We start from the raw sequence: 56,094 nt of genomic DNA, 5'->3' as shown, positions 1-56,094 counted from the left end.
CGTTGGGCGGTCTCCAACGACGCGCGGACCTGGACCATGCAGCCCGAACCGCTCGTGACCCCACAGGGCATCGAAGGCCCGAACGCCTCGGGACCGTTCTTCCTGCGCTGGAACGACCGCAACCTGGTGGTCTACCACGCCGCCGACGGCAACATGCACGCGGTGGACGTCGGGCAGGACTTCGACCAGGAGACCCACCTCGGCGTCGTACACGACTCGATGTCCGCGGCACCCGACCTCGGCCGCTCGGCCGCGCCGACGTTCTACTTCGACGGACGCACCGCCCACATGTACTACGAAGCCGGCGGCCGGCTCACCGCGACCATCGGCCACGCCACCGCCACCCTGGCAAAACCATTGCCGGTACGGCAGCTCGAATGTGCGGCCGACCGACCGGTCCTGTGGCCACCGAACCACAAGCTGGTCGACGTCGACCTCACCGTGGACCTGCACGACGGTGTGCTCGGCCCGAACGCGTTCACCCTGACCGGCGTGACCGGGGGCGACGCCACGGACGTCAGCGGCTTCACCGTCGGCGCGCCGGACACGAGCGGCAAGCTACGGGCCGAACGTGCCGGCAACGGCGGGGACCGGGTGTACCACCTCACGTATGCCGGCCACGACGAGATCGGGCGGCCGGTTGGCTGCACCGTCACCGTCACCGTCCCCCACGACCAGGGCAGCAACTAGTGGATCGTCCCCGGTGGACAAATCGCCACCAGATGTTCGTCGTCGAAGGATCACCAGGTTGCTGGAGCGCCGTCGCTGTTCATCAGACGCCCGCACGTAGCGCGGCGACGAAGTCGTGAGGGCTGATGGTGGTGGGTCGGTCGCTGACCTGGCCGTCGCCGAGTTCGATGACGCGCCAGACGCCGTCGTCGCGTCGGGCGAGGTCGACGGTGACGAAGGGTAGGTCGAGGGCGGCGACCAGCGGTGTGAGCGTGCTGAGGTCGAGGTCGCTGGGCGGGAGGTCGTCGGCGGTGTCGGGGTGCGCGCCGACGAGTGCGCAGGCGCCGTTGATCCACCAGGTGCGTACCTCGGCGGTGGTGAAGTTCTCGAAGGCGCGCAGGACGAAGCCCCCGCTGAAGTCGTCAGCGCGGAGTTCCAGGAATCGGGCGGCGACGTGCCAGGCAGGGGTGGGGTCGGTGAGGTCGGGGATGAAGGTCGCCTCGTGCCAGTGGTGTTTCATCGACTTCGTGTAGTCGCGCAGCACGGCGGCGCCGCTACCGAGCCGGATCCGGGCCTGGTCGAACGCGGTCCGCTCCGCGCTGGTGGTCCAGGTGGAAATCGGGGTGACCGGGGCGAGGCGGTCGTACCAGCCGGGGAGTTCGTGGGCGCGGCGGTACTGGTCGCCGCTGGTGCGGAGGATCACGCCACGGGCGGCGAGGGCTTCGGCGAAAGCCGAGTACTGGTCGCTGCGGAGCATCCATCCTCGGTAGACCGCGACGCCGCCGGCGGGCACGGCCGCGACCCCGCCCTGCGGATCGTCGCGGGTCAGCGCGTCGTGGTCGACCACGGCGACGTCGATCCCGACGGCGCGTGCGGCCTGTGCTTCGGCCGCGAAGTGATCATCGGGTCGGCGTGGCCGTAGGGGGTTCGCGGGGACCAGCAGCATCATCCGGACATCGTGCCGGAGATACCCCAACAGGCTCCACCTCATATTCCGGAGGGCCCGGTCGCCCTGATGCGGCCACCGCCGCCCCGGCCGCCGTCTGGTTACTTTCGGTCATCGGTGTGGGAGGCGTACTCTGACCCGGCGTTCACCGCGCCTGGTCGCCACTCCACCTGGCCTACGCCGCTGAGCGCGGTGCCGCGCAGGCGCTGAACTGTGCCGAACTCAGAACTCGGGAAATGGTGACGGGAGCAGATGGGCTACCTCCGGATCGGCGATGTCGACCTGTATTCGGAAGTCGCCGGCGAGGGTGATCCCGTCCTTCTGCTGCACGGTGGCTTCTGTTCCCTCGAGTCGATGCGGGCGCAGTCCGACGCGCTCGTGCCGGATCACCGGGTGCTCGCCTTCGAGCGCCCCGGGCACGGCCGGTCGGCCGACATCGACGGGGAGTACGGGTACGCGCGCGGTGTCGCCGAGACCCTGGCCTACCTCGATGCCGTCGACTGCGAATCGGCGCACATCGTCGGCTACAGCGACGGCGCGATCATCGGGCTGCTGCTCGCCCTCGACCACCCGGCGCGGGTGCGCTCGCTGACCGCCATCAGCGCGAACCTCGACCCGTCGGCGTTCACCGATTCCGCTGCCCCCGTACTCGAGGCGCTCGAAAAGGAGCAGAAACCGGACGTCGAGCGGATGCACTATGAACGCCTGTCGCCGGACGGGCCGGGGCATGCGGACGTCGTACTCGCCAAGCTGTTCCGCCTCTGGACGAGCGAACCGCACATCGACCCCGACGAACTCGCCCGGATCGCGGCGCCGGTGCTCGTGATGTCGGGCGACCGTGACACGATCCCACCCGGCCACAGCCTTCTCATCGCCGCGTCGATTCCCGGCGCGCAGTTGTGCATCGTGCCGGGCACCACGCATCACCTCATCGCCGAGCGTCCTGAGTTGGTCGGCGCGCTCATCAGTACCTTTGTGGAGCAGGCCGCCGATCAGCCGCGGGAGCGACGCAGCAGCCAGACGAAATAGGGTGCTCCGACAAGGGCCATCATGAGCCCGGCGGGGATCTGCGAGGGGGCGATGAGCGTACGGCCGAGGGTGTCGGCAACGCAGACGAGCAGGCCGCCGAGCAGCATGGCGACCGGGATGATGCGCCCGTGCCGAACACCGACGAGGCCGCGGGCGATGTGGGGAGCGACGAGCCCGACGAAACCGACCACACCGACCGCGATCACGCTCACCGCCGCCACGACCGCCGCGATCGTCAGCAGCGAGAGTCGCGCGCCTTCCCGGCGGACGCCGAAGATCCGCGGGGTGTCCTCGTCGATCGCCAGGAGGTCGAGCTGGCGGCGCATTCCCAGCACCGCGGGAGTCGCGAGGAGAAGCACGAGCGCGACCGGCAGTACGTCGGCGAAGGACCGCCCGTAGGTCGTGCCCGAGAGCCAGGTGAGGATCTGCGGCGTGTCCCACGGATCGGCACGCAGGAGCAGGAAGGTGCTGATGTCGCTGAGCGCGTAGCCGCAGCCGATGCCGATGAGCAGGAAACGGTCGGGGAGGAGCCCTCCACGCCACGCCAGCAGGGCGATGAGCGCGAAGGTGCCGAGGCCCATCGCGACGGCCGTGACGATGAGCGCGGGGCGTCCGCCGGGCACGCCCGAGGTCACCACGATCACCGCGCCGAGGCCGGCACCGGCGGTGATACCGAGCACGCCCGGCTCGGCCAGCGGATTGCGTACCGTTCCCTGCACGACAGTTCCGGCCAGCGCGAGCGCCGCACCGGCGACGACGGCCGCCGCGACCCGCGGGGCGCGGTCGTCGAGTGCCCGGCCGATCAGGTCCGGCGCGGCGCTCTGGAGCCAGAGCACGACATCGCCGGTGCGTAGCCACAGGCTGCCGGCCAGCAGGCCGACCAGCACCGCCGTGACGAGCAGACCAGCCGCGACGACCACCACGGTGAGGAAGCGGCGGCGCGAGCGGGTGGCGACGAGGGCCCGGGGAGCATCTCGCGCCGCTCCCGCATCGCGAAGCCGGAGCGCGAGGATCACGATGACTATGGCACCGAGCAACGAGGTCGGGATTCCGGTGGGAATCGAGGCGGCCGCCTGGGCGCCGAGCGCCGCCCGGAGCACGTCGTCCGCGAGGAGCACCAGAAGTGCCCCGACCAGTCCGCACGCCGGGATCAGGAAGATGTGCCGGCTCAGCACACCGATCCGGTTGGCCGCGAGGCGCACCACGACCGGCGCGGCGAGGCCGACGAAGGCGATGGGACCGGCCAGCGTCACCGAGATGCTCGTCAGCAGGACAGCACAGAGCACCGCGATCAACCGGGTCGAACGGATCGGCACGCCGAGCGAGGCGGCCGTGTCGTCGCCAAGGCCGAGCACGTCGAGTCGCCGGGCCATCAGCACGGCGATGGCGAGCACGACGACGATGACCGGGGCGGCGCGCACGGCGGCGTCTATGTTCAGCTGTGCGAGAGAGCCGCTGCCCCAGGCGTACAGCCCGGTGGTGCTCTCCTTGAACAGGATCAGCAGCATGGCGGTGGCCGCGTCGAGGGCCATCGCGACCGCGGAGCCGGCCAGGATCAGCCGCGTCGACCCGATGCCCGAAGCGGTGCCGACGAGGCCGAGCACGAGCCCCGCGGCGAGCAGACCACCGCCGAAGGCCACGGCGCCCGAGGCCCACAACGGCACCGCGAGACCGAACGCGCCGACCGCGCACAGCGCGAAGTAGGAGCCGGCGGTGACGGCGAGCGTGTCCGGAGCGGCCAGCGCGTTGCGGGTGACTGACTGGAGCAGCGCCCCGGCCGCGCCGAGCGCCACGCCGACCGCGATCCCGGCGAGCATGCGAGGCAGGCGGGACCCGGTCAGCACATCGGTGACCGGTACGCCGCCGACGTCCTCGCGCGCCCCGAAGAGATAGCGCAGCAGGTCCCAGAAGCCCACCCCGGAGGTGCCCTGCGTCATGTGCCACAGCCCGCACACGACGACTGAGACGAGCAGGACGGCCAGGACGGCCGCCCCGCTCGCGCCACGGCCGAACCCGACTCCGGGCACCGGCCGCGGCGCGAGGGTGTCGCTCACTTCCCGGTCAGGATCTTCACGTAGGCGTCGATCGCTTGCTCGTTCGACTTCGGGCCGCCGGCCCCCCAGACGCCTGCCGGGAAGGCGTACGCCCGGCCTTCCTTCACGGCCGGCAGCGCGGTCCAGATCGAGCTCTTGCGCAGTTCCTTGACGTAGCTGTCCGGGGTGTCGTCGTCGGAGTAGAACAGGCTCGCGCTCCCCACGGCGGTGAGTCCCTCGATGTCGGTCTGCGCGAGACCGTACGAGGGGTCGACGCCGCCGCTGCCGTAGGCCGCGTTGATCTTGTCAGTCCAGGCAGTGGTCATGCCGAGCTGCTCGCCGAGTTCGGTGAACAGGGCACCCTTGCCATAGGGGCGGATGACGACGTTGCCGCCCTCGATCCAGCCGTCGAAGAACAGGAAGTCCTTGGACTTGATGTTCGCGGCCTCGGCCGTCTTCCTGGCTCCGGCGAGATGTTCGTCGAACTGCCGCAACACCAGATCGGCGCGCTCGGTGCGGCCGGTGGCCTGACCGATCATCGAGAACACCTTCCTCATGTTCGCGATCTGGCCTGCGGCGTCGGCCCCGACCGTGGCGAGTACGGGGACACCGCGCTTCTCGAGCTTGGTGATCTGCTCGTCGTCGGCCTTGAACGCCTCCACGATGATCAGATCGGGCTTCGTGGCGTACAGCGCGTCGAGGTCGGGCTCGCCGCGCTCGCCGGTGTTGACGACACTTGCCGGAAGCGGCTCCGCCTTCACATAGGTGCCGTATCCCTTCGTGTCGGCGGCCGCGACCGGCGTGAGGCACAGCGTGAGCAGGTCCTCGGTCTGCTGCCATTCCAGCACCGCGACCCGCTGGGCGGGCTTGGCGAGCTCGACCTTGCGGCCGACGCCGTCGGTCATCGACACCGGGCCGGTCGACGTTGTCGTCTTGTCGTCGGCGCAGGTCTGCGACGAGGGGGTGGTCGAGCTACCGGCGGCGGGTTCGTCGACCTTCGTAGTGCCGCAGGCCGTGGCCGTCACGGCGATCGCGGTGAGCGTCGCGGCGGTGGCCGCGAGGCGGGGGACAAGCATCATGCGAGTTCTTCTCCTGATTTGATGTTCCGGTTCCGTGCGGGATGCCGCCCGACCGGGTCGATGCGAAGGCGGCCGGTGCGCGGGTCGACCTCGACCTCCACCCGCAGGTCGTAGACCTCGCCGATGTGCTCGGCGGTGAGCACCTCGATCGGGTCGCCCGCGGCGTGAATGCGCCCGGCGTGCATGAGGACCAGCGTGTCCGCGACGCGTGCGGCGTGGTCGAGATCGTGCAGCACGACGCCGACGGCGACGCCGTGCTCGTCGACGAGATCCCGGACCAGGTCGAGCGTCTCGATCTGGTAGCGCAGGTCCAGATGGTTCGTCGGCTCGTCGAGGAGCACGACGCCGGTCTCCTGAGCCAGGCAGGCGGCCAACCACACGCGCTGCATCTCGCCACCGGAGAGCTCGCCGACCGGCCGCTCGGCCATGTCCTGCACGCCGGTGACTTTCATCGCGCGCCCGACCGCCTGTCGGTCCGCCACCGACGGGCCGGCGAAGCGGCGCCGGTGCGGGTGGCGCCCGAACGAGACGACCTCGTGCACCGTGAGCCCCTGTGGGGCTTGACGCGACTGTGCGAACAGCGTGACCTCCCGCGCGAACTGGCGCACGCTGAGCAGCGACACCGCGCGCTCCGGCTGCCCGTCACGGTGGCCGAGCATCACCTCGCCGCCATCCACGCGATGCAACCGGGCAAGGGCTCGCAGCAGCGTCGACTTACCGCTGCCGTTCGGCCCGACCAGCGCCGTCACGCGACCGGGCGCCAGCACCACCGAGACGCCGTGGACCACCGCCGTCTTTCCGTAGCGCAGCACCAGTTGTTCACCACGCAAGACGGCCGCCGCTACCGAACTGGCGGCCCCTCGCCGATCGGCGAGGGGCGCAATGGTCACGGGCATCGATCGGCTCCGAATCACGGGGGTGGCAGGCGAAGCATGCCCGGGTCGCGGCAGGCCGAGTAAGGGTTGCCTTGCCTAACGGAGGCTAGGTGATGTTCCGGGTGTCGGCAATCCTGACTCCCGACACGCGCTACCGGAATCCGGACATCAGGCCCGATACGAGGGCGCATCGACGAGGACCCTGCGAGTCGACTTGATCACTCGCCGGAAAGCGGCGATGAACGTGCTCGGTCACGGTGAACCGCTTCCTGCCTCGACCCGCTTCCCCTCGAACACGCCCGCGGCGTCGTCGGCCTCCGAGCCGGCCGATCGCGACGTCAGGGACGGGTCGACGGCGCCGGACCGGGACCGGGACCGGGCGATGAGAAATGCGCCGCTCCGACGCGATCACGTCCGGGCCCTGAACCGCTAGGGTGTGGAAACACCGTTTCCATTCGTTTCACAACAGGGCGGAGGGACCAACGTGCAGCGCAGCCAGGAAGACGCCACCGTCGCGCCGGAGGCCGGCGAGCAGACCAAAACGTTCGGCCCACTCCGGCTCTCACCGGGCACGACCCGGACCAACATCAGCGGGTACTACTGGCTGGCGCTGACGTCGATCATGACGTTCACGTTCATCCCGGCCGCGCAGACCGCGCTCCTCACCTCCATCCTGGGCGTGCCCAAGGGGGAGCAGGGTTCGATCGTGGGCACCGCTGGGCTGATCAGCGAGATCGTCCTGATCGCGGCGGTCGGCCTGGCCGGCGCCTGGTCCGACCGCCTCGGACGGCGCCCGATCGTGGTCGGCGGCTACATCCTGCTCGGCCTCGGCGTCGGCATGGCACCGTTCGTCGGCTCGGTCCTGCCCTACTACCTGGCCCGGGGTGTCGCCGCCGTCGGCGTGGCTATGGTCACCGTGATGCTCACGGCCGTGGTCGCCGACTACGTCCGGGACACCACCCGCGGCAGGGCCAACGGCATCCTCGGCTTCTGCAACGGTCTCGGCGCGCTCGTCACGTTCTTCGTGCTGATCAAACTGCCCGACATCTTCGAGCGCAGCGGGATGGACACGATCGCCGCGCTGCGGGCGACCTACCTCATCGTCGCCGGGCTGGCCCTGCTCACCGCGATCCTGATGCGGCTCACCCTCCGGGGCGGCCTGGCGACAACGCACTCCGAACACATCCCGATCCCCAGGCTGCTGCGCGAGGGCGTCGCCGAGATCCGGCGCCCCGGTGTCTCCTTCGCCTACCTCAGCGCCTTCGTCGCCCGGGCCGACCTGGCGCTCGTCGGCGCCTACCTCACCCTCTGGGCACAGCAGTACGGCACTCAGCGCCTCGGGCTCAGCGAGGCCGAGGCGCTGGCCAAGGCAGGTCTGTTGCTGGGAGTGGCCAACGGCATCGCGCTGATCGGGGCACCGGCCATCGGCATCATCGCCGACCGGCTGTCTCGCACCGACGCGGTGCTGATCTCCCTGGGGACCGCCGCCCTCGGCTACACCGCCACGATCTTCGTCGGAGACCCGTTCAGCCCGCTCGGCTACGCCGTCGCCGCGCTGATCGGGCTCGGCCAGGTCAGCGCCGTCATCTCCAGTCAGGTGCTGATCGCCGAACAGGCTCCCAGCCGTACCCGGGGCTCGGTCATCGGAACGTTCGCGCTCAGCGGCGGCATCGGCATCATGATCGCGTTCGCCGCCGGTGGCACCCTGTACGACAACTGGCGGCCCGCCGGCCCGTTCGTTCTTTTCGGCATCCTGGCCGGGCTGGCCTGCCTGTACGGCCTCGCCGTCCGATCGAGGATCCCCAACCACCCGGTGGACTGAAAGTTCGATTCGTAGGGCCGGTGGGCGCGCGTGAGGCGCCATCTCAGACCTGCTCACCCCGGCCCATGGCCGGTCATACGAGCCGCCGCCGCGCGGCCCCGGTGACGCGAGCCGCCACCGCGTGGGTCGGTCAGGCGAGGCCGGCATCGTGGGCAAGCAGCGCTACCTGGGTACGGTTGTCGAGGTCGAGCTTGGTCAGGATGTGCGACACATGGGTCTTCACGGTGGCCAGGGTCATGTCGAGCGCGGTGGCTATCTCGGCGTTGTTGCGGCCCTGGCCGATCGCCACGACGACGTCGTGCTCGCGCGGGCTGAGCGCCGCGAGGGTGGCCTTGGCCCGGGCGTACGTGCCGGCCTGGACGGCGACCCGGTCCATCAGTCGGCGGGTGATCCGCGGGGACAGGATCGGCTCGCCGGCTGCGACCTGCCGGACCGCCTCGGCGATCCGGGCCGGCGGGGTGTCCTTGAGCAGGAAGCCGCTGGCCCCGGCACGCAGCGCGTGCAGGATGTTCTCGTCGGTGTCGAACGTGGTGAGCACGATGATCTCGGGCGGCCGCGGGCGCGCCCGCAGGCGGCGGGTGGCGGTTATGCCGTCGACCCGGCGCATGCGCAGGTCCATCAGCACGACGTCGGGGGCGTGCGCGTCGGCCGCGGCCGGCACCTCGTCGCCGTCGGCGGCCTCGCCGACCACTGCGATGCCCGGGGCGCCGTCGAGCATCATGGTCAGCCCGGCGCGGACGAGCGCGTCGTCGTCGACGACGAGCACACGCACCGGCGGTGTCACGCCGGCCATGGTATCGAGGCGTGCAGCCGGAACTCCCCGCCGATCACCTGGTGGTCGAGCTGCCCGCCGGCCAGGTGCACCCGCTCGGTGAGCCCGACCAGCCCGGCACCCCCGGACCACCCGGGCGGCGCCGTACCTTCCGGTGTCAGCGCATTGCGGACGTCGATCTGCAGGCCCGCGCCGGGCCCGCCGCGCAGGGCGACCTGGACCGGCTGGCCCGCGGCGTGTTTGCGGGCGTTGGTCAGGCCCTCCTGGATCACCCGGTACGCGGTGCGGGCCACCGACGGGGGCGCCTCGGCCGGCCCGGCCACCGCCTCGTGCAGCAGCACTTCGGTGCCGGCGTCGCGGGACTCCTCGACCAGGCGTGGGACGTCGGCCAGCACCGGCTGCGGGCGGCTGCCGTCGCTGTGCGGGGGGTCGTCGTCCCGCAACAGCGAGATCACCTCGCGAAGCTCGTCGAGCGCCTGGTGCACGCCGTCCCGGACGACCCCCGCGGCCCGGGACAACTGCTCGGGTGAGGAGTCCGGACGGTACTCCATCGCCCCGGCGAACGTGGCCAGCAACGACAGGCGGTGGGCAAGGACGTCATGCATCTCCCGGGCGATCTGGTGACGTTCCAGCATGCGCGCCTCGGCCACCCGGCGGCCCTGCTCCGCCTCGGCGCGACGGGCCCGACCGTGCAGCGAGCGGATCAGCGCTTCGCGGGCCTGTGCCCACGCACCCCAGCCGAGCAGCGCGCTGTAACCGACGGCGACCAGCGCCAGCCACCAGCCATACGAAATGCCGCCGTTGGACCGCCAAGCGCCCTGGACCGCGTGCGCGGCGAGCCCGGCCACCGCCACCGCGATCGCAACCGGGGAGCGTCGGCGGCGTGCCACCTGCGCCGCGCCGATAGTGGCCGGTGGGGTGGCCGCCGGCGATACCGCGGCCAGCACGGTGAGCACCACCGTGGTAGCGGCCGGCCGCCACATCATCAGCGGCGTCAGCAGCAGGCTCAGCGCGCCGACCGCGAGGTCCAGCGCGAGCAGCGGGCCGGGCGGGCGTCCGAGCCACCAGCCCAGGATCGTCACCGCGATGAGCAAGCCCGACGCGCCCATGATCGCGGCGAGAGCCGCAGTGCTGGGACGGCGGTCGCAGTCTTCCGACCCGGGGGAGAAGCTGTTCACTCGGCGAGGCTAACCGGCGGGCACCGGGCGCCGACACCTTCCAAAGTTGGTGGTCGGGTTCTCCTAGGAGGGCATTGGCGCAGCTCCCGGTCCGATGTGCCCACCCGGCCCGGCCCGCGATCCTCATCGGCATGACGAACGATATGCAGCAGCACACCGTCACGACCAGGACCGCCGCACGGCGTACGGGCCGCGCGATCACCATCGCCGCGGGAGCGGCCGGGGCTCTCCTCCTCTGGGCCGTCAACGACCCCTGGGCCGGCATCGATCTCGCTGTCCGTCAGGGCGACACCACCCAGCACATCGGCCCGGTCGCCGTCGTGGTGGCCGCGCTGATCGCCGGCCTGGCCGCCTGGGGCCTGCTCGCGCTGCTGGAGCGGACTGTCCGCCGCCCCGTCCGGACGTTCCAGATCATCGCGCTGATCGTGCTGGTGCTCTCGCTGGCCGGCCCGCTGGGCAACGGCGTCGGCACCAGCAGCCGGCTGGCGCTGCTCGGCATGCACCTGACCGTCGGCGCGGCGCTGATCATCGGGCTGCCCGGCCCGCGGAAGTGCCGATAAGCGCGGGTCCGAGATTCAGGGCGCGCCACGGCGATCCCGAGGCGCGCCCTGAGGACGGCGATACCGGCCCTTTCCCTACCAGGCCGCCTGATCGCGACACTGGAGGCCCACGACCCGGCTCCGACTACTCCGCCGAATCCGACAGCCAGTAATGTGGTACTCAATCTGTTTCTGCAAGCCACCTGCGGTTCTTGGTCTTTGCGCCTCGATTCCTGGGTCGCAACCGGCGGACCGTGCGTTCGGCAGTTGAAGGTCAGCGGGACGGATGGGGTGGCCCTTCCGGTCAGCGCGCGGTCGCGTAACGGCTGCCACAGACGGTTGCCACCCTCACGCGGGCTGGAGACCGTTGATCGGACGGGCTCGGCGTTGCGATACCGTCAAGGCGCCCACACCGGCGTCGAGTAGTCCGCGTCCGTCGGCTGTCGATGGCCCGCAGGGCGCCCCACGAATCCAGGGAGATACCGATGCCGGAGCCTGAGCCCGTCCAGGACGACCACGCGGCGGATGCCGACACCTCGGCCACGGCCGAGACCGAGACCGAGACCGACCAGCCTGCCGTTCCCGCGAACCGGGCTGCCCGACGCGCGAAGGGCAAGGGCGTCTCGCCCCAACCGCATGGAAAGGGTCAGCACCTCGGCGGCCGGGGCTCGGTCCAGAGCCCGCGCCAGTGGGGTAACCGCCGAAGCGGCTGATCCGTCGGTGGAGCCCTTGTCAGCACACATCCACGATCAACACAACTGCAGGTCGACCACAGCCGACATGCAACATCGCGCCCGGATGCGGGTGCTCGTTGCGGCGGACCGGGTCCCCGGTGACCCGGTCGATGTGTGACAGCCGATGAAGTCGGCAGTGGGTCAGCACCGCGTGCACGGTCGGGGCCGGCATGCCCAGAGTTGAGAAGGTGGGGGAGGGCCGACCTCGGGAACGTGCGCCCGGCGCAGGCTACGGCTGGCAACAAGGAGTCGTTCGATCCGGCCGTCCCGACGTATTGGCCTGGGGGATGGAGATCTTCTCAGGTGACGACCGTAGCAATCGGGCCATCAGGTGGGGTCGTCGAAAGTGAGTTCACCAATCGGCGATCATGCCGACGGTGTCATCTGGGTGGTCGATCGTCGCCGACTTGGGGTTCTTCCAGCCTTCGGGCGATCTGTTCCATGGCGATGAGGTCGTCTGGGGTGAGCCGGTCGATGAAGTGGCGTCGTACCGACTGAACGTGGGCCGGTGCGGCGTTTTCGAGTGCGTCCAGACCTTGCGCGGTGAGGACGAGGAAGCAACCTCTGCCGTCGGCCGGGTCGGGTGTACGCCTCAAGAGGCCGCGCGCCTCCATCCGGGTGGCGTGCCGGGACAGCCGGCTGCGTGACCAGCCCATCTTGTCGGCCTGTTCTCCCAGGGTGCTGGTGTGGTCGGTCCGCTCCGACAGGGTGCTCAGCACCTCGTAGTCGGGTTCGGAGAGCCCGACCGCGGCCAGGTCGCGCGCCGTGCCGGTCTGGACGGCGACCACTACGCGCAGGAACGCCCGCCACGCCCGTTCCTCGTCAGGGTCCAACCAACGTACGGCCCCGTCCGGCGCTCTCGTTGACATGTAATCAACCTAGCATCTACACTTCGTTTCCATGTCAACGAAATCGCCACGTGTCCTCGTACTGATATGCAGCACCCGCCCCGGTGCCCTCGGCCCCCTGGTGGCGCAGTGGTTGATCGAAACCGTCACCCCGCGTGCCGCGGAACTCGGCGTCGAGCTTGTGCCGGTGGCCCTCGGCGATCTGAACCTGCCGTTCCTCGACGAGGAGGAGCATCCGTCGTCGGGTGTCTACCAGCATGAGCACACACGTCGGTGGAGCGCGATCGTCGACGCGGCGGACGGGTTCATCGCGGTCACGCCGGAGTACAACTACGGGATGCCAGCGACGCTGAAGAACGCGCTGGACTACCTCGGCCGCGAATGGGCATGGAAGCCGATCGGCTTCGTCAGCTACGGCAACACGTCGGCGGGTACCCGGTCAGTTCAGCATGCCAAGCAGGTGGTGACTACGCTCCGCCTGGTCCCGGTGGGCGCCACGGTCGCGATTCGCATCGGTGACGCGGTGGAAAGTGGACGGTTGCTTTCCGACCCGGCCCGCGACACGGCGGGTGTCGGGCTGGTGGACGAACTGGTCCGGGTCGCTCACGCCCTACGGCCGATGCGCGAGCGCGCACGAGCAGATGCACGGCCCGGACCGTTGCCAGGGTCGTACGCGAGACGGTTGACCCCCGACGACGCGCCCGAGGTCACTGTGCTGCAGCGGTGCTGCTGGGTGGAAGAGGCCGTCGTCAATGACACGATGGCCATACCGGCCCTGCATGAGTCGCTGGAGGAGGTACGCGACTGGCTGGAGACCTGGCACACCACGGGCATCTGGTTGGACGGCCGACTGCTGGGCATGGTGCGGGCCCGTCGCGACGGCGCGGACTGGCAGGTGGGTCGGCTCGCCGTCGTGCCCGACCTGCGGGGGCACGGGCTGGGCCGGTGGCTGTTACGCACCGCTGAAACCGGCGCCCGACCGGATTGCCGCCGCATCCTGCTGTTCACCGGCGCGAAAAGCTTGCGGAACATCAGCCTTTACCACAGCGAGGGATACCAGTCGGAACCACTCGCCCGCCCGGACGGAACCACCGGCCTCACCAAGGGCGTATCCGCCAGGTAGCTGCCGGCTCATTGAACCCATGTAGTCCGATGTGCACTCATGTCGCTGACCGCTCGGCGTGGTCGCCCGTCGGTGTGTTGTCGCCGAAGGCTGCCGCCAGCGCCTTCGCGATCAAGTCGGGTAGATCGGTACGCCCGTCGTCCTTCGCCCACCGCACCAGCGCGGTGTGCATGGCGGCCAGGCAGGCGCTGGCCGCCGCCGCGGCTTGGAAGGCCGCGTCCGGATCGGCGGCCTCGTCCCCGAGGCCGTCCACGATGGCTTGTTGAAGCACGTAGTGGTTGTCCAGGTGCCGGGCGCGTAGGGCGGGCGTCGAGATCATCAACCGCAGGCGGGCCAGCAGGAACCGGTCGTCGCCGGCGGTCAGCGTCCGCGCCGAGTCGACGAGCGCGCTGCCGATGCGGCGCACGAGGGGCTGCCCGGCCGGCGTCGCGGCGATCCGTTCGGCGACCAGCGGGCCGTTCTGATCGACCAGTACGAGGTCCTCCTTTGTCGGGAAGTGCCGGTACACCGTCATCGGAGAGACGCCGGCGGTCTCTGCGACGTCGTTCACGGTCGTGCCGTCGTACCCGCGCTCGACGAACAACCGCACCGCATGCGCCTGGATCATGCGCTGGGTCTCGGCCCGTCGTTGCTCCCGAAGTGTTGAGTGCCGTTCGCCCATGTGATAGACACTATCGCACTGGTAGTCACTAACAAGTCGGGAGTAACTCACATAATGAGCGATCTGATCGGCAGGACAGCTCTGGTGACTGGCGCTTCGCGCGGCATAGGACAGGCCATCGCGGTCCGGCTGGCAGCGCGGGGAGCGGTCGTCGTCGCGCACTTCGGCACAGACAAGGACGGCGCGACGACGACGGTCGACCAGATCGTGCAGGACGGTGGAACGGCGTACGCCGTCGGCGCGGAACTGGGCGTGGACGGAGATGTCGAGATGCTGTTCACGGGGGTCAGGGCCAGCCTGGCCGGGCGGCCACTCGACATCCTCGTCAACAATGCGGCGGCGCCACCCGCGGGCCCGCTCGGCGTCACGACACGGGCAGCCTTCGACCATCTGTTCGCGGTCAACGTTCGAGCGCCGTACTTCATCATCGAGCGGGCGTTGCCCCTCCTCCGCGACGGCGGCCGGATCATCACGATCTCGTCCGCGGCGACCCGGATGGCCAACGCCACCCAAACGTCGTTCGCCATGACCAAAGGCGCGGTCGAGACGATGACCCTGACTTTGGCCAACCAGCTCGGCACCCGGGGCATCACGGTGAACGCGGTCGCGCCCGGCGCCACCCGGACCGCGACCAACGGGCCGGTCTTCGAGACACCGGGCCTGGCCGAGCTGATCACCGGAATGACGGCACTCGACCGGCTGGGCGGGCCCGGCGACGTCGCCGACGTGGTCGCGTTCCTCGCCTCCGACGCCGCGCGCTGGGTCACCGGGCAGGTCATCGACGCGAGTGGCGGCCTGTTTCTGGGCCCGCGCGCCTGACCACCAAAGGCGCCCGCCATCTCGCGGCGGCGAAGGCCCCGCACCGCCGCGCCGGCGTGGGCAGCGGACGTTTCACCCTCGCGTAACGGGTAAACAGGCGTGCCGGCGAGGCCGGCGGTTGAACAGCGTCACGGAGTAAGGGAGTGCGTGTCATGCCCGATCCGCTGCCCACCATCGTCCTCGTGCACGGCGCGTTCGCCGAGTCGGCGAGCTGGAACGGTGTGATCGAGCGGCTGGGCGCCGCGTACGACGTGGTGGCCGCCGCCAACCCGCTGCGCGGCGTTGCAGGCGACGCCGCGTACGTGCGGGACGTGATGCGCGGGATTGGTGGCCCGATCATCCTCGTCGGCCATTCGTACGGCGGCATGGTGATCACGCAGGCCGCAGCTGACGAACCATCGGTGCGGGCCCTCGTGTACGTCAACGCCCTCTGCCCGGACACCGGCGAGTCGGCGCTGTCGCTGTCCGGGAAGTTCCCCGGCAGCACGCTCGCCGAGACGCTGGTGCAGTACCCGGTGTCGACCGGTGGTAACGAGGTGGCCATCGGCCAGGACGCCTACCACGCGCAGTTCGCCGCGGACGTGTCGGCCGACCTTGCCGCGCTCATGGCCCGGACCCAACGGCCGATCACCGAACAGGCTCTGAGTGACGGGCTCTCCGGCGACCCCGCCTGGCGATTGTTGCCCAGCTGGTTCGTGTTCGGAGACGCCGACCAGAACATCCCGGTCGCCGCGCACAGGTTCATGGCCGAACGGGCCGATCCGCGGGGCCAGCGCGAGGTCGTCGGCGGCTCGCACGCGATGGCGGTGTCCCAGCCGAGCGAAGTCGCCGAGACGATCATCGAGGCCGTCCGCGTAAGCGGCTGACGGTCCTTCCTGGCCGTGTTCGATGACGTGCCAGACGCTGTCGTCCCGTTGGGCGAGATCGACGGTGATGAAGGGCGTGGCTGCCGTGCCACCTGCGCGGCACGGCAGCCACATCGGTGTCACCCGTTGTGCTTTTCCTGGCACGGCACACAGAAGCGAGCGTGCGGGAGAGCCTCAAGTCGTTCCGCCGGGATGTTCTGGCGGCACTTCTCGCAGGCACCGTAGGTGCCGTCGGCGATCCGGCTCAGCGCCCCGGTGATGTGCTCGATGTTCCGACGGGTGGCCACCAGCAGGGCGGCCCGGTTGTGGGCCTCGCTGGGGTCGCCGGTGTCCGCGTTGAGTTCGGTCAGTTCCCGCAGCCGAGCCGTCTGTGTGGCGAAGTCGTCCGCCAGGGACGCTCGTAGATCAGCGAGCCAACTGTGGTCGGCCGGACGATGATCGATGCTCATGGTCTGCCTTTCAAAAGAGGGGAAAAAGAAAAAGGGCCGAAGCTTGAGTAGCTTCGCCCTGGCGGTCGTTCTGGGTGCAACGGTTCCGCGGGAGGGTCTCGGCCGGTTCGCGCCGGGCTCGACAGCTTGTGTGTCGGCGCGATGTGCAGCGCCCGGACGACCGGCACCCGCATGCAGGCCGGACAGCGCGCCGCCGCCACGTGAACAGCGCCGACTGCCGCCACCTCAGTGACGGCAGGCGAGCGGAACGTCACCGGCGGCATGCCTCCACCATAGGGCGATGCCTGCCCTAAAGCCAACGTCGTCTGACGGGTAACGAGCCCGATCGCGGCCCGGCCGGGGAGAAGGCCGGCCACCCGTCCGGCGCCGGGCGTAACGCCGCCAGGTCCCGCTCGATCACCTCGGCGAGCAGGCCGGTGCGGGTGAGGTGCAGGTGGTGGCCGCCGTGGTCGGCGACCACCAGGCGCCGCTGCGGGACGAAGAGGTCCCAGTTGCCCACGGCCGCCGGGTAGTCGTCCAGCAGGATGTCGTCGCGGGCCAGCACGACGGTCGCCGGCGCGGCCACCCGGTGCGCGGCGACCTGCGAGAGGGCCCGCCGCAGGGCGTGGGTGGCCTGCGCGGTGTCGTACCGGAACGCCTCGACCAGGTCGGCCCGCGCCTGCTCACCGAGGCGGGCGATCTCGGCGAAACCGGTGCGGGCCACCAGACGGTCCAGGACGTCCGCCTGGCTCAGGTGCGCCACGTCGTCCGCGGTGTGGTCGGCCGGGTCGGTGGAGCGCAGCAGGTTCGCCAGGATGATGATCCGGTCCACCGGTACGCTGCGGGCCTCCAGGGCCCGGGTCAGGTGCAGCGCGGCCGGTGCGCCCGCACAGTGGCCCAGGACCAGAACCGGCGCGTCGGCGGCCCGCTCGGCGACCTCGTCGGCGAGTTGCCGCACCATCTGGTCCAGCGGCATCGGTGGCCGGGGGTCGGCCCGGGTGCGCCCGGGCAGCTCGACCCCGAAGACCCGGACCGGTACGTCGTGAGCGTCCAGGTTGCGGGACAGGGGTGCGTAGCTGACCCCCTGACCACCGGCGGACGGGATGCACACCAGCAGCGGGTTGGTGCCACGGCGGGCGCTGGCCGTGCCGCCAAGATCGACCAGCAGCGGGCGGTGCTGCACGGCTTCATCCCCGGCGCGGACGGTGGGTGCGGGACGTGGCGGTTCCGGAGGCAGCTCGGCGAGCAGGCCGTTCTCACCGGTAGGGGAGGGGTCGCGGAGGATGACGGTCGGTTCCATGGGCGCGTGGTCTCCCACCGGTCAGCGCGACCGAGTGAGGTGCCCGAGCCCGAGCCCGAGCCCGAGCAGCCGGTCGGCCTCGGCGGATCCGGCTCGGCGGGCCCTGACGCGCCCGGCCCACGCCTGGCTGATCTCACCCAGCTCGACGAACTGCCGGCTGAGCAGAACCCGGACGGATTCCGGATGGGCCGAGCCGCCGGTCAGCTTGCGATGGAGGTCGCGGTCCACGTCGCACGCCTCGCGCATCCGGTCGGCTCGAAACTCCAGCCGGTCCAGCACTGCGGTGAGCAGCCGGATCAGACCGTCGAAAAGGTCGAACAGCTTCAGCAGCCGGGCGCCGGGCTCGGTGGGAACCCGCGCGACGGTGCTGTGCTGGCCCAGGGTCAGGTCGACCGACAGGGCGATCAACCGCACCGTCCAGGCCCTGATCTGCTCCAGCACCGGCAGGGGCCGGGCCGGGGAGACTCCGGCGATCTCCGCGGGCAGGTCGAGGTAGCCGTGGTCGGCGTCGCCCCACACGATGAGGTCGGTGACGAGCCGGCTGAACGCCACCGCCAGCGTGGCGAGCTCGCCGGACGACTCCAGGATCCAGGAGCCGGAGACCACCGCGGTGAGCGCGTGCGGAGTGGGCGCGGTGCAGCCGAGCAGGCGGGCGATCCGGTCCCGGTCCCAGGCCAACCCCTGGTCGTTCATCTGAGCGGCGCCGAGCGCGGCGGTGTTGCTCAGGTCGTAGGTGTCCAGCAGCCGCCGCCCCGAGCACAGGGCCTGGTCGGCGACCACGGCGAAGTAGAAGCCCGGGGTGATCACCTGGGCGGGTTGCCCGACGAGGTGGCCGGGCATCGGCAGGTGCGTGGTCCGCCGGGCGAGCGCGACGGCGGACCGGCCGAAGGTGACCAGGTGGTCGCCGACGCGGGCCAGCCGGTCCCGGACGAACAGCGACTCGGCGCAGGCTCGTACGGCGTTGCGGTCGCGGCCGACGTGCCAGCGGACTGCCAGCCGGTCCTGGACGTAGTCCGCCAGCGCGGACGCCACGTCGGACCCCGGCCCGGGCCCCTGGAGCGCCACCGCCCGGCCCGCTTCGTGCAGCAACCGGCCGATGTGGGTGGCCTCGTCCTTGCTGAACTGGCGCATCCGCAGGTATTCCAGCAGCCGTATCTTCTCCACGGCGATGTACCAGGGCAGCAGATGCTCGCCGTCGAGGCGGGCCGGCGCCGGCTGGCCGAGCTCAGTCGTCGGGGTCATCAACCCCTCCTCCTTGTGCGATGAGGGTGGTCCGGGCATTCGGCCAGCCGTGCGAAGATTTCCGGCATGACAGACATTGCGTCGGCGCTGACCGACATCCGCGCCCGGATCGATGAGCTCGACGGTGAGCTCGTCGGGCTGCTCGCCCGGCGGGAGGCCCTGGTCCGGCGGGCGGCCCCGCTCAAGAGCGACCAGCAGGCGGTCCGTGCACCGGACCGGGTGGCGCAGGTCGTGGCCCGGGTCCGCACGCTGGCGAACGAGGCCGGCGCGGACCCGGACCTGATCGAGCGGATCTACCGCAGCATGATCCAGGCCTTCATCGACATGGAAACCGACGAGCACCGCCGGCTCACCGACGTCTGAGCTCGGCACGGCTCAGACCCGGACCGGCGCGGGCGCGGGCGCGGCGGCGGAACGACGGCTGTTGATCGTCTGCAGTGCCACCACGCCCAGCGCGGCCAGCACCAGCACCCCACCGAGGTAGCCCAGGTCCGCCGCCTCGATCCGGGCCAGCGCGATGCCGCCGAGCAGACCGGACAGTCCGATCCCGAGGAAGGTGGCCGAGCTGTTGAGCCCGACCGCCACGGCCGGCGCCCCGGCCGCGAAGGCCATCAGCCGGTGCTGCTGCGGCACGGTGAGCGCCCACGCCGCCACACCCCACACCGCCAGGTCCACGACGGCACCCGCGGTCGACCGCGACGCCAGCGGGAACAGCAGCAGGGCGGCCGCGAACGCGGTGAGCCCGCCGAGCAACACCGGCACCGGGCCGATCCGGTCGGTGAGCCACCCGCCGAGCGCGTTGCCGGCCATGCCGGCGACACCGAAGACGAGCAGGAACCCGGCGATCGCCGAGGCGGTCGCCGCTGTACCGCCGGACAACGCCAACGCCAGGTACGTGTAGAGCGCGAAGCCGCCGACGTAGTAGAGCACCGTGGTGACGATGGCGAGGAGCACCTGAGTGTTGCCCAGCACGGCGATCCGGGCCCGCAGCCCGGCGATCGGCGGCGCCGGTACGGCCGGTAGCACCAGCGCCAGCGCGACGAGCGCGACCAGCGCGAGGCCGGCCACCACCAGGAAGGTCACGCGCCAGTTCACCTGGATGCCGACGTACGCGGTGAGCGGCACACCCAGCACGGTCGCCACGGTGACACCGCCGAGCACCACCGCGAGCGCCTGGCCTCGTCGCTCCGGCGCCACCAGGGCCGCGGCACCGGCTGCCGCGGTCGGTGTGTACGCGGCCGCACCCGCCGCGGCCAGCACCCGGCTCAGCAGCAGCACCCAGAACACCGGCGCCACCGCGGACAGCACGTTGGCGGCCGCGAACAACGCCAGGGCGCTGAGCAGCAGGGTGCGCCGTGGCATCCTGGCCAGCAGGACCGCGGCGATTGGCGCGAACACCGCGAACGCCACCGCGAAGACCGTGACGAGTTGCCCGGCCGCGGCGACCGGCACGTCCAGATCCGCCGAGATGGCTGGCAGCACACCGGCCGTGACGAAGGTGTCGGTGCCGATCGCGAACGAACCGAGAGCGAGGAGATAGACCCGGCGCATGTCAGGCCGCCTCGAACTGGCGGACTCGATCGTGTGTGACCGCGCCACCAAGCAGGACCATCTCGATCCGGTCGGGCTCACCGAGCACGGTGATGTCGTCGGCCGGGTCGCCATCGGTGACCACCAGGTCGGCCAGCCGGCCGGCCGCCACCACGCCGGCGTCGTCACCCCGGCCGGCCAGCGCGGCACCGTTGGCGGTGGCCCAGCTCAGCACGGTCGGCGCCGGGATCCCAGCCACCTCCACATAGACACGCAGCTCGTCGTTGTAGGTGCCGTGCGGGGTCCAGGCGAAGCCGAAGTCGTCGCCGGGCACCAGCCGGATACCCAACTCCTGGGCCCGGGGCAGCAGCCACAGCGTGTTGTCGATCTCGTCCTGGAACTCCAGCTTCTCCAGATACTCCGGGGTCTTGCCGTGCTGCTCGCCGTACATCAGGAGCTGGCGGGGTTGGTAGAGGCTGGGCACCACGGAGATGCCGCGCTCGGCGATCTGCTCCAGGCACTCCTGATCGGCGTACGAGGCGTGGTCGATCACGTCGACGCCTGCCTTGATCGCGTTGCGGATGCCGTCGATACCCCGGGAGTGGGCCCGGACCCGTACCCCTCGGGCGTGTGCCTTCTCGACCACCGCCCGCAGCTCGTCGAGGGTGTAGAGCAGTTCCTTGCTCCTGGCGTTCGGGTAGGTGTCGTCGCCCGAGGAGAACGTCTTGATGATCTCGGCGCCCTCGTCGATCTCCTTGTCGGTGCGCTCGACCATCTCGGCGGCGGAGTCCACGATCGGCATCAGCTCGGCCGGGATGCGTCGCCCGACCTCGGGGTTGCGCCGGTCCGGCGGGGCCGAGACCATCAGGTCCCGGCTGCAGGCGGTGACCCGGGGCCCGGTGATGAGGCCCTCCGCGATGGACCGTTTGAGCGCCATGTCGATGCCACCCACCGAGCCGGCACCGACCATCGCGGTGTAGCCGAGCCGGAGCAGCCGCTCGGCGTTCGCGGCGGCGATCAGGGTTATCTCGGGCAGCGAGTACTTGAACATGGTGTCCCGGGCGGTGACCACGTCGTGGTACGCGACGTGGGCGTGGCCCAGGGTCATGCCCGGCATCACGGTGCGGCCGGTCAGCACACGGACGTCGAGGTCCGACGACGCGGTCGGCGCCTCGCCGACCGGCAACACCGCCTCGATCCGGTCGTCGCGGATCAGGACCGACCGGCCGGGCACCGAGGCGCGGCCGAGCCCCTCCTGGACGGTGACGTCGTGCAGCAGTATCGGGCGGGTGGCGGGTGTGGTCATTCTTCGTCCTCGTCGAGCGGAAGGTTGGTGAACAGCAGCCAGACGATCTGGGCGCCCGGCCGGTGGGAGAGCCAGTACAGGTCGTGGGCGTCGCGTCCGTGGTCGTTGGTCAACGCCAGGTCCGCGTCGCCTCGGGCCAGCGTCCGGGCAGCGTCCATCGTGGACCGGGCTGGCACCCAGTCGACGGCCCGGCCGCGCAACGCCGGCGGGCACAGCTCCGGGTAGAGCACCGAGACCTCGGACATGGTGGAGATGCGCAGGGGAGTCCGCTCCGGCGCCTCGCCCTGCCGGGCGGCCAGGCCGTACGTCGGTGTGGAATGAGCGAAGTAAAAGAGCAGCCGCAGCTTGGGATGCCAGTGGAACGCGGTGGCGTCCCGGTACGCGCTGGGCACCAGCGCCACCGCCGAGGCCCCACCGACCACGCTGTCCAGCACGGCGTCGAAGGTGGGGTGCAGCTCCATCCGCAGCTCGGCATGGCCCGCGCCGGTGAGACGTTCGGTCAGGTGCCGCGCGGCGTCATCGCTGCTGGTCCCGGCCGGCCCCAGCGTGCTCAGGGCCAGGCTGTCGCGTTCGCGCAGGACGGTGCCGAGCCGATCCAGCGACCGGGCGTAGGCGTCGCCGAAGGTCCTCACGTCGTGTACCCGCGCCCGGTCGCCATGGCCATCGCGACCTCCGTCTCGTGGTCCGGCGGGGTGCGCCGGTCCTGGATGCGGGCCGCCTTCCAGCTCACGAACGCACCCGTGCTGACGATCTGGTCGAGCTCGGCGACGATCTCCACGGTGGCCGGTACGCCGAACCGCTCGGCGAAGCGCTGCGGGATCCTGGCCTCGACAGACCGCCGGTTCCCGCCGCCGCCGTCGATCAGGTCGAGCCGCACGGTGACCCGGTCGGCACCGGCCTCGTCGGCGTCGATGACGATCTGGAAGCCGAGGCAGTCGCGTACCCCGTCCAGGACCGCCTCCTCCAGCTCGGCGGCGAGGAACCGGCCGCGGCCCAGCTCGATCCGGTCGAGAACCCGGCCCACCACGTCGAGCCGCGGGCCCTTGAGCTCGCAGTCGCAGCTCTGCTCGCCCAGCCGCACCAGGTCGCCGGTGCGGTACCTGATCAGCGGCTTGAGGCCGTCGATCAGGGTGGTGACACACAGCTCGCCGGTGCCGGTGCTGCCGATCACGTCACCGGTGTCCGGCTCGATCAGCTCCGCCACGTAGTTCGGCGCGGACAGGTGCATGCGCTTGTTCTTGCAGGTGGTGCCGATGACGAAGGCTTCCTGCGAGCCGTACAGGATGTTGTAGGTGTCGACGCCCCAGACCGAGTCGATGTTGGCGGCCAGCGCCGGGGTGCACATCTCGCCGGTCAGGAAGAACAGCTTGACGTTGAAGTCCCTGGCCAGGTCGTAGCCGTAGTACCGGGCCGCCTTCGCCAGGTTGAGGCACACCCCCGGAGTGCAGCAGATGACCTCCAGCCGCAGGTCCTTCATCAGCTGCAACGCCTTCTGAAAGCCGATCACCGGCGAGTACGGCCAGATCTTGGCATTGCACGAGCCGACATTGCGGGCGACGTCGCCGAGCGTGTCGCCGAAGGAGTGCACCTCCGTCGGCCCCATCAGGCCGATCGCCGGGCGCCGGTCGCCGAAGTGGTGTCGGAAGATGCTCCGCCAGCTCTCGGTGACGTGCGTGTTGCTGGCGATCACCTCCTTGGCGTCCCGCGGGCACGGGGTGGCCCGGCCGGTCGTACCGGTCGTCTCGTAGAAGAACGTGCCCTCGCTGACGTCGCCGCTGAGCACGTCGAACATCTCCCGACGCAGGTCGGCCTTGGTGGTGAAGGGCAGCCGCCGCAGGGTCGTGGTGGTCACCGCCGCCGGGTCGACACCGGCCAGGTGCCGCCGGTAGAACGGGGACCTGGCCTGGCTGTGGGCGACGACGACGGCGAGTCGCCGGTCGTACCAGTCGTACCAGTCGGCGTCGGTCATCTCCCCGGCGTAGTACCGGTCGCAGACGGCCAGGTACTCCTTCAGGAAGTCCTGGTGCTCGGGTTCGGTGGGCAGCCACATGGTCGGCGCCTTTCTCGGTCGATCCGCGGCCGGCGGTCTACGTCGGCCGGCCGTGGTGGAAGGGGTCAGTGCAGGCCGCCGTTGACGTCGACGACCGCCCCGGTCATGTAGCTGGCGGTCGCGGAGGCGAGGATGGTGATGACCGCGGCGATCTCGCCGGGCCGGGCGAACCGGCCCAGCGGGATGCCGTCCAGGTAGTGGGCCTGCCGGTCGGAGGGGATGCGGTCGGCCATGGCGCTGTGCACGATCCCCGGCGCGACGGCGTTGACCCGGATCCGGTACGGCGCCAGCACCCCGGCCAGGCTCCGGGTGAGGGCGATGACCGCACCCTTGGAAGCGCCGTACGCGGCGTCCGGGCTGCCGGTCTGCCCGCTGACCGAGGCGACGTTGACGATCGCCGAGGGCCGGTCACCGCCTGCCGCGACGACCTGCCGGGCGAACGCCTGGGCACACCAGAACGCGCTCTTGACGTTCACCGTGAGCACCTGGTCCAGCTCCTCGACGGTGGTGTCGAGGAAGTCGCGGGCCAGGTAGACACCGGCGTTGTTGACCAGCAACACCGGTCCGCCGAGCTCGGCGGCAACCTCGTCGAACGCCGTGACCACCGCCTGCGGATCGCCGAGATCGACGGTCAGATGCCGGTGACCGGCGCCGGCGGCGGGCGGCCGCACGTCGAGGCCGGCCACCGCGTACCCGGCGGTGGCGAGGTGCTCGCAGGTGGCCGCACCGATGGCCCCGGAGGATCCGGTCACCACCGCGACCCGGCTCACCGGAGCACCCGCTCGTTGGTGGCGGGGACCGGCAAGCCGTGGCCGGTGATGCGGCGGTGCTCGTGCAGGAGCTGGATCAGATCGGTCATCCGGTCGACCAGGCGGGTGACGGCGTCGACGCCCTCCCGGTCGGCCAGCGCCTCGCCCCGCTCACCGGCGTGGATGACCGCCGGAAACCCGCTGCCGGCCAGCAACATCCGGTTCAGCATGACGTTGTGCAGCAGTTGCGCGTGGACGTCGACGTGCGAGTAGCGGCGGCCGACCACGACCACCCCGGCCACCTTGTTGGTCAGCGGCCGTTCGAAGCGCAGGTAGCCCACCCCGGCCCGCTCGATGAACTGCTGCATCATGCTCGCCGTGCCGAACCCGTGCACCGGGGTGGCGTAGATGATGCCGTCAGCCTCGACCATCCGCCGCACGATGTCCGGCATGTCGTCGCGCAGCAGACAGGGCTCGGTACGGGTGTTGCACTCCCCGCACGGTCCGCACGAGGTGAAGGTCTTACGGGCCAGCCCCACCACGTCGAGCCGGACGCCCCGGGCGGCGAACCGGCCAGCCGCGTACTTCAGCACCTCCGCGGTGTTGCCGCCGACGCGCTCGGAGCCGTTGATCGCGACGACCGTGGGTGCGCCGCCCATGTCAGTGCCTCTCCGGCTGCCGGTTACGCAGACCCGGCAGGTGGCGGTCGATGAAGGAGCGGAAGATGTTCAGCCCGCTGGTGGTGCAGATGCTCTCCGGATGGAACTGCACCGACTCGATCGGCAGGACGCGGTGTCGCAGCCCCATGACGTAGCCGTCGTCCTCGGCCCTGGCGCTGATCTCCAAGGTGTCCGGGACGGTGTCCTCCTCGACGATCAGCGAGTGGTACCGGGTGGCGGAGAACAGTTGTGGCTGGGCGGCGAAGCAGCCCCGCCCGTCGTGCAGGATCCGGCTCGTCTTGCCGTGCATGAGGTGCTTAGCCGGGCGGACCACCCCGCCGAACGCGGTGCCGATCGCCTGGTGGCCCAGGCAGACCCCGAAGAGCGGGATCCGGTCGGCGAACGTCTCCACCAGCTCCACGTGGCCGGACTCGGTCGGGTGCCCCGGGCCGGGGCCGAGCACCAGCAGATCCGGCGCCTCGTCGGCGATCCGCTGCGGGCCGGCCTCACCGCTGCGCAGCACCATCGGCTCGGCGCCGAGACCGCGCAGGTACTGGTGGATGATGTAGACGAAGCTGTCGTACGCGTCCACGACGATGGTCTTCACAGCAGTTCCTCGCCCGTGACGGCCCAGACCGTCGCGCTCATCTTGGCCAGCGTCTCGCGCCATTCCCGGCTGGGTACGGAGTCGGCGACGACCCCGGCGGACGCCCGGGTGCGATAGGTGGTGCCCTCGCCGAAGACGGTCCGGATGGCCAGGGCCGTCACCATCTGACCGGTGAAGTCGATGAGGCCGAAGGCGCCGGCGTAGAGGCCGCGGCGACTGGACTCGGTCTCCTCGATGATCTCCATGGCCCGGATCTTCGGCGCGCCGGTCATGGTGCCGGCCGGGAAGGTCGCGGTGATCACGTCGTACGCGTCGGTGTCCGGCTCGAGCCGGCCGGTGACGTTGGAGACCAGGTGGAAGACGTGGGAGAAGTCCTCGACGACCATCATCTCGTCGACCTCGACGGTGTCGGTGCGGCAGATCCGCCCGAGGTCGTTGCGGCACAGGTCCACGAGCATGACGTGCTCGGCGATCTCCTTGTCGTCGGCGCGCAACATGGCGACGCGGGCCTCGTTCTCGGCCTGGTCGGCGCCCCGGGGCGCGGTCCCCGCGATCGGCCGCATGGTGATCGTGTCGCCCTCGACCCGGACGAACAGCTCCGGGCTGGAGCCGATCACCGTCCGTCCGGCGATGGGCAGCAGGCACATGTACGGCGAGGCGTTGCGCTGCCGCAGCCGCCGGTACACCGTCAGCTCGTCGACGTCGCTCTCGATCCGCAGCTCGTGGCCGATCTGTACCTGGTAGATGTCGCCCATCGCGATGTGCTCCAGGCACGTGGCGACGTCGGCGACGTACTGGTCCTCGGTGGTGCTGTCGGTGATCGACCGGGCCGGCGGCACCGCCGGCAGGTCGGCCTCGGTCTCCGTCGCCGCGGCCAGGGCGGCGGTCACCGCCCCGGGGTCCATCGCCGGCCAGGCGTCCGACTCGTGCACCAGCACCCGTGCGCTGCCGTCCTGCAGGTCGAACTGGACCTGGCCCTGGTAGAGCACGAGGGTGACGTCCGGCGGGCAGTCGGTGTCCTCGATGCGGTACGGCAGCTTCTCGATGTAGCGGACCGTCTCGTAGCCGAAGAAGGCGAGGAAACCCAGCCCCGGCTGTGGTGTGCCGCCGGTGTCGAAGCGGTCCTGCACGGCCCGGATGAAGGTCCACAGGGCCGGGTCGTCCGGCAGGCGCAGGCCGTCGGCGGTCCGGACGAGCGCGTCGGCTTCCACGCCGGCGGCTTCGGCGAGGTCCCGCAGCGCCGGCTCGCCGCTGATCCGGACCGCACCCCGGTACACCGAGATCTCCAGCAGCGGCTGGAAGCCCACCGACGCCGAGCGCCGGTCCGACGCCGGGCCGGACAGCGATTCGAGCAGGTAGAGGTTGGACGCCCCGAACATCGGGCGCAGCGCGAGGTAGGCCGCGAGCGGGTCGGCGCAGGACGCGGCGTGCCGCCGGGTCCGTACGCTCACCCGGGACGCGCCCGGTGGATCGGAAAAGGGCATGAGAGGTCCTTCAGAGAATTCGCGAAATGAGGGGACGAACTGTTCGGGGGCCGGTCCGCGTCATTGCGGAGGCTTATCGCCGAGAGCGGAATTGCATGTCGCGAGGTGTCAAGCCGTTGCCGCTGTCAGATGAATGCAATACGCGTAAACGTCATCCCGCCGGTACCGCCACGGTGCTATTCGGTCGAGCGGGCAATGCCTGCCGGGCGGCGACCGCGGCCAGCGCCGCGACCAGCCCGCACAGCAGCCAGAACGGCGCACCCACCACGGCCCAGACCGCGACGCCGAGCGGCGGGCCGATTGCCGCGCCCAGCCCGAACATCGCCTGCGCCGCGCCCAGGTAGCGGCTGCGAAGTGCGACCGGCCCGGCCTGCGCCGGATACGCGGTCAGCGTGGGCGAGCCGACCACCTCCCCGAGCGACCAGACCAGGGTGGCGACGACCAGCCCGGCGACCCCGAGCGGCAGGGCGTACGCGCTGAGTCCCGCGCCCACCAGCAGGATGCCGCCGGCGGCGGCCAGGCGGGCCGGCCAGCGCTGCACCCACCGGGTGACCGCCAGTTCGAGAAGGATGACCACGGCCGCGTTGACCGCCACGCAGGCGCTGTAGACCGCCGTGGGGAAACCCGACTCGCGCATCGCCAGCGGCAGCGTGGCGAGGTACTGGTTGTAGACCGCCGCGAAGCCCAGGATCGCCAGCAGGAACAGCGTGAACCGGCGGTCGGCGAGCAACGCCCGGTAGCCCGCGGCCGGAACGGCGGGGGAGTCCGGGACGGCCGCCAGGGACGCCGGCCGGTCCCGTGGCAGGGACAGCCCGATCGCCACCACGCCCAGCGCCGCGACGGCCTCCACCCAGAACAGCGCCGAGTACGACACGGCCACCAGCGCCGCCCCGATCAGCGGCGCGGCCGTGGTGCCCAGGTTGGTGGCGAGGCGGTACATGGCGAACACCAGCACCTGCCGCTCGGCGGGCGTGTACCGACTGACCACCTCGGCCGCCGCCGGCCGGTAGAGCTGGCTGGCCGCGCCGACCGCCACCACCACGGCCAGCAGCGCCGGATACCCGGGGACGTAGAGTGCCGCCACCGTGCAGAGCGCGGTCGCCGACATGCTGGTCATGACGGCGAGCCGGCACCCGACGGTGGCCGTCAGCCAGCCGCCGCCGAGCGTACCGAGCACCGCGCCGGCGCCGAGCGCACCCAGCGCCGTGCCGGCCTGGACCGCGCTGTAGCCGCGTTCGGTCAGGTAGAGCACCAGGAAGACCTGCAGGAAGCCGCCGAAACGGTTGACGGCGATCCCGGCGATCACGGCCTTGACGGGCCGGGGCGATCCGCGCCAGGTGACCAGGATCCCGTCGGCCGGTTTCGTGGCGCTCAACGTGCTCATCAGAGTGCGGCCAGGGCGGGCACGGCGGCGGTCAGGTGCACCGCGGACTCGGCGCGGTCGAGGATGTGTTCGCAGGCGGTGACGCTGTCCCCGGCGGCGACCAGGACCGCGTACCGGCCGGTGTGTGAGGCGGGCGGCAGCTCCAGGCGGTGACCCGGGCCGGCCAGCACCCGGGCCAGGACGATGCCGGCCGGCAACTGCTGCCGGTCGATGGTGACGGTCTCGACCACCGTCTCCACCTGCGGGTAGAGGAACCGCACGGCCGCGGCGGCATGGCCGGGTCGGGCCGGTGCCGGGCGCTCGCCGAGGGCGAGCGCGGCAGCGGCCAGCCCGGCGTCCGCACCGGTGGTGAGCCGACCGAGGTACGAGATGAGGTCGCCGCCGCTGCGGGCGTTGACCTCGACGAGCCGTGGACCGGACGAGGTCAGCCGCCACTCCGAGTGGGTCCAGCCGTGGGTGATGCCGACAGCGGCGTGCACGAGGCCGAGCACGCGGCGCAGCTCCGGGTCGCCCACCAGCACGTCGTCGCGCTCGACGCTGTGCCCCACCTCCTCGAAGTTCGGCAGCGGGCTGAGCTGCTTGCGAGCCACGTACAGCGGGGTGGCGACGCCGTCCCACACCAGGGTGTCGACGCTGATCTCCGGACCGTCGAGGTATTCCTCGACCAGCACCGCTGAGGCGAAACGCTCCCGGACCTCGGGCATGGTGATCCCCCGGGTGGCCGGGAAGATCGCGGTCAGTTCCCGCTCGTCGCGGGCCAGTCGGGTGCCGGTGCTGCCGACCAGCGCCCGCGGCTTGATCACGACCGGGTAGCCGATGGCCCGCGCCGCCGCGACCGCCTCCGGCAGCGTGTCGACCAGCGTGGACACTGGCTGCGGGCCGCCCGCCGCGGCGACCGCCTGCCGGGTGGCGTGCTTGTCCCGGCAGGCCAGTACGGCGGCGGGGGACAGGCCGGGCAGGCCCAGGTGCCGGGCGACCGTGGCCGCGGCGAGGATGCGGGTCTCGTCCCAGCAGACGATCGCGTCCGCCCCGATCCGCCGCGCCGCCTCGGTCGTCGCGTCGATGTCGAGCGTGTCGACCACGGTGTGGCCGGCGGCATGGTCGAGCTCCCAGGTGGGTTCGTGATCGATGAGGAGCCAGACCCGGTACCGGGCACCGACCGCCTCCAGCATGTGCCCGCGGGTCTCCAGGTCCATCGGGCAGATCACCAGCAGAAGCGGTGACGACGTCGACATGGTGGTGCCCCTTTCAGCCGTGGATGACGGCGCTGCCGGCCGGAAAGAGCGCGCGGACGGCGGCGACCGCCGCGCCGAACCGCCCCTCGCTCAGGCCGGGCACGCCGAAGGCGTAGAAGATCGGCCGCGTGGTCCCGGGCTCGATCCGGGTACGCCGGTCCGGGCCCTGGAAGAGCGATGCCACGATGCCGGTGGCGTCGCGGACCACCGGCTCATCGGCCCGGCACACCACCGTGTCGCGCATGCCCGGGAAGGACTCACCCTGCTGCGCCAGATCGAAGGTCAGATCACCGTCGACCCGTGCCCCGTCCTGCACACCGAGGAGCACGCCGGTGGTCATCTCGGCGTGGAGCAGCGTGCGCACCAGCGGTGGCACCGGCGGCAGACCCTTCTTGCGGGTGCTGGCGAACTGGCCGGGCAGCGGGCAGCGGAAACCACCGGCCCGGAAGAACGCCTCGGTGGTAGCGATGTCCTGAGCGATGCGCTCGTGCTCCGCCTCCAGCGTCGCCGCGACGCTCAGGGCGTCGGCCCGCTCGGCAAATCGATCATCGAGCACGATGTTATTTACCACGGCGAATAGCAGACCGGGGAACCGCTCGCGCAGCGCTGCGCTTCGTTCCGCCTTCATGTCAATTCCATTCCATTCACTGAGACGACGGTGCGGCATTCTTCGGTTTGCCGGGCCGGTGTATGGTCGATGAGCGTCAACGCGTACCTATCTTGGTGTCGCCGGAGGCTACCCATTGGTCCGAATTGATCACCGATCCTTTGACCATTCCCGAGGCGCGAGGCGGCCGCTGGGCGGCCAGATAGGGAAACCCGGCCGTACCACCGGATCCACATGCGTCCTCGGGCAGGTAGCCGGGATTCTGCCGTCCGGCGAGCTGCCGGGTGTGGAAGGCACGCCAGGCGCGTACCCGCTGGTCCAGGGTGATGATCTCGTCGCGCAGGAGCAGTTCCTCCGGCGTCTCCCCGAGCCCGGCCACCACCTGCACCAGCGGCACGAAACCCGGCCGGTCCAGGGTCAGCACGTGCCGTACCTCCGGTGTGGAGTCCAGTGCCTCCACCTTCTCCGGCAGCACACCGTAGAGATGGGCGTCCAGCATCTGCCAGCTCTCGCACTGCACCGCGCTGGCGTTGCCGGTCTGCTCCCGGAAGCTGTGGAAGTGCGCGGGCGGCATCGCCCGTACCGATTGGAAGATCTTGATCAGCGGGTGGGCGAACTGCGCCGCCGCCCGCACGTGGCCGGTGGCCGAGGCGAGGCGGCCCGCGGCCACCGCGGCCAGTGCCTGACGCACGCAGAGCAGCGCTCCCCAGAACAGGCACTCGCCGAGCTGGATCTGGCTGAGGAAAGCGACCTCGTCGTAGCAGGTGGTCTGCGGGAACAGCAGCAGCCGCTCGATCGCGGCGGTCCCGGAGCGGTCCCGCGCCACCTGTCGGAGGGTCCGGTCGCCGCTTGGCATGGTCAGCCAGCGCGAGCCGACCACCCGGCCACCCAGCCGGCCGGGAACCAGCTCGCGCATCTCGGCCAGGATGAGGTAACGGTTGCGTGCCACCTCGGGGGAGAACTCGCGCTTGTCCAGGTCGCTGATGCCGGCGAGCGCGGCCAGCTCGAACTCCAACTGGGCTTCCAGGATGCGGCGGAAGACCAGCCAGATGTGGGCCCGCTCGGCGCGCGAGGCGGTGTTGCCGTCCACCCGCAGCAGGTGGCGCAGCAGCCCGACCGAGGCGTACTGCTCGTACCGGGGCTTGTCGTGTGTGAGCAGGTATTCCTGGGCGTCCAGGAACAGGCCGGCGGTCTCGGCGGCGTGCCTCGTGCCGGGGCTGAGCCGCTCGGCGTCCTTGCGGACCGCCGCTGTGGCGTCGGTCAAGGCCCGGATCTGATCGACCAGGACGGCGTCGCCGCGCAGCGCGTCGCGTCCCTGTCGGTGCGACCGGTCGGTGTAGTCGGTCAGGTCGAAGGTGTCGAGCCGGGTCCACAGTTGCGTTGTGTCGGTCATCCGCTTACCCCCGATGGCCTTTGTGCGGACGGCACTGCGATCGCGCTTCCGGCAGCGTTGCCGGCGCGAGGATCGGCCTAAGGCATGTCCAACGTGACTCTGCCGGTGTCCGGACCGGCGGAGCGAGTTGTCCGTACGAATCCGGACGCCATCACCACCACGGGGGAAGCACACGATGAACAGCGACGACCAGACCCGGCAGCCACCGCCCGATCCGGGCCGGCCACACTCCGTCGACGAGTTCGCCGGCGTCCTCAAAACACTGTGGACCTGGGCGAACATGCCGTCCTACCGGGTGCTCGCCAAGCGCATATCGTCCGACGCGGAGGCTGTCGCGGTCTCGCACAGCACGGTCGCGGACATCTTCAAGCCGGGCCGCCGTCGCCTCGACCTCGACCTGGTGGTCCGCCTGGTCCGCGCGCTCGGGCTGTCGCCCGCCCAGGTCACCGTCTGGCGTGACGCGTGCGTAGCCGCGCACGCCGCCACCCAGCGTTCCGAGTCGGTGGAGGCCCTGCGGCAGTTGCCGCCCGAGCTCGCGGCCTTCGTCGGCCGGGAGCGCGAGCTGACCGAGCTGCGGTGCGCCATCGCCGAGGGCGGGAACACCGCCGACCCCTGCGTGATCGCCGTCGAGGGCATGGCCGGCATCGGCAAGACCCAGTTCGCCATCCACGCCGCGCACGAGCTGGTCCGCGCCGGCCACTACGCGGACGTGCAGTTGTTCACCAACCTGCGCGGCTTCGACCGGCACCGCGCCCCGATCGACCCGAGCGAGGTGCTCGACTCGTTCCTGCGCCGGCTCGGTGTGCCCGGCTCCCGGATCCCGGCCGACCTCGACGGCCGGGCCGCGATGTACCGCGACCGGCTGGACGGCCGCGCCGCGATCATCGTGCTGGACAACGTGGCCGACGAGGACCAGGTCCGAGACCTGCTGCCGACCGGTCCGCGCAGCTTGACGATCATGACGAGTCGGCGCAGCCTCGCCGGCCTCGCGCACGTGCGCCAGCTCGTCCTACCCGCGTTCAGCCCCGACGAGGCCCTCCGGCTGCTGCATGCCACCGCGAGCGCCGACAAGGTGAACGCGGACCTGCGGGCCACCACCGAGATCGCCGAGCTCTGCGGCCACCTGCCGATCGCGGTGGCCCTGGCCTCGCAACGGTTGCGGGCCCGCAGCTCGTGGACCGTGCAGAACCTGGTGGACTACCTGCGGACCCACGGGCTGGACGGGCTGTCGGCGGGCGGCAGCACCGTACGGGCGGTGTTCGAGCTGTCCTACCGCGAGCTCGACGCCGAGCAGGGACGGCACTACCGGCTGCTCGCCCTACACCCGGGCGACGCGCTCACGCCCGGGTCGGTGGCCGCCATCACCGGGCTCGCCCCGGCGACGGCGCAGGCGTTCCTGGAGTCCATGCTCGACCAGAACATGCTGCAGCAGCGCGGTCCCAACGCCTACGAGTTCCACGACCTGCTGAGGGCGTACGCCCGGGACCTGGTGATGCAGGAGGACGAGGCGACCCGCGAGGCATCGTTGACCCGCGTGTTCGACCACTACCTGGCCACCGCGACCGCCGCGATCCGCGAGCTCTACCCGTACCGCGGGATTCCGGACCAGGCGACCGGTCGGGCAGAGTACTTCCCGCACCCGGACGCCCGGACCTGGCTGACCGATGAGAGCCCCAGCCTGCTGGCCGTGGCCCGCAGCGCGGGCCCCCGCTACACCGTCGAGATGGCCGGGATCCTCGGTCACCACCTCCAGGCCGGCGGGCACTTCGGCGTCAACGAGCAGTTGCAGCTCGCCGCGACCGCGGCGGCAAGCGACCTCGACGACCTGACCGGGCGCAGCACGGCGCTGCTCAACCTGGGCGCCAACTACGCCTGGACGAGCTTCCACGCCGACGCGCGCCGCTGCCTGGCCGAGGCGCTCGACGGCTTCCGCACCCTGGGCGACCGTCGCGCCGAGGCCGAGGTGCTCAGCACGATCGGGCTCTCCTACGACATGTCCAGCGAACTGCTGGCCGGGGTGCGCCACTACACCGAGGCCCTGATCATCCTGGCCGAGCTGGGCGACGAGGCCGGCGAGGGCAGGGTGATGTGCAACCTGGGCTTCGCCTGCGAACGCCTGGGCCGGTACGAGGAATCACTGACCTGGTCAGAGCGGGCGGTGCGGCGACTGCGAGCGATCAATGCCCGGGTCGCCGAAGGTCGGGTGCTGACCAATCTGGGTCGCAGCCTCGCGTGGACCGGCCGGATCGAGGAGGCGGCCCGCATGCTGGAGCAGGCCCTGGAACTGAGCCGCTCGACCGGCGACCGCACGGGCGAAGGCGCGGCACTGATGGGCCTGGCCTTCGTGCACGAACGGGCTGGCCGGCCGTCGCGCGCGATCCCGCTGCACCAGCAGGCACTGGAGATCTTCGACAGCACCGGCAACCGGGCCGACGAGTGTCGGGCGATGAGCCGGACCGGCACCTGCATGCTGGACCTGGGAGAGATCACCGAGGCGATCGCGGTGCTGACCCAGGCCCTGGACTGCAGCCGGGTGATCGCTGACCGGGTGTTGCAGGCGGAGGTGCTCAACAGCATGGGGGTGGCGCTGCTGCGGGTCGGTCATCCGGATCAGGCGCTGGAGTGCCACCGGGAGGCTGCCGAGCTCACCGCGATGACCGGGGATCGCTACGAGGCGGCTCGGGCGCAGCGGCACCTCGGAGACACCTACGCCGACCTGGGCGATCTGGTGACGGCGAGGGAGCAGCTGGAGTGCGCGTTGCACGAGTTCCGCGAGATGGGGCTGTCCGAGGGCGATGAGGTGCGGTCGGCGCTGGAAAGGTTGGCTCCAGCCATGCCCAACCGGTCGGTACGGCTGCCTCGCGAGGTGGGTCTGGTGCCGGCGGTTGCGCACGGGGGTGGGGAGCGGAAGCGCAGAATCTCCTGAGGTTCCAGCCAGGGTGTGTGACGGGGGCGAGCAGCCATCGGTACGCACCCGTGGGGGACTCACCCTCCTCGAAGAGGAGGGTGAGTCCTCGCCTATGCCGGGACTGCCTGCGGATCACCCGCGGCGTCATGGGCGGCCATCGTCTCCTGCCGGCCGGATTCCTCGCGCAGGATGGCGGCGTGCAGCCACTTCTCCGGGATGCCGAAACCGTCCACGAGCGTCCGCATGTGCGTGCGCAGCTCCTTGAGCAGGCCGTTCACCACGCCAGTGACCGCCTTCGAGCGGGCCGGCGTGAGGCGGCCGTGCTCCAGGAACCATCCCTTGTTGGCCTCGATGACACTGAGCGCGTACAGGTCACAGACGCGGGAGAGCAGCGCCCGGACCGCCGGGTCGGCGGTGTCCTCGATGCCGGCGACGAACGCCTCCAGGGTGACCCGGTCGATGTGCGCGGTGGCAACGGCGAGGACGTGGTCCTGGACGTCGTTGAAGATGTCGAACGGGCGGTCCTTCTTCGTGGCCGCGCCGTTGCGAAGGCGGCGGACCGCCCCGTCGAGGAGGTGCCTCTCGCGGTCCTCGAAGACCTTGAGCTGCCAGCCGCGGTCGGTGACGGCGACCTCCTCGTCGCGGCCGGGCACGGCGCCGATCAGCCGCTCGATGAGCGACCGGGCAGCGGTGCGCTCCAGCACCATCTCGCGGACGTGTTCGGCGACGAAGGAGGCGCGACCCCAGCCGTCCAGCGAGCCGAACTCGTCCCGGTAGCCGGTGAGCAGCCCCTTGGCCACCAGCTGCAGCAGCACCGTGTTGTCGCCCTCGAACGTGGTGAAGACGTCGGTGTCTGCCTTGAGACTGGGTAGCCGGTTCTCGGCCAGGTAGCCGGCGCCGCCGCACGCCTCGCGGCACATCTGGATGGTGCGGGTGGCGTGCCAGGTCTGCGCGGCCTTGAGACCGGCAGCCCGTGACTCCAGCTCCCGTTGCCGATGCTCGTCGACCGGCCCGCCGCCGCCCTGCACCTCAGCCAGCGTGGTGACCAGCTCGGCTTGGGCGAAGTGCAACGCGTACGTGGTGGCCAGGGCGGGCAGCAGCTTGCGCTGGTGGGCCAGGTAGTCGTTGAGCAGCACCTCCCGGGCCGCGTCGGGCGTGTCGAACTGGCGGCGGATGTCGCCGTAGCGCACCGCGATGGTCAGCGCCGACTTGGTGGCCGCCGACGCGGCACCGCCCACGCTCACCCGGCCGCGGACCAGGGTGCCCAGCATGGTGAAGAAGCGCCGGGCGTCGTTCTCGATCGGGCTGGAGTACGTCCCGTCCTCCGCGACCTGACCGTACCGGTCCAGCAGCATGTCCTGTGGCACCGTCACGTGGTCGAAGCTGAGCCGTCCGTTGTCCACGCCGAGCAGGCCGGCCTTGGGCCCCGCGTCGCCGATGGTCACGCCGGGCAGCGGCTTGCCCTGCGCGTCGCGGATCGGGACCAGCCACGCGTGTACGCCGTGCCGCTGCCCGTTGGTGATCAGCTGCGCGAAGACCACCGCCATTCGCCCGTCCCGGGCGGCGTTGCCGATGTAGTCCTTGCGGGCGGCCTCGTGCGGGGTGTGCAGGTCGAAGGTCTGCGTCTGCGGGTCGTACGTGCAGGTGGTGCGCAGCTGCTGGACGTCGGAGCCGTGGCCGGTTTCGGTCATCGCGAAGCAGCCGAAGATCTTGCCCGAGATGATGTCCCGCAGATAGGTGTCGTGGTGCCGCTGGGTGCCGAGGGCCGCCACCGCACCGCCGAACAGACCCCACTGCACGCCCGCCTTGACCATCAGCGACAGGTCGACCTGCGCCAGCATCTCGCTGGCGACGATCGAGCCCCCCACGTCGGATCTGCCGCCGTACTCGCGGGGGAAGGCCGACGCCATCCCCAGCTCGGCGGGGAGTGCGGTGAGGAGCCGGGTGATCCGCTCACGTGCCTGGTCACCGGTCTCGCCATAAACGGGGAGGAAGCGCGCGTCGAGCTGATTCCGGTGCGCGTTGCGGACCTCGGCCCACGGTCCGTCGAGCACTTCCCGCAGGCGAGCGAGGTCGATGTGGCCGGACGCGTAATCGGACATTGTCACCCCTCGGCTGGCGGACATATGGGTACAGTCTGTACCCGATCAAGGGTACGGCCCGCTGCGGTGACCCGCTGAGCAAGACCGCGGTGAGACGGGACACCATCGCCGAGCCGTGCCGGCCGGTCCCCGCACGAGGACGCTCACCGGCAGAAAATGATCGCGGGCCGCCCAGTGTCAGATTGCGGTGCTGACCCTGCGTCTCTCCCGCCGCATCGGCGGCAGCTCAGGAAACCTCCGACGAGCTATGGCCGCCCGGGAACTGCCAGCAGGGCACGTTCTGTGTCTGGCCCAACTGGGCCTACCCGGCGCCCGCCCCCGTGGAGACTCCGTCCCTGGTGACCAGCAGCGAGTGGTCGGGCAGTGTCCCGGCGTTGACCTGCTACAACTACACGTCCCGAAACGTCGACATGGAATTCGTCATCAGCTCGAAAGCGTCGCGCCAGCGGATCCTCCGCCGGTCCCCCGCGCGCAACCTGAGGTGACCGCGGATCCGGAGATGCAACGACCACAGTGGAGGCGCGATGGCAGCGTCTGTCCACTTCGCGACAGCGATTTTCGTGAGGCCCTCAACTGCCGCACTGCTAACTTCTCCCGGTCCCCCTCGGCCCAATCAGCACAGGGAGCACTATCCGTGGAGTGTGCGACTCCGGCTGCCCTCGGGCTCCGCCGGGCATCGACGAACGCCGTGAGTGGAGTCGGCCGATGATCGCCGACGACCTCCGTCCCTACTGGGCAGAAGTCGGCCAGCGCTGGGACCAGACCGTCAAGATGGTCAACACTGCCACTGGTGACTCGCTGCCGCGAGGGGTGGTGGTCGAGGAGGTGAAGCGAGCGCCGCTGATGGCCGAGGTCACGCCGATCATGGTCGTCGGCGACCGGTTCGCCGGCAAGAGCGCGCTTCTCAACCGGATGGTCGGCGGCAGCGGATATGTCCCCCGCCGTACCGAGGACCACAGCACGCACTCGCTCGTCATTCGCGGCCGCAAGCGGCGTATGCACGCGACCGTGGTGGTCACGCCGGGCCAGCAGTTCGGCGACGAGTTCGCCAACGGAGACATCGACGCGTGGGATGCCATGCTCGAGCCGCCGAACTATCCCGCCGGTGTCATTTACGTGGTGGCCGAGCGGATGACGCGGCCGTGGACGCCTGACGAAATCAACATCGTTGAGCAGCAACGCCGTGTGGCCGAGACGGAGCAGCGGGCAGCGCTGGCGCGCGAACTCGAGAGCGCCTGGCGTGACACTCTCGACCACGAGCCGTCGGAGGAGGAGGTCAACGCCAACCGGCCGGCGATCGACGAGGAGGTGGGTCGCCGGATCCCGTCCCAGTCCGAGCAGTACTGGCAGCGGAGCCTGGACAGCGAGTGCCGGCACTTTGAGCTGATCGCTCGTCGGCTCCTCACGTGCTGGAGAACCGGCGCGATCGCCGAGGACCTCTGGCTCGTCATTGCCGTCACGAAGGCTGACCTCCACTGGCGGGACCGGCTCAACGACCTCAAGCGCTACTACATCCCCAGCCCGGGCGTGCCGCTGTCTCCGTTCGGCGAGCGACTCACCGAGTTCATCCACGGGTTCGGCTCTGGTCCGAGGCCGCGCCTGGCGATCGTCCCCATCGCCGGCCGGCGGGAGAACTTCAGCGTCCTGCCCTCGGTGGCAGAGGCGACCTCACAGCTCGACGACATCAAGTTCGACGCCTTGCAGCGCACCTTCAACAACACGGTCGGAGAATTCTGTGGGCTCGAGATTTGACGGGGACCCGCAACACACGTCAGGTGACGACTTCGATCGCGCACTCGCGGACGCCGAATCGCTCCTGACCAATGTGGACAGCACTCGCGACCGCCTCCGGCGCTACCTGCTTGTCGAGGGTGTGGCCGTGGCCGTCATCCTGGCCGCGGGCCTCTGCGCGCTGATCGCCGTGCTGCCCCACTACGGGGGCGCGGTGGCGACCGCCGCGGCGTTCGTCGCGCTACCCGCGGTGCTCGTGCAGGTTCTGCGCACGAGGGTACGGGCGCCGCTGTCCGCCGAGATCTACCGGGACGAAAAAGTCATGGCGGGGTTGGTGAACATCTTGCGCGAGCTCTTCCCCCTGCTCGCCGAAGGTGAGAGGTGGACGCAGCTCAGGATCACGCAGACGCGGATGCGGCTCGGCCGGTTTCCGATCGAGCCACGGGGCCGGCGATGAAGCCGGCCGGCAGCACCAAGCCTCCGCAGCAGAAGGCGTGGCTGGAACGCTGGGGCGCCTACCTCGGCATCGGGCTGGCGGTGTTCAACGGACTGTTTCAGGCCGGACGCAACCTCGCGACCAATGCGGCGAGCCTGGCCGCCCTCTTCAACGACCGCTTGGCGGTGGGGAGCCTCTTCGTGGCGGCGCTCTCCCCGCTCCTGGCCGGCGGCGCGACGTTCGGCTACGGCGTGATGTACCGCAGGAGCCAGCTCTACGCCTTCGCACCGGAACGGCGGTCGCGCAGGATCGCCATCCTCCGCACCGGGATCGTCCTCCTCGCCATCGGCGTGCTGGCCGTGATCGCCTTCATGATCTTCTGGGCGATCTACCGGTAGTCGACACCTCCTAGCGGCGGGCGGATACCTCGACGATCTCGGCGATCGCCTCGAACGGGTTGTACTGGCGGATCTCCTTGGCCATGATCCCGGCCTGGGGGCGGTAGCCCGGGTCGTGCAGCACCGTCTGCACCGCGGTGCGCAACTCGGTCACCTCCGGCACGCCGGTGCGCAGGTTGACGCCGGTGCCGCTCCACTCGACGCGGGCGGCCACCTCCGGCTTGTCCTCGCTCGCACCGGCGACCACCAGCGGCACTCCGTGATACAGGGCGGTCTGCACCCCGCCGTAACCGCCGTTGGTGACCAATGCGTCGGCGTGTGGCAGCAGCCGGTCGAACGGCACGAAGCTGGTCAGCCGCACGTTGTCCGGCACTTCGGTCAGGGCCCGGCGTACCAGGTCCGGCCCGTCTTCCCGGACGGTGGCGGCCACCACGAGGACATCCAGGTCGGCGAGGGCACGCACGGTGGGGATGACGAGGTCGTGCAGATCGGTGTTGGCGACGGTTCCCTGGGTGACGACCACCACCGGCCGGCCGGCCGACAGTTCGGGCCACCATTCCGGCTCTACGTAGTCGCCGCTGGAGGCGGGAGGAAGCGTACCGACGAACTGGAGGTGCTCCGGCAGGTCGCTGCGGGGGTACTCGAAGCTGGGCACGGTCAGTTGCAGGTAGTGGTCCGTACGGCGGAAAGGCGCGTCGAAGAGGTAGCCGCGCATCGTCACGCCCAACGATTCAAGGGTTGCCTCGCCGAATCTCTGCAGCTCGGCGAAGACCGGTGTAGACGACCACCTCGTGACCACGCCTGACCAGGTCCGCCGCGACCGTGAGGACCGGGCTCACGTGTCCCTGGAAGGGAGTCGCTCCAACTATTACCCTGGCCATTCGAGTCTCCCCATGCATGCGTACACCGATCAGGACTGCCGTGTTCCTTGGTCGTCCGCCACCTGAATGATCGTCTTTCCGGGTGTGCGGCGGCCGTGGCGGGCGAACGCGGAGGCCGTTTCGGACAGCGGTCGCACTGCCGGCCACTCCAGCTCTCCGGGGGTGAAGCCCGCGGCGTGCACTTGCACGATGACGTCGTTCTCCGCAGCGTGGGGGTAAGGCATGTCGGCCAGGGTGAGGCCACCAATACCCGCGTCACGGTCGCGCACGGTGATTGCTCGCATGCTCGAATCCTCTCAAGAACGTTCATTCGTCGTGCTGACTCGTGTGATGTCCGGTCAGCTCGGCCGGGGCGAACCAACGACGATCTCCAACCCCGCGATGACCTCTGGCTCTCCGGGATGCGTGTCGGCGGTGGGCCGTGTGTGTCCGACCTCCATGGTGCCCACCGGTCGGCCTGCCCCCCAGCCTTGGTCCGGCCAGGAACCACTCAGATCTGGACATGGCGAAATCCACCGGCTTTTGTTGAACATGCGCTGGGTTCGGTGCCGACTACCGGATCGTGCTCCTGCCGCCCACCGGCGCGGCCGTCACGTCAAACCTCGGGGTCCGGTTCGCGGTCGACGGCGCTGTCTCGTCGGAGCCGGCGTTCGACACATTGCCGGTGGCCGGGTCCGACCTCTTTCCGCGCACCCGTGTCCCCGGCGACCTGGCCGACGCTGCGCGAAGACCGGCGGCTGTGGCCGGGCGGGTCGCGTCGATCTGCACCGGTGCGTTCGTCCTCGCCGCCGGCCTCCTCGACGGCAAGCGCGACCACGCACTGGCAGGTCACGCACGAACTCGCCTCCCGCCGCAGTGCGGGGCGTTAGCGAGCTCGCCTACCGTGGCCCACTGGTGGGCGACCGCTGGCCTCCGTGGCTCGCGACCAGCGCGTCTGCCACGATGTCAGCGTCAGCCGCCGCGATGTCCGCTGGATACTCCGGCAGCAGGTCGTCCCAGATGACCAGCCACGACCCGTACAGTTGGGTCTGCCCCTCGGGCCGAGCGAAGAACCAGACGTGCAGGTGGGCGCCGCCATCTCCGACGCGGTAGAGGTGGGCCCGCGAGATGTGCGGCAACGCCTGGATGTGGCGGACGATGCGAGTGCTCAACAGCCCCAGTTCGGCGGCCAACTCGTCAGGGAGATCCGCCATGTCGTAGTGATCGCGCGGATGCAGCATGAGCGCCAGGGGGACGCCCACTCCCGGAATCCGGGTCAGCCGCCAGTGATCGTTGAACCAGATTCCTTCGTCCCGGTCCGAGCAGGCGTTGCAGTCCGCTGGATCCTCGCCGTGCCGCGCGGGCTCCGGGAGCACTGGCGGGCGCAACGGCGACACGCGCAGTCCGTCCGGCTCGAACGGACTGATCTCCCATCCCGTCATGGGTGCCAACGGGAGCCGGCGCTCGCTGTCCGTTCCGGCGACTGCGTGGTCATAGAACTCGTCCGGTCGCAAGGCCATGCGACGAAGACTAGTACGACAAGATCCCCAGTGATCGATAGCCCCGTTGTGGGGCCTGACGAGAGCGGGCCAGGGGGCTGACGCCCGCACAGGAAAGCTTGACGACAAGCAGCTTAGCGGTAAGCTAGTTGCAAGCTAATCCGTGGAGGGATCGTCATGACGTACACGGCGCAGTTCGGCGCGGTCAGCGCCGCGCACCATCCGGAAGCCGCGCAGGAGCGGGCGGTAATGCGCTCCGGCACGATCGGCCGGTTCATCGCCCCTGGCAGTGCCACCCAGGGCCGCTTCGGCCTCTACGAGTGGCGGATGCCGGCCAGGGCAGGCGGGGCGGACGCGCACTTCCACCGGACCTTCTCCGAATCCTTCTACGTCGTGTCCGGCACCGTGCGGCTCTACGGCGGGTCGGGCTGGATCGACGGACGGCCCGGCGACTTCCTGCACGTACCCGAGGGTGGCGTGCACGGCTTCCGCAACGACAGCGACGCCGAGGCCGTGATGCTGATCCTGTTCGCGCCGGGCGTGCCGCGCGAGACGTACTTCCGCGAACTCGCCGAGATCTCCGCAACCGGCCGGACCCTGTCCGAAGAGGAGTGGACCGACCTGTTCGCCCGCCACGACCAGTACCGTGCCTGAGGAGGCCCGATGACGACGTACACCGACATGTGGTTTGACCCGAAGTGCCCCTGGGCCTGGAACACCTCCCGCTGGTTGCTCGAGGTCGAGCAGGTCCGTGACGTGCGGGTGCGCTTCCACGTGATGAGCCTGTGGCTGCTCAACCACGGCCGCGAGGTCGATCCCTGGTACCGCGACTGGCTGACCGACACCCTCGGCCCGGTCCGCGTGGTCACCGCCGTACAGCAGAAGTTCGGTGACGACGCGGTCCGCGACCTCTACACCGCCCTGGGCAACCGCATCCATCACGACAAGACGCCGATCGGCCCCGAGCTCTACACCGCCGCCCTGTCGGACCTCGGCCTGCCGGCCGACCTCGCGGCAGCGGCTGACGTGTCCGACCATGACGAGGCCCTGCGCCGGAGCCACGATGCCGGCCTGCGGCCGGTCGGCGAGGACCTCGGCACCCCCGCCATCCACGTCCCCGCCTCCGACGGCACCGTCAATGCCTTCTTCGGCCCGGTCGTGACCCCCGTTCCCCGCGGCGAGGCAGCCGGCCTCCTCTGGGACGGCGTCCTGCTGGTCTCCAGCACCCCCGGCTTCTACGAGCTCAAGCGCGGCAACCGCCCCCGCCCCCGCGTCTCCTGAGTGGCCTAGCAGGGTAAACCCGCGATGCCGTACATCTGATGTATGTGGACCTGAAGCGGTGCCCGTCGGTTGAGCGGCCTGGCGGGCCCACCGCTTGCTTCGTGGCGATCTGCGGTGCTGCTGGCCCCGTTTGCGGGGGATTCTACCCGATCAATCGACCGTTGCCTATTCTGTGGTGCCGGAGTAACCTTCGCGAAACACATCGGATGTCTGGCTGTCTCAGTGTCTGCCGTCGGCCTGCTCAGCGAGGTCGCGGTTGGCGCCACCAAGCGGATCCCAACGTCGGGCTCATAGTTGTCGCGCTTTGGGCTGGCCGGATTGGTCATCGTTTGGAGGATCGATGTCAGACCTGACCCGACGGCAAGCCCTCAAGATCGGCGTAGCTGGCGCGGGTGGCGCCCTACTGCCCCTGCCCTGGACCGCCGTGGCCCGAGGAGACTCGGTGGCGCCGCCGCAGGTGCTCGCGGCGGGGGACCTCGCGCTCTGGTACGACGAGGCTGCCGGCACCGACTGGCTACGGGCGCTGCCGATAGGCAACGGCCGGCTCGGTGCCATGGTCTTCGGCAACGTCGACACGGAACGACTTCAGCTCAACGAGGACACCGTCTGGGCCGGCGGCCCGCACGACCCCAGCAACCCCCGGGGCTTGGCGGCGCTGCCGGAGATTCGACGGTTGGTCAACGCGAGCCAGTGGACCCAGGCCCAGGATCTGATCAACCAGAACATGATGGGCAACCCCGGCGGGCAGTTGGCCTACCAGACCGTCGGCAACCTCCGGCTCGCCTTCGGATCCGCCAGCGGAGCGTCACAGTACGACCGGACGCTCGATCTCACCACCGCCACCGTCACGACGAACTACGTGCTGAACGGCGTTCGTCACCAGCGTGAGGTGTTCGCCAGCGCGCCGGACCAGGTCATCGCGATGCGGCTGACGGCCGACCGGACCGGCTCGATCACCTTCACCGCCACCTTCGACAGCCCGCAGCGCACCACGGTGTCCAGCCCGGACGGCACCACGATCGGCCTCGACGGCATCTCCGGGAACATGGAGGGCGTCACCGGCCAGGTCCGCTTCCTCGCGTTGGCCAACGCGACGGTCAGCGGCGGCACCGTCTCCAGCTCCGGCGGCACCCTGCGGGTCACCAACGCCAACAGCGTGACCCTGTTGATCTCGATCGGGTCCAGCTACGTCAACTATCGCAATGTTGGCGGCGACTACCAGGGCATCGCACGACAGCGCCTCACCGCCGCGCGGGCCAGCAGCTACGACCAGTTGCGCAGCCGGCACGTGGCCGATTACCAGGCGCTGTTCGGGCGGGTCAGCCTCGACCTGGGCCGCACCTCCGCCGCCGACCAGCCGACCGACGTCCGGATCGCCCAGCACAACAGCGTCAACGACCCGCAGTTCTCGGCCCTGTTGTTCCAGTTCGGCCGGTACCTGCTGATCTCGTCCTCGCGGCCCGGCACCCAGCCGGCCAACCTGCAGGGCATCTGGAACGACTCGCTGACCCCCTCCTGGGACTCGAAGTACACGATCAACGCCAACCTGCCGATGAACTACTGGCCGGCCAACACGACCAACCTGGCCGAGTGCCACAACCCGGTGTTCGACATGGTGCGGGACCTGTCGGTCAGTGGCACCCGCACCGCGCAGCTGCAGTACGGCGCTGGTGGCTGGGTCACCCACCACAACACCGACGCGTGGCGGGCCACCTCGGTGGTGGACGGCGCGTTCTGGGGCATGTGGCAGACCGGCGGCGCCTGGCTGGCCACGTTGATCTGGGACCACTACCTGTTCAACGGTGACATCGAGTTCCTGCGGGCGAACTACCCGGCCATGAAGGGCGCGGCGCAGTTCTTCCTGGACACTCTGGTGACCGAGCCGACCCTCGGTTACCTGGTGACCAACCCGTCGAACTCGCCGGAGCTCAGCCACCATTCGAACGCCAGCGTGTGCGCCGGCCCCACCATGGACAACCAGATCCTGCGGGACCTCTTCGACGGGTGCGCCCGCGCGAGCGAGATCCTCAACGTGGACACGACCTTCCGAGCCCAGGTTCGCGCCACCCGGGACCGGCTCGCGCCCATGAAGATCGGCTCGCGCGGCAACATCCAGGAATGGCTCTACGACTGGGTGGAGACCGAGCCCAACCACCGGCACATCTCACACCTGTACGGGTTGGCTCCCAGCAACCAGATCACCAAGCGTGGCACCCCACAGCTGTTCGAGGCGGCCCGTCGGACACTGGCGCTGCGGGGCGACGACGGAACGGGCTGGTCGCTGGCCTGGAAAATCAACTTCTGGGCCCGGATGGAGGAAGGCAAGCGGGCCCACGACCTGATCCGTTACCTCGCCACCACCGCCCGGCTCGCGCCCAACATGTTCGATCTGCACCCGCCCTTCCAGATCGACGGCAACTTCGGCGCCACCGCGGGCATCGCCGAGATGCTGCTGCAGAGCCACGCCGGCGAACTGCACATTCTGCCCGCACTGCCGCCGGCCTGGCCGAGTGGGCGGGTGAGCGGCCTGCGGGGTCGGGGTGGGCACACGGTCGGCATCACGTGGAGCAACGGGCTGGCCAGCGAGGTTCTCATCCGACCGGACCGCGCCGGCACCGTCCGCCTGCGCGGTCGGTTCTTCACCGGCACGGTCACGGTGGTCGACACCGCCGACGGTACGCAGGCTCGGACCACCCGGATCGAGACCGACCTCGTCGAGGTCACCGTGCAGGCCGGGCGCGCCTACCGGGCCACCAGCTCGGGCACCACCACACCCACCCTGGAGCAGAGCTTCAGCAACGCCGGCATCACCAACGACACGAACACCGGCGTCGGGAACTTCGACGGCAACGGGGCCAGCCTCTCCGCGCAGGCCCTGGCCCAGGCCGGCGTCACCCCGGGCAGCACGGTGAGCCGCAACGGGGTCACCTTCCGCTGGCCCAACGTCAGCCCCGGCGTTGCCGACAACGCCATCGCCTCGGGACAGTCCATCAGCGTGACCGGCACCGGACGTACGCTCGGCTTCCTCGCGACCGGCACGTACGGCGCGGTGTCGGGAACCGCCGCGGTGGTCTACGCCGACGGCACCCGCCAGACGTTCACGCTCAGCACGCCCGACTGGTACGGCGGACCACATGCCGGTGGGACCGCCGCCGTCGTGACCGCGTACCAGAACCGGCCCGGCAACCAGCGCCAGGCCACCGTCGCCTGCATCTACTACGTGGGCGTCGCGTTGCAGAGCAAGGCGGTGGCCCGGGTCGAGTTGCCCAACATCAGCGCACGGCCCGCGTCCGGCGTACCGACCATGCACATCTTCGCCATCGCGATCGGGGCCTGACGGGGTCGGAACCTCGGTGCCGCAGGAGTATCCGCGCTCGCGCCTGTCGACCGGGACAGGCGCGAGCGCGGGTGCCGCGCCTGCCGTCCTCAGACCAGGAAATGCTCCCGCATCTTCGCGCCCAGATTGATGCCACCTACCGCCCGAGGGCCGGCGGGGTCGTGCACGGCGAGGGTGTTGTTGCGACGCATCAGCTCACGGACCGGAGGTGGCAGCCGGGGAGGGTCGTCCATGGCGGCGAGGACCTGCCCGGCGCTCGTGATCAGTCGGTCGGCCAGGGCGGCGGCGTCGGTGTCCACCCGCACCCGGCCGTATTCCCAGCCGGCGGTGGTGAGGTCCAGCACCTCGAACACGCGCGTCAGGAGCGGATTCGTGTCGGTCACCCGGTCGAGCCGGCGCGCCTGGCTGCCGAGGACCGCCACGGCGGCGGTCACCTGCGCGTAGGGGTGAAAGCCGGACGGCAACGCGAACAGGGGCCACCGCAGGGCCGGGCCGGCCTCCTTCCACAGCGGCCGGTAGTTACGGCGGTGCACCAGGAGCCGTCGGCCCGTCCGCCGGTGTACGTCGTGGGCCTGGGCCTGTAGGTCCACGTGGGCCTCATCGGCGACCTGGCTCACGATCCGGGCCGCGACCACCAGACCGTCGTCGCTGCTCAGCGTTTCGGTGAGCGCCTCGACCTGCTGGGAAAACCGGATCTGCGCGTGCGCGCCGTATCGGTTCTGGACGTCCTGGAGCAGCGCGTGCTGTCGTCCGGGATCGAGCTGGACCCGCCCACCGCCCAGCAACCGCCGGAGCCAACGCATGTCGCCTCGTTTCAGCAGAGCCGTCGCGGACCGCGGCAATGTTAGTGCGTCGGACCTTCCTCATGTGCTGAAGGGGTGGCTATGTCGTCCACTCTGACCATGATGGCGGTCACCGGCGACGCGGCGTGATCAATCCCGACTCGTACGCCCACACGACCAGCTGGGCACGGTCGCGGCAGTGCAGCTTCGTCATCGCCCGGTTGACGTGTGTCTTGGCGGTCAACGGACTGATCACCATGCGAGCGGCGATCTCGTCGTTGCTCAGTCCTCGGGCGACGAGCTCGACGATCTCCTGCTCACGGGCGGTCAGCACGTCCCGTCCGGCTGCGGGATCGGTCGGCGGCGGGCCGGCAACGAACTCGCTGATGAGCGTACGGGTGACGGCTGGGGCGAGCAGCGCGTCGCCGCGAGCCACGATGGCGATGGCCTGCAGCAGGTCGGTCGGGTCGGCGTCCTTGAGGAGGAAACCGCTGGCGCCCGCGCGGAGAGCGGCGAAGACGTACGAGTCGAGCCCGTAGTTGGTGAGGATGAGGACGTGGATCGCGGCGAGGTCGGGATCAGCGGCGATGAGTCGGGTGGCTTCGATGCCGTCGAGTCCCGGCATCTGCACGTCCATGAGGACGACGTCCGGGCGCAGGCGTCGCGACAACTGGACGGCTGAGGTGCCGTCGGTGGCCTCGCCGACGACCTCCAGGTCGTCCTCGGCGTCGAGCAGCGCCCGGAACCCGGCCCGCATCAGCGCCTGGTCGTCGGCGAGCAGGACCCGGATCATGCCGGACTGAGCTGGCTGGACCTCGGTCACGCCGGGCCGTCCAGCGGGAACGTGGCCCGTACCGTGAACCCGCGGTCGTCGCGGGCGGCGGCGTGCAGCACGCCGCCCAGCCCGGTGACCCGTTCCCGCATGCCACGCAGGCCCACACCCGGTGTCGTCGGCCGGGCCGGTGACGCCTGGCCGTCGTCGGTGACCGAGACGGTGAGCTGCGCCGGGGCGTACTCGACGTCGATGTGCGCGGTGGTGGGGCCGGCATGGCGGGCCACGTTGGTCAGTGCCTCCTGGACGACGCGATACCCGGCCTGGTCCACCTCGACGGGCAGGTCCCGGGGCTGGCCGGTGACGGTCACGCGCACCGGTACGCCGACCGACCGGGTCCGCTCGGCCAGCTCGTCGACCCGGGCCAACCCGACGCGATCTTCGTCGGCGGGAGAGCGCAGGACGTCCAGCGTCGTGCGCAGTTCCCGCATCGCGGCGCTGCTGGCCTCCTGGATCGCCAGCAGCGTGGCCGACGGTTCCTCGCCGTGCTTGCGGGCCAGGTGCACGCCGATCCCCGCCTGCACCTTGATCACGGAGATGCTGTGGGTCAGTGAGTCGTGCAGGTCCCGGGCGATGCGCAGGCGCTCCTCGCCGGCGCGACGCAACGCCATCTCCTCGCGGGTGCGTTCGGCCTCGATCGCCCGCTGCTCGACCTGTTCCAGGTATGCCCGGCGCTGCCGGGCGACGAGCCCGGCGACGTTGGCCGCCAGGAACCAGCCCAGCAGCAGGGCGCTCCGCTCGACGATCTGCTGGCCGGGGCGGCCGGCGGGTGCGACCGAGATGTCGCGGGCCAGGAAGCCGCCGAGGAAGACGAGGCTGGCCAGGACGGCGACCGATCGATGCCCCCGCCAGGCGGTGAGGTAGACCGCGCCGAGGACGGGGAACGCGGCGGACACCCCGGAGTGCACCCGGAGGTGGAGGGCCAGCATGGCGGCGGTCACCGCGATCAACGCCACCACCGGGTACCGCCGGCACACCGCCAGGGCCGCCGCCATGACCAGGACCAGGGCGACGTCGATCACCCGTACCGGTGCGGCGTCCGGGGCGAGCGCGGCGTTGCCGAGCAGGAGGCCGCCGAGGGCGAGGCCGCTGAGGGCGTACGGCAGGTCACGGCGCATGGTCGAACTGTAGAACGACTCTTGTCAGCGGAGCATCCCTCGTGCGCAGTAGATGAGGCGTACCACGGACGCGGTATCGGCGGCGGGCAAGTGCCTGCGGCGGCACGACGTTTTTTCGGTCCGCCGAGACAAGCATCGAGCTCATGACATACCGCTTCTTCACTCCCACCCCCGCGAAGTTGGCGACCGGGCTCACCGCGGAGGTCTACCAACAGTTGCGCGACGAGTTCCTCGGGCCGGTGCCCACTTTCCAGGCGCTGTCGGCCGTGCCGGAGGTGCTGGCCGCGACCTGGGCGCTGATGCGCGAGGCACTGCTCGCCGGCGACACGTCCCGGGTGGACCGGGAACTCGTCGCGTCGGCGGTGTCCCGGGCCAACCGCTGTCAGTTCTGCGTCGACGCCCACGTGCTGCTGATGCACGCGCTGGGTGAACCGAAGCTGGCCGAGGCCATTGCCCGGGGCGGGACGCCAACGGAGCCGAGGCATGCCGCGCTCGCCGACTGGGCGCAGGCGAGCCGTAGCCCCAAGGCCGCCGACTGGACCAGCCCGTACCGCCCCGAGATCACCGCGACGCTGCTCGCCTTCCACTTCATCAACAGGGTCGTCTCTGCGCTGCTCGACCCCGATCTGCTTCCCGGGGGCCTGCAACGCTCCCCGTTGGTGCGGTCGGTCGGAGGCCGGCTCTACGCCAGGGCGGCCCGGGAGCTCAAGGAGCCCGGCCGCAGCCTCGCGCTTCTCGACGCCGGCACGACGGCGCCGCCGAGCTGGGCGGGGGACAGCCCGGTCGGCGTCGCGTACGCGTCGTTGCGGAACGCCGCCATGCAGGGCGGGGACCTTCTGGGCGACGTGGCGCGCCGGACCGTCACGGCCACCGTGCGCTGGGAGGACGGGCGGTACCCGGACCGGCCCGCGGACTGGGCCGTCGACCTGGTCCGGGACGTGCCGGGCGCGGACCGTGTGGGGACCCGTATCGCGCTGCTGGCGGCGTTCGCGCCCAGCGCGGTCACCGTCGGCGACGTCGCCCTCTGGCGGATGTCCCACCCGGCCGACGCCGACCTCGTGCGGCTGGTCGCGTACGGGGCGATCACGGCTACCGATCACGTCGCCCGGGCGCTGTCCCCGGCGCACCTCTAGGAGGCACCATGCGCAAGGCACTCGTCACCGTCACCGCGGTGCTGCTCGTCGCGTTCGTCCTGCAGTTCGTCTTCGCCGCCGTGGGCGCGTTCACCAAACCGGCAGGTGAGGGGGCGTATGCGCTGCACAGCGTCACCGGGATGGCGGTCATCCCCGTTCTCACCCTGCTCACCGCCCTGCTGGCCGTGCTGGCGAAGGCGCCGGGCCGGCTCGTCGGGCTGGCGGTCCTGCCGCTCGGTCTCGTCCTCCTGCAGGCCCTCATCGCCATGCTCGCGGAGGCGTCGACCGACGCTTCGGGCACCAGTACCGCGTTCGGCCTGACCATCGGAGGGCTGCACGCGCTCAACGGGATCATCGCGGTGCACGTCGTGGTCGGTGTCCACCGGGCAGCGCGAAAGCTGGCCGCCCCGGCGCCGGTCGACGCCACCCTCGTGACTGTCCGCGAAGGGGAGCCGGCATGACCGTCGGCTCGCTGCTCACGGCCGACCTCGTGATCACGGTCCTCGCGGTCGCCGGGTGGTTGGGCGGCGGTGCCGCGTCGGCCGTCCGGCGCCGTCCGCTCGCGCTGGGGCTGGCCGGCTTCGCGCTGCTCGCCACGCTCGCCCGCGCGGTCACGATCACCGCGCTCGCCCGCGCCGGCTGGTGGTTCGCGGCAGAGAAGGTCCTCATCGCCGCTCCACTGTCGCTCGCGGCGGTGGTCGTCGCCGGGCCGCGGCTGCTGCGGACCCGGGGCGACATCCGGTCCGCCGCGGTCCCGCTTCTTTTCGCCGGGTACGCCGTGAGCGGCGGCCTGCTCGTCACGGTCCTGCACGGCTATCCGGCGTCGGCGGGCGTAGGGCTGCTCGCGGTCGCCGGGGTCGTCGCGGCGACCGCCGTTACGTGGCGCGTGCTCGGCCGGCGTCCGTCCCGGACGGTGTCCCGGGCGGCCCTCGTGGTGGCGGTCGCGGCGCTGGTGACCGGAACCGGGATGACCGCCGCTCCGGGCGCCGCTCCCGGCGTACCCCATGATCATGAATATCCTGATGCGCGGGCCGTGGGCGAACCGACCAGGCGGTTCACCCTGACGGCCGGGACCGCCACGGTGAGCGTGAGCGGCCGGGACGTCGCGGCGTGGGCGTTCAACGCCCAGGTCCCCGGGCCGGAGTTGACCGCCACCGTCGGCGACGTCCTGGAGGTGACGCTGCACAACCGGGACATCGCGCGGGGCGTCACGCTGCACTGGCACGGGTACGACGTGCCGAACAGCCAGGACGGGGTGCCGGGCGTGACGCAGGCGGCCGTGCTGCCCGGCCAGGAGTTCGTCTACCGGTTCCGCGCCGATCAGGCCGGAACGTACTGGTACCACACGCATGCGGTGTCCGACGTCGGCGTGCGGATGGGCCTCTACGGCGTCCTGGTGGTGCGACCGGCGCCGGCGACCGGCGTCGACGTCACGGTGCCGGTGCACACGCTGGCCGGCCTTCCGCTGCCCGCAGCGAGAACGGAGCCCGTCGAGGCCGGCGTGCCCGTGCGGCTGCGGCTGATCAACACCGACAGCACGACCCACCGGTACGCCCTGGCCGGCACTCCGTTCCGGGTCGCCGCGATCGACGGATCCGACCTGCGGGGCCCGACCTCGCTCGTGGACACCGCCGTGCTGATCCCGGCCGGGGGACGCTACGACCTGGTGTTCACCGCGCCCACCACGCCGGTGGTGTTGTTCGTCGACGGACGGGCGGTCTACTCGACCGGGCCGGTGTCGACGGCGACCGACGCCTGGCCGGTGCTGGATCCGCTCACCTACGGCGTCGGTTCTCCGGTGCCGTGGTCCCGGTACGACAGGCAGTTCACCCTCGTGCTCGACCGCGGCCTCGACCTGCGCGGACTGCTTCCGCGATACGCCCACACCGTCAACGGCGCGGCCGATCCGGACATCCCGCCGCAGGTCGTACGCCTCGGCGACGTCGTGACGCTCACGATCGTGAACCGATCCCTGGTGGTGCACCCGTGGCATCTGCACGGTCATCACGTCCTGGTGCTGTCCCGAAACGGAGTGTCGGCGACCGGAAGTCCGTTATGGCTGGACTCTTTCGACGTACGCCCCGGCGACGTCTGGGAGGTGGCCTTCCGGGCCGACAACCCAGGATCGTGGGCCAACCACTGCCACAACCTGGGGCACGCCGACGCCGGGATGATGCTGCACCTGATGTACTCGTGATCCTCCGTGCGGGGTTTGGTAGTTAGTTGCCCGGGGCAATAGGAGGGCGACGACAAATCCTCTGGAGGACGGCTCTCGTGGAAGTTTCGGGTTTCTTCACCGCAATCATCATCGGCCTGATCATCGGCGCGCTCGGCCGGCTGGTCGTACCGGGCAAGCAGAACATCCCCATCTGGCTGACCCTGCTCATCGGTGTGGTCGCCGCGATCCTCGGCACCCTCGTCGCCGGCGCCGTCGGCGTCGCGGACACCAGCGGGGTCGACTGGATCGAGCTGCTCATCCAGGTCGTCTTCGCCGCCATCGGCGTGGCGATCGCCGCCGGCGCCTACGGCCGCCGCCGCGTGCACTGATCTTCGCGCCACTGCCCGGCCCGATCCCGTTCAGCGGGATCGGGCCGGCGCCCGTTGTGCCGGGCGGACGCCGTTGTCCGGCGCGGGGGAGAGGCAGCACACGGCCCAAATGCTCTCGTATGACAGAGTGGTCCATGCCCTTGAGTGCGTATCACCTCAGAACGTCGATCGCCGTGTCGGACATTCAGAACGCAGTCGCGTTCTACGAAGGCAAACTGGGGCTCCAGGCGCTGCAGTCCGGCCCCAGCGCGGCCGTCGTCGACGGCAGCCGCGTCTATGGTTCTGGTGGCGGGCCGGCGCTGAACGTGTACCAGTCGGTCACCGCCGGGAAGACCCCGGCGACACTGGCGACGTGGTACGTCGACGACATCGACCAGATCGTTGACGAGCTCGCCTCGTCCGGCGTCGAGTTCATCCGTTACGACAAGTTGGAACACGATCCCAAGGGGATCACCGCGCGGGCCGGCGGTGGCCGTATCGCGTGGTTCCAGGATCCGGACGGCAATACCTTCGCCCTCGAAGCGGACGTCTGATCCCCTGTCGGGGGATGCGGCAGGCCGGTGGCTCGGGGGCGAGCAGGCCTGGGTAGTTTCCCTGTAATGACTGAGGACACCTTCCGCTCGGTGGAGATCGAGCGCACCAGCGTGGGGAACTACGTCGCGCGGAATGGTCGCGGCGGGTCGATGTCGTTGGGCACGGGCGAGGACGCCAGCTTTACGCCGGTGGAACTGCTTCTGGCTGCCATCGGCGGCTGCAGTGCGGTAGACGTGGACTACGTCACCAGCCGCCGCGCCGAGCCGACCCAGTTCTCCGTCGGAGTGACTGGCGACAAGATCCGGGATGAGGCCGGGGGAAACCGGATGCAGAACCTCAGGGTCGAGTTCACCGTGACGTTCCCGGCGGGCGCGGACGGTGACAGGGCGCGTGAGGCGCTGCCCAGGTCACTGCAGCAGTCGCATGATCGGTTGTGCACCGTCTCCCGGACCGTCGAGCTTGGCACTCCCGTCTCGGTCGTCGAGGCTGCTGGATCCACCAAAGACTGAAGTGGCGTTGCGCGCCCTGAACGGGTTGACGATCCAGTCGGGTGATCGTCTCTGAGCACGGCTACTCAGGCGCGGTGCCGTTCCGTGAGGTGAGGTGGTGGCATGCGTCGACTGCTGTTCCCACTGCTGATGGTGCTCGCCGTTGCCGTGGCTTGCGCCGAGCCGAATGTCCCGCCGGGCCGGCCGAACCCATCGGTCGCAGAGTCGGCGCCCGCCTCGTTGCTCGCCGACGGCAGTGTCGCGTGGGCTGACCTGAAGATCACGGACGAGGACCTCAACGGGCGTCCGGCCGGCCCGCGGGTCCCGGGCGCCGGAAGCAAGCCGTGCCGGGCGGAGCATCTGGCCGGCCGGCTCACCAGCTGGACGCGGCCCGGAGGCGGCGGTGAGACGCCCCGTGGGATGGACGCCGCTGTCGGCAAGCTCATCGGAGAAGTGGACGTGCGGAACTCGTCAGAGGTCGAGTGCACGTTGCAGGGTGAAGTACCCACCACCATGCTCGCGGGCGGTCGCGAGATTCCCATGCTCTATACGCACGGCATCAACGAAGAGGCTCAGGCCCGGGTGGTCGCCGTGCCCGCCGGTGGTCATGCCAGCCTGCGCCTGGACTGGTCCGGGCCGTTCTGCCAGCCGGCCGACGGGACGCTGGAGCTTGCGATCGAGGTGCCGCACGACGGCGGCACGTTACGCGCACCCATCACTGCCGATGACCGACCCGGTTGCCAGCAGGGCGAGGGGGTCAATCCCAACGCCCGGGCGACGCTGTACGCGAGCGGGTTCACCGAGCAGATCGGGGTGTCGACGCCCCCATCCTCGCCGCTCGACCAGCTCACCGTAACTGTCGCGGGACCGCCAACGGCCGCGGCCGGGTCGCGGCTCCCCTTCCGCGTGACGCTCGGCAACCCAACCGGTGGCCCTCTCGCGCTGGACCCTTGCCCGGGTTATCTGATGGAGCGTTTCTCCCTCGGCGATGCGACGAACGAAGCGGTGAACACTTCTCAGCTGTACCGGTTGAACTGCCGCCCGCTCACGCAGATCCCCGCCGGTGGCACGGCCGTGTTTGAAATGGTCGCCGAAGTGCCGGCCTCGATGCGCGTAGGGCGCGAGCTGACGATCACGTGGAAGTTCTACCTGCCGCACTCGATGCAGCGTGGCAACCAGTTCGATGTCTTCACCCTGAAAGTCGCCTGACGGCAGGCGCCACCCCCAATCGCAGGGGAGCGATCACGCCGAACGGGCGGCTGAGGATCACATTCTCCGACGGATCGAGGTTGAGGGTATGGGAGCGCTCCCGTAACATACCCGACGCGGCCTGTTAACGCTCACAACCATGAGCCCCGTCAATGTGTTGGCCGCCATCCCGTCAGGAGGGTGCAATATGGCCAGATCCAGAGCTACCAATGTCGGCCTGGCGTCGGCCGGCGTCGCTTTACTGGTGTCGACGACGGTTGCGGTAGCGCTGCCAGCGGGGGCCGCGGCCGCGGGCTGTTCGGTGAACTACGCCGTGTCGTCGCAGTGGCAGGGCGGATTCGGTGCCAACGTGTCGATCACGAACCTGGGTGATCCGTTGACCAGTTGGACGTTGACGTGGTCGTACGGCGCCGGGCAAACGGTGACGCAGGCGTGGAACACATCGTTGACGCAGAGTGGCTCAGCGGTGACCGCGAAGAACGTGAGTTACAACGGTTCGGTCCCGACCAACGGCACGGTGTCGTTCGGCTTCAACGGGGCATGGACGGGCAGCAACCCGACGCCGACGAGCTTCGCGCTGAACGGGGTGACATGTACCGGTAGCACGACGCCGACGACCCCGCCTCCAACGACTCCGCCTCCGACAACGCCGCCACCCACGACCCCGCCACCCACGACCCCGCCTCCAACGACGCCGCCTCCCGGTACGTGCAATCTTCCGTCGACGTACCGGTGGTCGTCGACGGGTTCGTTGGCGAACCCGAGGTCGGGGTGGGTGTCGCTGAAGGACTTCACCGTGGCTCCGTACAACGGTCGGCAGCTCGTCTACGCCACGACGCACGATTTTGGTTCGTCGTGGGGTTCGATGAACTTCGGTCTGTTCACGAACTATTCGGAGATGGCTTCGGCCAGTCAGAACGCGATGAACTCGG

The 56,094-nt window shown here is 70.4% G+C and carries 54 protein-coding genes and 1 pseudogene (1 of these 55 only partly in view); 24 read left to right on the top strand and 31 right to left on the bottom strand.

The features are described 5' to 3' along the window. Nucleotides 1–690: the 3' portion of a hypothetical protein gene (locus tag ABZT18_RS24765; RefSeq protein ID WP_354996569.1), read on the top strand. The gene continues 669 nt to the left of window position 1, outside the view; the window shows 690 of its 1,359 coding nt (coding positions 670–1,359); its start codon lies off the left edge, out of view; the stop codon is at nt 688–690. 82 nt (nt 691–772) lie between these two features. Here ABZT18_RS24765 and ABZT18_RS24760 read toward each other — a convergent pair whose 3' ends face one another. Next, nucleotides 773–1,618, bottom strand: a complete 846-nt coding sequence (locus ABZT18_RS24760; protein ID WP_354996568.1) for an ATP-grasp domain-containing protein — start codon at nt 1,616–1,618, stop codon at nt 773–775. Between the two features lie 249 nt (nt 1,619–1,867). On the opposite strand from ABZT18_RS24760, the gene ABZT18_RS24755 reads away from it, so the two are divergent. Then, nucleotides 1,868–2,644, top strand: a complete 777-nt coding sequence (locus tag ABZT18_RS24755) for an alpha/beta hydrolase (protein ID WP_354996567.1) — start codon at nt 1,868–1,870, stop codon at nt 2,642–2,644. Here ABZT18_RS24755 and ABZT18_RS24750 read toward each other — a convergent pair. The 3 genes from ABZT18_RS24750 to ABZT18_RS24740 are packed head-to-tail and all read right to left on the bottom strand — an operon-like array spanning nt 2,608 to nt 6,526. Further along, on the bottom strand, nt 2,608–4,698 hold the full coding sequence (locus ABZT18_RS24750; RefSeq protein WP_354996566.1) for an iron ABC transporter permease: 2,091 nt from the start codon (nt 4,696–4,698) through the stop codon (nt 2,608–2,610). The genes ABZT18_RS24755 and ABZT18_RS24750 overlap by 37 nt on opposite strands. After that, nucleotides 4,695–5,702, bottom strand: a complete 1,008-nt coding sequence (locus tag ABZT18_RS24745) for an iron-siderophore ABC transporter substrate-binding protein (RefSeq protein ID WP_355252558.1) — start codon at nt 5,700–5,702, stop codon at nt 4,695–4,697. Before ABZT18_RS24745 ends, ABZT18_RS24750 begins: the two co-directional genes overlap by 4 nt. A gap of 50 nt (nt 5,703–5,752) precedes the next feature. Next, nucleotides 5,753–6,526: an ABC transporter ATP-binding protein gene (locus ABZT18_RS24740; protein ID WP_354996564.1), complete on the bottom strand. Its 774-nt coding sequence runs from the start codon at nt 6,524–6,526 to the stop codon at nt 5,753–5,755. 589 nt (nt 6,527–7,115) lie between these two features. Here ABZT18_RS24740 and ABZT18_RS24735 point away from each other — a divergent pair. Next, on the top strand, nt 7,116–8,453 hold the full coding sequence (locus ABZT18_RS24735; RefSeq protein ID WP_355252555.1) for an MFS transporter: 1,338 nt from the start codon (nt 7,116–7,118) through the stop codon (nt 8,451–8,453). 130 nt (nt 8,454–8,583) lie between these two features. Here the strand turns inward: ABZT18_RS24735 and ABZT18_RS24730 are convergent, their stop codons facing one another. Both ABZT18_RS24730 and ABZT18_RS24725 read right to left on the bottom strand, forming a co-directional pair. Continuing rightward, nucleotides 8,584–9,246: a response regulator transcription factor gene (locus tag ABZT18_RS24730; RefSeq protein WP_354996562.1), complete on the bottom strand. Its 663-nt coding sequence runs from the start codon at nt 9,244–9,246 to the stop codon at nt 8,584–8,586. Next, nucleotides 9,234–10,403, bottom strand: a complete 1,170-nt coding sequence (locus ABZT18_RS24725) for a histidine kinase (protein ID WP_354996561.1) — start codon at nt 10,401–10,403, stop codon at nt 9,234–9,236. The genes ABZT18_RS24730 and ABZT18_RS24725 overlap by 13 nt, the downstream gene beginning before the upstream one ends. Nucleotides 10,404–10,534: 131 nt before the next feature. Between ABZT18_RS24725 and ABZT18_RS24720 the strand changes: the two genes are divergently transcribed. Next, nucleotides 10,535–10,963 carry a DUF6069 family protein gene (locus ABZT18_RS24720; protein ID WP_354996560.1) on the top strand — a complete coding sequence of 143 codons (429 nt, stop codon included), beginning with the start codon at nt 10,535–10,537 and terminating at the stop codon, nt 10,961–10,963. A 464-nt stretch (nt 10,964–11,427) separates the two neighbouring features. Next, the gene (locus ABZT18_RS24715; RefSeq protein WP_354996559.1) at nt 11,428–11,655 is read left to right on the top strand and encodes a hypothetical protein; all 228 of its coding nucleotides are present in this window, start codon (nt 11,428–11,430) and stop codon (nt 11,653–11,655) included. A gap of 64 nt (nt 11,656–11,719) precedes the next feature. Here the strand turns inward: ABZT18_RS24715 and ABZT18_RS24710 are convergent. Further along, a pseudogene (locus ABZT18_RS24710) lies at nt 11,720–11,854 on the bottom strand (IS481 family transposase); the annotation flags it as partial. A 202-nt stretch (nt 11,855–12,056) separates the two neighbouring features. Further along, nucleotides 12,057–12,545: a MarR family winged helix-turn-helix transcriptional regulator gene (locus ABZT18_RS24705; RefSeq protein WP_354996558.1), complete on the bottom strand. Its 489-nt coding sequence runs from the start codon at nt 12,543–12,545 to the stop codon at nt 12,057–12,059. A gap of 31 nt (nt 12,546–12,576) precedes the next feature. On the opposite strand from ABZT18_RS24705, the gene ABZT18_RS24700 reads away from it, so the two are divergent. After that, entirely contained in the window at nt 12,577–13,647 is a 1,071-nt protein-coding gene (locus ABZT18_RS24700; protein ID WP_354996557.1) for a bifunctional NAD(P)H-dependent oxidoreductase/GNAT family N-acetyltransferase, read from the top strand. 37 nt (nt 13,648–13,684) lie between these two features. Here the strand turns inward: ABZT18_RS24700 and ABZT18_RS24695 are convergent, their stop codons facing one another. Further along, the gene (locus ABZT18_RS24695; RefSeq protein WP_354996556.1) at nt 13,685–14,254 is read right to left on the bottom strand and encodes a helix-turn-helix domain-containing protein; all 570 of its coding nucleotides are present in this window, start codon (nt 14,252–14,254) and stop codon (nt 13,685–13,687) included. Nucleotides 14,255–14,293: 39 nt separating this feature from the next. Here ABZT18_RS24695 and ABZT18_RS24690 point away from each other — a divergent pair, with 39 nt between their 5' ends. Continuing rightward, nucleotides 14,294–15,127, top strand: coding sequence for an SDR family oxidoreductase (locus ABZT18_RS24690; RefSeq protein ID WP_354996555.1), 834 nt, complete (start codon nt 14,294–14,296; stop codon nt 15,125–15,127). A gap of 152 nt (nt 15,128–15,279) precedes the next feature. Further along, the gene (locus ABZT18_RS24685) at nt 15,280–15,993 is read left to right on the top strand and encodes an alpha/beta hydrolase (RefSeq protein ID WP_354996554.1); all 714 of its coding nucleotides are present in this window, start codon (nt 15,280–15,282) and stop codon (nt 15,991–15,993) included. 119 nt (nt 15,994–16,112) lie between these two features. Here the strand turns inward: ABZT18_RS24685 and ABZT18_RS24680 are convergent, their stop codons facing one another. The 3 genes from ABZT18_RS24680 to ABZT18_RS24670 form a co-directional block, all read right to left on the bottom strand. Further along, entirely contained in the window at nt 16,113–16,442 is a 330-nt protein-coding gene (locus ABZT18_RS24680; RefSeq protein WP_354996553.1) for a TraR/DksA C4-type zinc finger protein, read from the bottom strand. A 289-nt stretch (nt 16,443–16,731) separates the two neighbouring features. Continuing rightward, nucleotides 16,732–17,721 (bottom strand): thioesterase domain-containing protein, encoded by a 990-nt coding sequence (locus ABZT18_RS24675; protein ID WP_354996552.1) that lies wholly within the window; start codon nt 17,719–17,721, stop codon nt 16,732–16,734. 21 nt (nt 17,722–17,742) lie between these two features. Beyond that, nucleotides 17,743–18,963 carry a lyase family protein gene (locus ABZT18_RS24670; RefSeq protein ID WP_354996551.1) on the bottom strand — a complete coding sequence of 407 codons (1,221 nt, stop codon included), beginning with the start codon at nt 18,961–18,963 and terminating at the stop codon, nt 17,743–17,745. Between the two features lie 66 nt (nt 18,964–19,029). Here ABZT18_RS24670 and ABZT18_RS24665 point away from each other — a divergent pair, with 66 nt between their 5' ends. Further along, nucleotides 19,030–19,326: a chorismate mutase gene (locus ABZT18_RS24665; protein ID WP_354996550.1), complete on the top strand. Its 297-nt coding sequence runs from the start codon at nt 19,030–19,032 to the stop codon at nt 19,324–19,326. Between the two features lie 12 nt (nt 19,327–19,338). Here the strand turns inward: ABZT18_RS24665 and ABZT18_RS24660 are convergent, their stop codons facing one another. The 12 genes from ABZT18_RS24660 to ABZT18_RS24605 form a co-directional block, all read right to left on the bottom strand. Then, nucleotides 19,339–20,514: an MFS transporter gene (locus ABZT18_RS24660; protein WP_354996549.1), complete on the bottom strand. Its 1,176-nt coding sequence runs from the start codon at nt 20,512–20,514 to the stop codon at nt 19,339–19,341. Nucleotide 20,515: 1 nt separating this feature from the next. Beyond that, nucleotides 20,516–21,799: an amidohydrolase family protein gene (locus ABZT18_RS24655; RefSeq protein ID WP_354996548.1), complete on the bottom strand. Its 1,284-nt coding sequence runs from the start codon at nt 21,797–21,799 to the stop codon at nt 20,516–20,518. Then, the gene (locus ABZT18_RS24650) at nt 21,796–22,431 is read right to left on the bottom strand and encodes a prephenate dehydratase (RefSeq protein WP_354996547.1); all 636 of its coding nucleotides are present in this window, start codon (nt 22,429–22,431) and stop codon (nt 21,796–21,798) included. Before ABZT18_RS24650 ends, ABZT18_RS24655 begins: the two co-directional genes overlap by 4 nt. Next, nucleotides 22,428–23,849, bottom strand: coding sequence for a phenylacetate--CoA ligase family protein (locus tag ABZT18_RS24645; RefSeq protein WP_354996546.1), 1,422 nt, complete (start codon nt 23,847–23,849; stop codon nt 22,428–22,430). The genes ABZT18_RS24650 and ABZT18_RS24645 overlap by 4 nt, the downstream gene beginning before the upstream one ends. Before the next feature lie 65 nt (nt 23,850–23,914). After that, complete coding sequence (locus tag ABZT18_RS24640; RefSeq protein ID WP_354996545.1) at nt 23,915–24,619, bottom strand: SDR family oxidoreductase; 705 nt, start codon at nt 24,617–24,619, stop codon at nt 23,915–23,917. Beyond that, nucleotides 24,616–25,257, bottom strand: a complete 642-nt coding sequence (locus ABZT18_RS24635) for a flavodoxin family protein (protein ID WP_354996544.1) — start codon at nt 25,255–25,257, stop codon at nt 24,616–24,618. The genes ABZT18_RS24640 and ABZT18_RS24635 overlap by 4 nt, the downstream gene beginning before the upstream one ends. 1 nt (nt 25,258) lies before the next feature. Continuing rightward, entirely contained in the window at nt 25,259–25,864 is a 606-nt protein-coding gene (locus ABZT18_RS24630) for an aminodeoxychorismate/anthranilate synthase component II (RefSeq protein WP_354996543.1), read from the bottom strand. After that, entirely contained in the window at nt 25,861–27,348 is a 1,488-nt protein-coding gene (locus ABZT18_RS24625; RefSeq protein WP_354996542.1) for an anthranilate synthase component I family protein, read from the bottom strand. The genes ABZT18_RS24630 and ABZT18_RS24625 overlap by 4 nt, the downstream gene beginning before the upstream one ends. 151 nt (nt 27,349–27,499) lie before the next feature. Further along, nucleotides 27,500–28,723, bottom strand: a complete 1,224-nt coding sequence (locus ABZT18_RS24620; RefSeq protein ID WP_354996541.1) for an MFS transporter — start codon at nt 28,721–28,723, stop codon at nt 27,500–27,502. A gap of 8 nt (nt 28,724–28,731) precedes the next feature. Next, nucleotides 28,732–29,967: an ATP-grasp domain-containing protein gene (locus tag ABZT18_RS24615; protein WP_354996540.1), complete on the bottom strand. Its 1,236-nt coding sequence runs from the start codon at nt 29,965–29,967 to the stop codon at nt 28,732–28,734. 13 nt (nt 29,968–29,980) lie between these two features. Continuing rightward, complete coding sequence (locus ABZT18_RS24610) at nt 29,981–30,595, bottom strand: hypothetical protein (RefSeq protein ID WP_354996539.1); 615 nt, start codon at nt 30,593–30,595, stop codon at nt 29,981–29,983. 76 nt (nt 30,596–30,671) lie between these two features. Then, nucleotides 30,672–31,967 (bottom strand): hypothetical protein, encoded by a 1,296-nt coding sequence (locus tag ABZT18_RS24605; protein WP_355252552.1) that lies wholly within the window; start codon nt 31,965–31,967, stop codon nt 30,672–30,674. 175 nt (nt 31,968–32,142) lie between these two features. Between ABZT18_RS24605 and ABZT18_RS24600 the strand changes: the two genes are divergently transcribed. Then, entirely contained in the window at nt 32,143–34,893 is a 2,751-nt protein-coding gene (locus ABZT18_RS24600) for a tetratricopeptide repeat protein (RefSeq protein WP_355252549.1), read from the top strand. A gap of 92 nt (nt 34,894–34,985) precedes the next feature. Here the strand turns inward: ABZT18_RS24600 and ABZT18_RS24595 are convergent, their stop codons facing one another. Then, on the bottom strand, nt 34,986–36,977 hold the full coding sequence (locus ABZT18_RS24595; protein ID WP_355252546.1) for an acyl-CoA dehydrogenase: 1,992 nt from the start codon (nt 36,975–36,977) through the stop codon (nt 34,986–34,988). A 705-nt stretch (nt 36,978–37,682) separates the two neighbouring features. Here ABZT18_RS24595 and ABZT18_RS24590 point away from each other — a divergent pair. The 3 genes from ABZT18_RS24590 (at nt 37,683) to ABZT18_RS24580 (ending at nt 39,542) form a co-directional block, all read left to right on the top strand. Then, nucleotides 37,683–38,729, top strand: coding sequence for a hypothetical protein (locus ABZT18_RS24590; RefSeq protein WP_355252544.1), 1,047 nt, complete (start codon nt 37,683–37,685; stop codon nt 38,727–38,729). A 127-nt stretch (nt 38,730–38,856) separates the two neighbouring features. Then, the gene (locus ABZT18_RS24585; RefSeq protein ID WP_354996533.1) at nt 38,857–39,165 is read left to right on the top strand and encodes a hypothetical protein; all 309 of its coding nucleotides are present in this window, start codon (nt 38,857–38,859) and stop codon (nt 39,163–39,165) included. Further along, nucleotides 39,162–39,542 carry a hypothetical protein gene (locus ABZT18_RS24580; protein WP_354996532.1) on the top strand — a complete coding sequence of 127 codons (381 nt, stop codon included), beginning with the start codon at nt 39,162–39,164 and terminating at the stop codon, nt 39,540–39,542. Before ABZT18_RS24585 ends, ABZT18_RS24580 begins: the two co-directional genes overlap by 4 nt. A gap of 10 nt (nt 39,543–39,552) precedes the next feature. On the opposite strand, the gene ABZT18_RS24575 is transcribed toward ABZT18_RS24580, so the two are convergent. From ABZT18_RS24575 to ABZT18_RS24565, 3 genes are all read right to left on the bottom strand, one after another. Beyond that, on the bottom strand, nt 39,553–40,263 hold the full coding sequence (locus ABZT18_RS24575) for a nucleotide disphospho-sugar-binding domain-containing protein (protein ID WP_354996627.1): 711 nt from the start codon (nt 40,261–40,263) through the stop codon (nt 39,553–39,555). A 189-nt stretch (nt 40,264–40,452) separates the two neighbouring features. Then, the gene (locus ABZT18_RS24570; RefSeq protein ID WP_354996531.1) at nt 40,453–40,707 is read right to left on the bottom strand and encodes a hypothetical protein; all 255 of its coding nucleotides are present in this window, start codon (nt 40,705–40,707) and stop codon (nt 40,453–40,455) included. 594 nt (nt 40,708–41,301) lie between these two features. Beyond that, nucleotides 41,302–41,922 carry a hypothetical protein gene (locus ABZT18_RS24565; protein ID WP_354996530.1) on the bottom strand — a complete coding sequence of 207 codons (621 nt, stop codon included), beginning with the start codon at nt 41,920–41,922 and terminating at the stop codon, nt 41,302–41,304. Between the two features lie 156 nt (nt 41,923–42,078). Here ABZT18_RS24565 and ABZT18_RS24560 point away from each other — a divergent pair, with 156 nt between their 5' ends. The 3 genes from ABZT18_RS24560 (at nt 42,079) to ABZT18_RS24550 (ending at nt 46,519) form a co-directional block, all read left to right on the top strand. Then, a complete protein-coding gene (locus tag ABZT18_RS24560) occupies nt 42,079–42,555 on the top strand; it encodes a cupin domain-containing protein (RefSeq protein ID WP_354996529.1) in 477 nt (158 codons plus the stop codon). A 9-nt stretch (nt 42,556–42,564) separates the two neighbouring features. After that, nucleotides 42,565–43,182 carry a DsbA family protein gene (locus ABZT18_RS24555; RefSeq protein ID WP_354996528.1) on the top strand — a complete coding sequence of 206 codons (618 nt, stop codon included), beginning with the start codon at nt 42,565–42,567 and terminating at the stop codon, nt 43,180–43,182. Nucleotides 43,183–43,522: 340 nt separating this feature from the next. After that, the gene (locus tag ABZT18_RS24550; protein WP_354996527.1) at nt 43,523–46,519 is read left to right on the top strand and encodes a glycoside hydrolase family 95 protein; all 2,997 of its coding nucleotides are present in this window, start codon (nt 43,523–43,525) and stop codon (nt 46,517–46,519) included. A gap of 89 nt (nt 46,520–46,608) precedes the next feature. Here ABZT18_RS24550 and ABZT18_RS24545 read toward each other — a convergent pair whose 3' ends face one another. From ABZT18_RS24545 to ABZT18_RS24535, 3 genes are all read right to left on the bottom strand, one after another. Then, the gene (locus ABZT18_RS24545) at nt 46,609–47,322 is read right to left on the bottom strand and encodes a hypothetical protein (protein WP_354996526.1); all 714 of its coding nucleotides are present in this window, start codon (nt 47,320–47,322) and stop codon (nt 46,609–46,611) included. A 109-nt stretch (nt 47,323–47,431) separates the two neighbouring features. After that, on the bottom strand, nt 47,432–48,094 hold the full coding sequence (locus ABZT18_RS24540; RefSeq protein WP_354996626.1) for a response regulator transcription factor: 663 nt from the start codon (nt 48,092–48,094) through the stop codon (nt 47,432–47,434). 26 nt (nt 48,095–48,120) lie between these two features. After that, a complete protein-coding gene (locus ABZT18_RS24535) occupies nt 48,121–49,251 on the bottom strand; it encodes a sensor histidine kinase (RefSeq protein ID WP_354996525.1) in 1,131 nt (376 codons plus the stop codon). A 143-nt stretch (nt 49,252–49,394) separates the two neighbouring features. On the opposite strand from ABZT18_RS24535, the gene ABZT18_RS24530 reads away from it, so the two are divergent. The 8 genes from ABZT18_RS24530 to ABZT18_RS24495 all read left to right on the top strand — a co-directional run. Then, nucleotides 49,395–50,384, top strand: coding sequence for a carboxymuconolactone decarboxylase family protein (locus ABZT18_RS24530; RefSeq protein WP_354996524.1), 990 nt, complete (start codon nt 49,395–49,397; stop codon nt 50,382–50,384). An 8-nt stretch (nt 50,385–50,392) separates the two neighbouring features. Continuing rightward, nucleotides 50,393–50,845: a DUF6220 domain-containing protein gene (locus ABZT18_RS24525; protein ID WP_354996523.1), complete on the top strand. Its 453-nt coding sequence runs from the start codon at nt 50,393–50,395 to the stop codon at nt 50,843–50,845. Next, nucleotides 50,842–52,581 (top strand): multicopper oxidase family protein, encoded by a 1,740-nt coding sequence (locus tag ABZT18_RS24520; RefSeq protein WP_354996522.1) that lies wholly within the window; start codon nt 50,842–50,844, stop codon nt 52,579–52,581. The genes ABZT18_RS24525 and ABZT18_RS24520 overlap by 4 nt, the downstream gene beginning before the upstream one ends. Before the next feature lie 77 nt (nt 52,582–52,658). After that, nucleotides 52,659–52,931: a GlsB/YeaQ/YmgE family stress response membrane protein gene (locus ABZT18_RS24515; protein WP_354996521.1), complete on the top strand. Its 273-nt coding sequence runs from the start codon at nt 52,659–52,661 to the stop codon at nt 52,929–52,931. Nucleotides 52,932–53,104: 173 nt separating this feature from the next. Next, nucleotides 53,105–53,464, top strand: coding sequence for a VOC family protein (locus ABZT18_RS24510; protein WP_354996520.1), 360 nt, complete (start codon nt 53,105–53,107; stop codon nt 53,462–53,464). A gap of 66 nt (nt 53,465–53,530) precedes the next feature. Beyond that, nucleotides 53,531–53,974: an OsmC family protein gene (locus tag ABZT18_RS24505; RefSeq protein ID WP_354996519.1), complete on the top strand. Its 444-nt coding sequence runs from the start codon at nt 53,531–53,533 to the stop codon at nt 53,972–53,974. 102 nt (nt 53,975–54,076) lie between these two features. Beyond that, the gene (locus ABZT18_RS24500; RefSeq protein WP_354996518.1) at nt 54,077–55,162 is read left to right on the top strand and encodes a hypothetical protein; all 1,086 of its coding nucleotides are present in this window, start codon (nt 54,077–54,079) and stop codon (nt 55,160–55,162) included. Between the two features lie 187 nt (nt 55,163–55,349). Then, the coding region (locus ABZT18_RS24495; protein ID WP_355252601.1) for a non-reducing end alpha-L-arabinofuranosidase family hydrolase at nt 55,350–56,094 on the top strand (745 nt) is incomplete at its 3' end.

Origin of the sequence: Micromonospora sp. NPDC005291, assembly GCF_040607415.1 — a bacterium.
GTDB lineage: Bacteria > Actinomycetota > Actinomycetes > Mycobacteriales > Micromonosporaceae > Micromonospora.
Note: the sequence above shows the minus strand (reverse complement) of the source record. Positions and strands in the feature narration are given on the sequence as shown.

What these genes read in the sequence shown, in the direction of transcription:
- ABZT18_RS24700 (WP_354996557.1), top strand. Translation starts at nt 12,577, where the DNA reads ATGTCAACGAAATCGCCACGTGTCCTCGTACTGATATGCAGCACCCGC.
- ABZT18_RS24760 (WP_354996568.1), bottom strand. Translation starts at nt 1,618, where the DNA reads ATGATGCTGCTGGTCCCCGCGAACCCCCTACGGCCACGCCGACCCGAT.
- ABZT18_RS24720 (WP_354996560.1), top strand. Translation starts at nt 10,535, where the DNA reads ATGACGAACGATATGCAGCAGCACACCGTCACGACCAGGACCGCCGCA.
- ABZT18_RS24645 (WP_354996546.1), bottom strand. Translation starts at nt 23,849, where the DNA reads ATGTGGCTGCCCACCGAACCCGAGCACCAGGACTTCCTGAAGGAGTAC.
- ABZT18_RS24660 (WP_354996549.1), bottom strand. Translation starts at nt 20,514, where the DNA reads ATGCGCCGGGTCTATCTCCTCGCTCTCGGTTCGTTCGCGATCGGCACC.
- ABZT18_RS24590 (WP_355252544.1), top strand. Translation starts at nt 37,683, where the DNA reads ATGATCGCCGACGACCTCCGTCCCTACTGGGCAGAAGTCGGCCAGCGC.
- ABZT18_RS24580 (WP_354996532.1), top strand. Translation starts at nt 39,162, where the DNA reads ATGAAGCCGGCCGGCAGCACCAAGCCTCCGCAGCAGAAGGCGTGGCTG.
- ABZT18_RS24535 (WP_354996525.1), bottom strand. Translation starts at nt 49,251, where the DNA reads ATGCGCCGTGACCTGCCGTACGCCCTCAGCGGCCTCGCCCTCGGCGGC.
- ABZT18_RS24500 (WP_354996518.1), top strand. Translation starts at nt 54,077, where the DNA reads ATGCGTCGACTGCTGTTCCCACTGCTGATGGTGCTCGCCGTTGCCGTG.
- ABZT18_RS24680 (WP_354996553.1), bottom strand. Translation starts at nt 16,442, where the DNA reads ATGAGCATCGATCATCGTCCGGCCGACCACAGTTGGCTCGCTGATCTA.
- ABZT18_RS24610 (WP_354996539.1), bottom strand. Translation starts at nt 30,595, where the DNA reads ATGAAGGCGGAACGAAGCGCAGCGCTGCGCGAGCGGTTCCCCGGTCTG.
- ABZT18_RS24525 (WP_354996523.1), top strand. Translation starts at nt 50,393, where the DNA reads ATGCGCAAGGCACTCGTCACCGTCACCGCGGTGCTGCTCGTCGCGTTC.
- ABZT18_RS24625 (WP_354996542.1), bottom strand. Translation starts at nt 27,348, where the DNA reads ATGCCCTTTTCCGATCCACCGGGCGCGTCCCGGGTGAGCGTACGGACC.
- ABZT18_RS24520 (WP_354996522.1), top strand. Translation starts at nt 50,842, where the DNA reads ATGACCGTCGGCTCGCTGCTCACGGCCGACCTCGTGATCACGGTCCTC.
- ABZT18_RS24730 (WP_354996562.1), bottom strand. Translation starts at nt 9,246, where the DNA reads ATGGCCGGCGTGACACCGCCGGTGCGTGTGCTCGTCGTCGACGACGAC.
- ABZT18_RS24595 (WP_355252546.1), bottom strand. Translation starts at nt 36,977, where the DNA reads ATGTCCGATTACGCGTCCGGCCACATCGACCTCGCTCGCCTGCGGGAA.
- ABZT18_RS24755 (WP_354996567.1), top strand. Translation starts at nt 1,868, where the DNA reads ATGGGCTACCTCCGGATCGGCGATGTCGACCTGTATTCGGAAGTCGCC.
- ABZT18_RS24605 (WP_355252552.1), bottom strand. Translation starts at nt 31,967, where the DNA reads ATGACCGACACAACGCAACTGTGGACCCGGCTCGACACCTTCGACCTG.
- ABZT18_RS24695 (WP_354996556.1), bottom strand. Translation starts at nt 14,254, where the DNA reads ATGATCCAGGCGCATGCGGTGCGGTTGTTCGTCGAGCGCGGGTACGAC.
- ABZT18_RS24545 (WP_354996526.1), bottom strand. Translation starts at nt 47,322, where the DNA reads ATGCGTTGGCTCCGGCGGTTGCTGGGCGGTGGGCGGGTCCAGCTCGAT.
- ABZT18_RS24570 (WP_354996531.1), bottom strand. Translation starts at nt 40,707, where the DNA reads ATGCGAGCAATCACCGTGCGCGACCGTGACGCGGGTATTGGTGGCCTC.
- ABZT18_RS24635 (WP_354996544.1), bottom strand. Translation starts at nt 25,257, where the DNA reads ATGGGCGGCGCACCCACGGTCGTCGCGATCAACGGCTCCGAGCGCGTC.
- ABZT18_RS24685 (WP_354996554.1), top strand. Translation starts at nt 15,280, where the DNA reads ATGCCCGATCCGCTGCCCACCATCGTCCTCGTGCACGGCGCGTTCGCC.
- ABZT18_RS24715 (WP_354996559.1), top strand. Translation starts at nt 11,428, where the DNA reads ATGCCGGAGCCTGAGCCCGTCCAGGACGACCACGCGGCGGATGCCGAC.
- ABZT18_RS24505 (WP_354996519.1), top strand. Translation starts at nt 53,531, where the DNA reads ATGACTGAGGACACCTTCCGCTCGGTGGAGATCGAGCGCACCAGCGTG.
- ABZT18_RS24670 (WP_354996551.1), bottom strand. Translation starts at nt 18,963, where the DNA reads ATGACCCCGACGACTGAGCTCGGCCAGCCGGCGCCGGCCCGCCTCGAC.
- ABZT18_RS24555 (WP_354996528.1), top strand. Translation starts at nt 42,565, where the DNA reads ATGACGACGTACACCGACATGTGGTTTGACCCGAAGTGCCCCTGGGCC.
- ABZT18_RS24675 (WP_354996552.1), bottom strand. Translation starts at nt 17,721, where the DNA reads ATGGAACCGACCGTCATCCTCCGCGACCCCTCCCCTACCGGTGAGAAC.
- ABZT18_RS24615 (WP_354996540.1), bottom strand. Translation starts at nt 29,967, where the DNA reads ATGTCGACGTCGTCACCGCTTCTGCTGGTGATCTGCCCGATGGACCTG.
- ABZT18_RS24550 (WP_354996527.1), top strand. Translation starts at nt 43,523, where the DNA reads ATGTCAGACCTGACCCGACGGCAAGCCCTCAAGATCGGCGTAGCTGGC.
- ABZT18_RS24655 (WP_354996548.1), bottom strand. Translation starts at nt 21,799, where the DNA reads ATGACCACACCCGCCACCCGCCCGATACTGCTGCACGACGTCACCGTC.
- ABZT18_RS24530 (WP_354996524.1), top strand. Translation starts at nt 49,395, where the DNA reads ATGACATACCGCTTCTTCACTCCCACCCCCGCGAAGTTGGCGACCGGG.
- ABZT18_RS24565 (WP_354996530.1), bottom strand. Translation starts at nt 41,922, where the DNA reads ATGGCCTTGCGACCGGACGAGTTCTATGACCACGCAGTCGCCGGAACG.
- ABZT18_RS24600 (WP_355252549.1), top strand. Translation starts at nt 32,143, where the DNA reads ATGAACAGCGACGACCAGACCCGGCAGCCACCGCCCGATCCGGGCCGG.
- ABZT18_RS24705 (WP_354996558.1), bottom strand. Translation starts at nt 12,545, where the DNA reads ATGTCAACGAGAGCGCCGGACGGGGCCGTACGTTGGTTGGACCCTGAC.
- ABZT18_RS24665 (WP_354996550.1), top strand. Translation starts at nt 19,030, where the DNA reads ATGACAGACATTGCGTCGGCGCTGACCGACATCCGCGCCCGGATCGAT.
- ABZT18_RS24540 (WP_354996626.1), bottom strand. Translation starts at nt 48,094, where the DNA reads ATGATCCGGGTCCTGCTCGCCGACGACCAGGCGCTGATGCGGGCCGGG.
- ABZT18_RS24560 (WP_354996529.1), top strand. Translation starts at nt 42,079, where the DNA reads ATGACGTACACGGCGCAGTTCGGCGCGGTCAGCGCCGCGCACCATCCG.